At 36.1% G+C, this 57,671-nt stretch carries 43 protein-coding genes, 8 tRNA genes and 1 other RNA gene (2 of these 52 running past the window's edge); 10 read left to right on the top strand and 42 right to left on the bottom strand.

Annotation, left to right across the window (positions count from 1 at the left end; genetic code table 11):
* From rplA to rpsU, 26 genes are all read right to left on the bottom strand, one after another.
* Window positions 1-371, bottom strand: the 5' portion of a protein-coding gene (rplA, locus tag BLS98_RS18335; protein WP_045501112.1) for a 50S ribosomal protein L1. It extends 322 nt beyond the left edge of the window; the window shows 371 of its 693 coding nt (coding positions 1-371); its start codon is at window positions 369-371; the stop codon falls past the left edge of the window.
* An 11-nt stretch (window positions 372-382) separates the two neighbouring features.
* On the bottom strand, window positions 383-829 hold the full coding sequence (gene rplK / locus BLS98_RS18330; RefSeq protein ID WP_045501113.1) for a 50S ribosomal protein L11: 447 nt from the start codon (window positions 827-829) through the stop codon (window positions 383-385).
* 292 nt (window positions 830-1,121) lie between these two features.
* Window positions 1,122-2,750, bottom strand: a complete 1,629-nt coding sequence (locus BLS98_RS18325) for a T9SS type A sorting domain-containing protein (protein ID WP_089738156.1) — start codon at window positions 2,748-2,750, stop codon at window positions 1,122-1,124.
* A 143-nt stretch (window positions 2,751-2,893) separates the two neighbouring features.
* Entirely contained in the window at window positions 2,894-4,453 is a 1,560-nt protein-coding gene (locus tag BLS98_RS18320) for a tetratricopeptide repeat protein (RefSeq protein ID WP_111994844.1), read from the bottom strand.
* Window positions 4,454-4,632: 179 nt separating this feature from the next.
* A complete protein-coding gene (locus tag BLS98_RS18315) occupies window positions 4,633-5,301 on the bottom strand; it encodes a hypothetical protein (protein ID WP_089738151.1) in 669 nt (222 codons plus the stop codon).
* A 5-nt stretch (window positions 5,302-5,306) separates the two neighbouring features.
* Complete coding sequence (locus BLS98_RS18310) at window positions 5,307-5,954, bottom strand: hypothetical protein (protein WP_089738149.1); 648 nt, start codon at window positions 5,952-5,954, stop codon at window positions 5,307-5,309.
* An 8-nt stretch (window positions 5,955-5,962) separates the two neighbouring features.
* On the bottom strand, window positions 5,963-6,583 hold the full coding sequence (locus BLS98_RS18305; protein WP_089738147.1) for a hypothetical protein: 621 nt from the start codon (window positions 6,581-6,583) through the stop codon (window positions 5,963-5,965).
* Window positions 6,584-7,196: 613 nt separating this feature from the next.
* Window positions 7,197-7,739, bottom strand: a complete 543-nt coding sequence (nusG, locus tag BLS98_RS18300; RefSeq protein WP_045501118.1) for a transcription termination/antitermination protein NusG — start codon at window positions 7,737-7,739, stop codon at window positions 7,197-7,199.
* 21 nt (window positions 7,740-7,760) lie between these two features.
* Window positions 7,761-7,967 (bottom strand): preprotein translocase subunit SecE, encoded by a 207-nt coding sequence (gene secE, locus BLS98_RS18295; RefSeq protein WP_045501119.1) that lies wholly within the window; start codon window positions 7,965-7,967, stop codon window positions 7,761-7,763.
* A 12-nt stretch (window positions 7,968-7,979) separates the two neighbouring features.
* A tRNA-Trp gene (locus tag BLS98_RS18290) sits at window positions 7,980-8,050 on the bottom strand.
* A 55-nt stretch (window positions 8,051-8,105) separates the two neighbouring features.
* Entirely contained in the window at window positions 8,106-9,317 is a 1,212-nt protein-coding gene (gene tuf / locus BLS98_RS18285) for an elongation factor Tu (protein ID WP_089738146.1), read from the bottom strand.
* A gap of 266 nt (window positions 9,318-9,583) precedes the next feature.
* Window positions 9,584-12,682, bottom strand: coding sequence for an efflux RND transporter permease subunit (locus BLS98_RS18275; RefSeq protein ID WP_089738143.1), 3,099 nt, complete (start codon window positions 12,680-12,682; stop codon window positions 9,584-9,586).
* 62 nt (window positions 12,683-12,744) lie between these two features.
* Window positions 12,745-13,830, bottom strand: a complete 1,086-nt coding sequence (locus BLS98_RS18270; protein ID WP_089738141.1) for an efflux RND transporter periplasmic adaptor subunit — start codon at window positions 13,828-13,830, stop codon at window positions 12,745-12,747.
* 4 nt (window positions 13,831-13,834) lie between these two features.
* Window positions 13,835-15,082 (bottom strand): TolC family protein, encoded by a 1,248-nt coding sequence (locus BLS98_RS18265; protein WP_181575118.1) that lies wholly within the window; start codon window positions 15,080-15,082, stop codon window positions 13,835-13,837.
* Between the two features lie 222 nt (window positions 15,083-15,304).
* Window positions 15,305-16,669 (bottom strand): ATP-binding protein, encoded by a 1,365-nt coding sequence (locus BLS98_RS18260; protein ID WP_089738140.1) that lies wholly within the window; start codon window positions 16,667-16,669, stop codon window positions 15,305-15,307.
* Window positions 16,670-17,350: a response regulator transcription factor gene (locus BLS98_RS18255; RefSeq protein ID WP_089738138.1), complete on the bottom strand. Its 681-nt coding sequence runs from the start codon at window positions 17,348-17,350 to the stop codon at window positions 16,670-16,672. It lies immediately after the preceding gene.
* A gap of 343 nt (window positions 17,351-17,693) precedes the next feature.
* Window positions 17,694-17,765: transfer RNA gene (locus BLS98_RS18250), tRNA-Thr, on the bottom strand.
* Between the two features lie 41 nt (window positions 17,766-17,806).
* Window positions 17,807-17,879 (bottom strand) — tRNA-Gly (locus BLS98_RS18245).
* Between the two features lie 89 nt (window positions 17,880-17,968).
* Window positions 17,969-18,049: transfer RNA gene (locus BLS98_RS18240), tRNA-Tyr, on the bottom strand.
* A gap of 20 nt (window positions 18,050-18,069) precedes the next feature.
* Window positions 18,070-18,143: transfer RNA gene (locus BLS98_RS18235), tRNA-Thr, on the bottom strand.
* Window positions 18,144-18,232: 89 nt separating this feature from the next.
* Window positions 18,233-18,305 (bottom strand) — tRNA-Gly (locus tag BLS98_RS18230).
* Between the two features lie 88 nt (window positions 18,306-18,393).
* A tRNA-Tyr gene (locus BLS98_RS18225) sits at window positions 18,394-18,474 on the bottom strand.
* 20 nt (window positions 18,475-18,494) lie between these two features.
* Window positions 18,495-18,568: transfer RNA gene (locus BLS98_RS18220), tRNA-Thr, on the bottom strand.
* A 110-nt stretch (window positions 18,569-18,678) separates the two neighbouring features.
* Window positions 18,679-18,969, bottom strand: coding sequence for an HPF/RaiA family ribosome-associated protein (locus BLS98_RS18215; protein WP_089738136.1), 291 nt, complete (start codon window positions 18,967-18,969; stop codon window positions 18,679-18,681).
* Window positions 18,966-19,853 carry a tyrosine-type recombinase/integrase gene (locus BLS98_RS18210; protein ID WP_089738131.1) on the bottom strand — a complete coding sequence of 296 codons (888 nt, stop codon included), beginning with the start codon at window positions 19,851-19,853 and terminating at the stop codon, window positions 18,966-18,968. The genes BLS98_RS18215 and BLS98_RS18210 overlap by 4 nt, the downstream gene beginning before the upstream one ends.
* A 78-nt stretch (window positions 19,854-19,931) precedes the next feature.
* Window positions 19,932-20,129, bottom strand: a complete 198-nt coding sequence (rpsU, locus tag BLS98_RS18205) for a 30S ribosomal protein S21 (RefSeq protein WP_045501128.1) — start codon at window positions 20,127-20,129, stop codon at window positions 19,932-19,934.
* Between the two features lie 271 nt (window positions 20,130-20,400).
* Between rpsU and ssrA the strand changes: the two genes are divergently transcribed.
* Window positions 20,401-20,799, top strand: a transfer-messenger RNA (tmRNA) gene (ssrA, locus tag BLS98_RS18200).
* A gap of 94 nt (window positions 20,800-20,893) precedes the next feature.
* Here ssrA and BLS98_RS18195 read toward each other — a convergent pair.
* The 3 genes from BLS98_RS18195 to catB form a co-directional block, all read right to left on the bottom strand.
* Window positions 20,894-21,685 (bottom strand): helix-turn-helix domain-containing protein, encoded by a 792-nt coding sequence (locus BLS98_RS18195; RefSeq protein WP_089738130.1) that lies wholly within the window; start codon window positions 21,683-21,685, stop codon window positions 20,894-20,896.
* A 73-nt stretch (window positions 21,686-21,758) separates the two neighbouring features.
* Window positions 21,759-23,174, bottom strand: coding sequence for an aldehyde dehydrogenase family protein (locus BLS98_RS18190; RefSeq protein ID WP_089738129.1), 1,416 nt, complete (start codon window positions 23,172-23,174; stop codon window positions 21,759-21,761).
* 163 nt (window positions 23,175-23,337) lie between these two features.
* The gene (gene catB / locus BLS98_RS18185; protein ID WP_089738128.1) at window positions 23,338-23,967 is read right to left on the bottom strand and encodes a type B chloramphenicol O-acetyltransferase; all 630 of its coding nucleotides are present in this window, start codon (window positions 23,965-23,967) and stop codon (window positions 23,338-23,340) included.
* Between the two features lie 394 nt (window positions 23,968-24,361).
* Between catB and BLS98_RS18180 the strand changes: the two genes are divergently transcribed.
* Genes BLS98_RS18180 through pyk form a run of 5 tightly spaced genes read left to right on the top strand, consistent with a single transcriptional unit; the run spans window position 24,362 to window position 28,543 of the window.
* Window positions 24,362-24,601, top strand: coding sequence for an acyl carrier protein (locus BLS98_RS18180; protein WP_002976354.1), 240 nt, complete (start codon window positions 24,362-24,364; stop codon window positions 24,599-24,601).
* 34 nt (window positions 24,602-24,635) lie between these two features.
* Window positions 24,636-25,880: a beta-ketoacyl-ACP synthase II gene (gene fabF / locus BLS98_RS18175; RefSeq protein ID WP_089738125.1), complete on the top strand. Its 1,245-nt coding sequence runs from the start codon at window positions 24,636-24,638 to the stop codon at window positions 25,878-25,880.
* A 9-nt stretch (window positions 25,881-25,889) separates the two neighbouring features.
* Window positions 25,890-26,654: a ribonuclease III gene (gene rnc, locus BLS98_RS18170; protein ID WP_089738123.1), complete on the top strand. Its 765-nt coding sequence runs from the start codon at window positions 25,890-25,892 to the stop codon at window positions 26,652-26,654.
* Complete coding sequence (locus BLS98_RS18165) at window positions 26,632-27,105, top strand: IPExxxVDY family protein (RefSeq protein WP_089738120.1); 474 nt, start codon at window positions 26,632-26,634, stop codon at window positions 27,103-27,105. The genes rnc and BLS98_RS18165 overlap by 23 nt, the downstream gene beginning before the upstream one ends.
* Window positions 27,098-28,543 carry a pyruvate kinase gene (gene pyk / locus BLS98_RS18160; RefSeq protein ID WP_089738117.1) on the top strand — a complete coding sequence of 482 codons (1,446 nt, stop codon included), beginning with the start codon at window positions 27,098-27,100 and terminating at the stop codon, window positions 28,541-28,543. Before BLS98_RS18165 ends, pyk begins: the two co-directional genes overlap by 8 nt.
* Window positions 28,544-28,769: 226 nt before the next feature.
* Here the strand turns inward: pyk and BLS98_RS18155 are convergent, their stop codons facing one another.
* The 5 genes from BLS98_RS18155 to hutI form a co-directional block, all read right to left on the bottom strand.
* Entirely contained in the window at window positions 28,770-30,062 is a 1,293-nt protein-coding gene (locus BLS98_RS18155) for an aldehyde dehydrogenase family protein (RefSeq protein ID WP_089738115.1), read from the bottom strand.
* Between the two features lie 137 nt (window positions 30,063-30,199).
* Window positions 30,200-31,123 carry a formimidoylglutamase gene (gene hutG, locus BLS98_RS18150; protein WP_089738113.1) on the bottom strand — a complete coding sequence of 308 codons (924 nt, stop codon included), beginning with the start codon at window positions 31,121-31,123 and terminating at the stop codon, window positions 30,200-30,202.
* A gap of 125 nt (window positions 31,124-31,248) precedes the next feature.
* Window positions 31,249-33,261 carry a BCCT family transporter gene (locus tag BLS98_RS18145; protein WP_089738111.1) on the bottom strand — a complete coding sequence of 671 codons (2,013 nt, stop codon included), beginning with the start codon at window positions 33,259-33,261 and terminating at the stop codon, window positions 31,249-31,251.
* Between the two features lie 471 nt (window positions 33,262-33,732).
* On the bottom strand, window positions 33,733-34,794 hold the full coding sequence (locus tag BLS98_RS18140; protein ID WP_089738109.1) for a DUF695 domain-containing protein: 1,062 nt from the start codon (window positions 34,792-34,794) through the stop codon (window positions 33,733-33,735).
* Window positions 34,795-34,814: 20 nt separating this feature from the next.
* Entirely contained in the window at window positions 34,815-36,041 is a 1,227-nt protein-coding gene (gene hutI / locus BLS98_RS18135) for an imidazolonepropionase (protein ID WP_089738107.1), read from the bottom strand.
* Between the two features lie 251 nt (window positions 36,042-36,292).
* Between hutI and ruvB the strand changes: the two genes are divergently transcribed.
* From ruvB to coaE, 4 genes are all read left to right on the top strand, one after another.
* A complete protein-coding gene (gene ruvB, locus BLS98_RS18130; RefSeq protein ID WP_089738105.1) occupies window positions 36,293-37,315 on the top strand; it encodes a Holliday junction branch migration DNA helicase RuvB in 1,023 nt (340 codons plus the stop codon).
* Between the two features lie 65 nt (window positions 37,316-37,380).
* Window positions 37,381-37,992 (top strand): FMN-binding negative transcriptional regulator, encoded by a 612-nt coding sequence (locus tag BLS98_RS18125; protein ID WP_089738104.1) that lies wholly within the window; start codon window positions 37,381-37,383, stop codon window positions 37,990-37,992.
* 12 nt (window positions 37,993-38,004) lie between these two features.
* Complete coding sequence (locus BLS98_RS18120; RefSeq protein ID WP_089738103.1) at window positions 38,005-38,871, top strand: MBL fold metallo-hydrolase; 867 nt, start codon at window positions 38,005-38,007, stop codon at window positions 38,869-38,871.
* A gap of 9 nt (window positions 38,872-38,880) precedes the next feature.
* Window positions 38,881-39,507 (top strand): dephospho-CoA kinase, encoded by a 627-nt coding sequence (coaE, locus tag BLS98_RS18115; protein ID WP_089738101.1) that lies wholly within the window; start codon window positions 38,881-38,883, stop codon window positions 39,505-39,507.
* A 72-nt stretch (window positions 39,508-39,579) separates the two neighbouring features.
* Here coaE and BLS98_RS18110 read toward each other — a convergent pair whose 3' ends face one another.
* The 8 genes from BLS98_RS18110 to BLS98_RS18075 all read right to left on the bottom strand — a co-directional run.
* Window positions 39,580-44,595 (bottom strand): GEVED domain-containing protein, encoded by a 5,016-nt coding sequence (locus BLS98_RS18110; protein ID WP_089738099.1) that lies wholly within the window; start codon window positions 44,593-44,595, stop codon window positions 39,580-39,582.
* Window positions 44,596-44,843: 248 nt separating this feature from the next.
* A complete protein-coding gene (locus BLS98_RS18105) occupies window positions 44,844-50,024 on the bottom strand; it encodes a fibronectin type III domain-containing protein (RefSeq protein WP_089738097.1) in 5,181 nt (1,726 codons plus the stop codon).
* Window positions 50,025-50,697: 673 nt separating this feature from the next.
* Complete coding sequence (locus tag BLS98_RS18100) at window positions 50,698-51,363, bottom strand: DUF6048 family protein (RefSeq protein ID WP_089738095.1); 666 nt, start codon at window positions 51,361-51,363, stop codon at window positions 50,698-50,700.
* Window positions 51,329-51,805, bottom strand: a complete 477-nt coding sequence (locus BLS98_RS18095) for a DUF6452 family protein (protein WP_089738093.1) — start codon at window positions 51,803-51,805, stop codon at window positions 51,329-51,331. Before BLS98_RS18095 ends, BLS98_RS18100 begins: the two co-directional genes overlap by 35 nt.
* A 29-nt stretch (window positions 51,806-51,834) precedes the next feature.
* Window positions 51,835-53,247, bottom strand: coding sequence for a 23S rRNA (uracil(1939)-C(5))-methyltransferase RlmD (gene rlmD / locus BLS98_RS18090; RefSeq protein ID WP_089738092.1), 1,413 nt, complete (start codon window positions 53,245-53,247; stop codon window positions 51,835-51,837).
* A 110-nt stretch (window positions 53,248-53,357) separates the two neighbouring features.
* Window positions 53,358-54,887, bottom strand: coding sequence for a TlpA family protein disulfide reductase (locus tag BLS98_RS18085; protein WP_089738090.1), 1,530 nt, complete (start codon window positions 54,885-54,887; stop codon window positions 53,358-53,360).
* A gap of 312 nt (window positions 54,888-55,199) precedes the next feature.
* Window positions 55,200-55,967 (bottom strand): succinate dehydrogenase/fumarate reductase iron-sulfur subunit, encoded by a 768-nt coding sequence (locus BLS98_RS18080; protein ID WP_089738088.1) that lies wholly within the window; start codon window positions 55,965-55,967, stop codon window positions 55,200-55,202.
* Between the two features lie 24 nt (window positions 55,968-55,991).
* On the bottom strand, window positions 55,992-57,671 hold the 3' portion of the coding sequence (locus tag BLS98_RS18075; protein WP_089738086.1) for a fumarate reductase/succinate dehydrogenase flavoprotein subunit. Its footprint extends 333 nt past the window's final position; only the last 1,680 of its 2,013 coding nucleotides appear in the window; the start codon falls outside the window, past its right edge — the gene reads right to left on this strand; the stop codon is at window positions 55,992-55,994.

The raw sequence follows: 57,671 nt of genomic DNA, 5'->3' as shown, positions 1-57,671 counted from the left end.
AATTTACCCATTACAGCTGGCATCGTAACGATAACGTCAACGTCTGTCCAACCATCTTTAATTTTTTGTAAATATTCGTCAAGACCTACATAATCAGCACCAGCAGCTTTAGCTTCTGCTTCTTTATCTGGAGTTACTAAAGCCAAAACTTTAACATCTTTACCAGTACCGTGAGGAAGAGATACAACACCTCTTACCATTTGGTTTGCTTTTCTTGGGTCTACACCTAATCTTACAGCGATATCTACAGAAGCATCAAACTTTGCAGTGTTCACTTCTTTTACAAGAGCTGAACCTTCTTCAAGGTTATAGATTCTTCCTTTTTCTACTTTGCTTAAAGCTTCCTTTTGCTTTTTAGTCAATTTTGCCATTTCTAATAGTTTTAAGCGTTAAAAGTTGGTTTAGTTCCTGTTACTCTTAATCCCATAGATCTAGCAGTACCTGCAACCATAGAAACAGCAGAGTCCATTGTAAAACAGTTAAGATCCGCCATTTTATCTTCAGCGATTTTCTTTACTTGTTCCCAAGTTACAGCACCTACTTTGTTTCTGTTTGGTTCACCAGAACCTCCCTTGATCTTAGCCGCATCCATTAACTGAATTGCTGCAGGTGGAGTTTTAATAACGAATTCAAAAGATTTGTCTTCGTACACTGTAATTACTACAGGTAAAACTTGCCCTGGCTTATCTTGGGTTCTTCCGTTAAATTGCTTACAAAACTCCATGATGTTCACACCTGCAGAACCTAATGCTGGACCTACTGGTGGAGAAGGGTTAGCTGCGCCACCTTTCACCTGAAGCTTTACCATTTTAAAGACTTTCTTAGCCATTGTTTGTTTTTTAAATTTGAATAATTAATGAGTTTGGAAGCATTTATTATTCAGTAGGTTATCGCACTCACTTATGACAAACCTACTTTTTGGACTGCAAAAGTATAAAATATTTTTGAAACTACAAACGGATATTGCTGATTTTTAAAAAGTTTTAAAAAATAATTGATATTCAGAAGTTCATATTCCAGATTTTCGTATTGATGAATATATTTTACTCTCTCATAAAAGAAAAGGAGAACATCTGACTGCTCCCCTTTCTTCCTAATTGAACTATTACTATTATGGAAAATTACTTTTTGAGAAATTTCATACTTTCTTCTTTTTCTTTTACCTTTAAAATATAGGCTCCTTTTATCAGATCTTTAACATCAATTATTCCCTGCGTCATCAATCCGGATTTCACTAATTGTCCTGCTGTATTATAAATTTTGAAATCCTGATCTTTTAATCCATCTATATGAATAAGGTCTACTGCCGGATTCGGATAAAATTTAATATTTGATTTTTTTCCTGAAATATCATTTGTTCCCATTGTACTATTAGGTAACAACAGATTCTGTGCATAAATCCCCGTTGGAGCTCCTTCAACATTTTTAGTTTCTTGGAACACGATTACTCCTTGTCCACTAATTGGTCTCAACACAGTTGTATAAGCTTTAGAGGCTGGAAAGGTTGCCATTGGAAGATATTGCTGAGGCCACTCAAAATCTCCGTTATCTTTTAATTGTACAGCATTCAGAGATACATTAAGTGCAGTACCTTCTTTTTTCTGCACCACAAAATAAGGTTTATCATTTACCAGCTGCAAATTGCTATAATGGAACATCGATATATTATCTACGGGAAATACCTGTTTAGCATGATCTGTAAATAATCTGGCTCCGCTATTTTTGTCGAATTTCTGTACAAACTCACCATTTTCTCCCTGAGATGAAGAACTGTAATTGGCAATAGACCATATATAAGAAGATCCAGGAGTAAAAGCGATCTTCATATCTTTTTCAAAATAGGTCTGATTGGTATCAAAATCTACTCCATAGACACCCCATGGAAGAGAACCATCTGTATTCACTCTTTGAAGGTAACCATCAAATCTCATATTTTCACCGGTACTATATCCGTAATACACTATGTTTCCATCCGCTGCTCCAGTATATTTTGCATTATAAGCAGTAGATTTAGTAGTAATCTGTTGGGCAGCATCCCAAAGTAATCCCCCATTTTTCAGGTTTAGCTTCTGAGCAAACAAATAGCTAGTAGTTCCAAAGGAGAGCTGTTTATGGAAAATAATTTCGCATTCATCTCCATTCAATTTAAAGAGGTCAGCAGGAATAGTATTTTTAGTAAGATCATTTGAAACAATCTGAGTGGGCGCTGTCCATACTGATTGCCCGGTAGGATCAAACATCTGAACTTTAGTATATTTCTGACTTGGAGGAAAATAGCCTACAACAATATTCCCATCTGATAATGGAAGAATCGTGGGTAAATACGCTTCACCCAAGCTAATCCCATTTGGCCATACCGATGTTCCCTGAGGTGTAATTTTAAAAACATATCCTGGAGTTCCGGCACCTGTTCCTGTTACCCCAATATAAAGATTATCTGATGCATCTACGGCTGTTTTTTCCATAACGGTATAAGTTCCCATAGGAATCTGATCTGAAACTTTAATTCCATTAGGACCTAATTGTTTGTTTCCAGCTTGATCCAGAATCTGAACCCAAAGTTCAAAATTAACCGGTGCCGGCACACTTTTCCAGAATCCAATATATGTTTTCCCATCACTCATTGTTTCAGCAAAAGAGCCGCCTCCTCCACTTGTTACCAGAAGATTTTGATTCAACGCAGGATTCCATTGTGCTTTTCCTATAAAACCTATGGAAAGACCTATAAAAAGAGTAAGTAATTTTTTCATTGTGGTATTGTTTTAAATAGGGAACAAAGGAATACAAAGTCCTTCAATCCTATTAAAAACACCCCACACAATTACCACATAACAAACAAAAAACACCACATCATCTCCACACACCAAAACATAAACAAATACAATTCAATCAATTACAATTCATTCAAATATTGGGCAAGATCTTCTTTTGTATTGGTAAGATTCATTTTTTTTCTTAAACGTGTTCTCGAATTTTCGATCGTTTTTGGGGTTACATTCAGGAGGTTTGAAATTTCTTTTGTGGATAATTTCAGTTTCAGCATTGCTGCCAGCCGTTTATCATAATTGGTTAATCCGGGATGTTTGCGATCAAGGTTTTCGTAAAATGACTCATGAATATTCAGAAAATGATATTCAAAATCTCCCCAAGAATCGTTTTTAGTGTTCAGTTTGATTTCGTTGATAATTCTTGAAACTTCATTAATCTCACTGTCTTTAAGCTTAGACTTCAGAACATTTACCTGTTCCAGCAATGATTTAAAGATCTCCTCTATCTTAGATTGCTCCATGGATTTATAAACCAGCATTTTTTCTTTCATCTGGTTGTCTATTTCCAATTGCTTTTCCCTGTTTTCTATTAGCTTTTTCTCAAGACGGAGTTTTTCGGCTTTGTTTCTGAAATTAATCAGTAATAAAATACTGATGATCACTATCAACAGAAGAATAACAGCCATCACCACATATAGTATATTCTTTTTGTCCTGTTCTATTGTATCCAGTCTTTTCTGTAGTTCATAGTCATGCTGTACTTTCAGCCGTTCTACATTCACAGCCTTTTCTTCTATATTCAGCAGCTCACGGATAGAATCATATTTTTTGAATGTTTCTACAGAATGTTTATAATCTTTATTCAGTTGATAAGCTCTATAAAGGGTTCTTAAATAATTGGTGTTATCAAAATTTACTCCATTAGAGGTTATATATTTTCCCACATTTTGAGCATACAGTAATGCTTTTTCCGGGTTTTGTGTTTCAATATAGAAGTTAGCAAGATTATAATTGACCTGATAATTTGATTTATGATCTTCAATATTATTTTTCTTCAAAATAGTATGAGCTTCCAACAGATAGTCCTCAGCTTTGATGTGATTTCCTTCCAAAAAATTAAGCTTTCCAAAGTTTGAAAAGACGAATGCTTTTAAAACAGGATTATCATATGTTTCGAAAGCTTTTAATCCTTCTTCAAAATAATATCTTGATGAATCCAGCTTTGATAAGACCAGATAAGCATTTCCTAAATTATTAAGTGCTTTGATGGTTTCTGTTTGCTGCTTTTTTTTCTGATAAAAGCTCAACAGTTTCTTGTAATAGGTAACTGCTTTTCTAGTATCATTCAGTTGTGAATACGTATAGGCAAAAATTCCGTCTATCTTAGCCCTTTTTTCTTCATCTTTATCTCCAAATATGTGATAAGCTTTGCTGGAGTAATCCAATGCAAGATCAAAATAGTTAGCATCACTGTAGATTTTTGCTGCTTCCAGATAAAAATTTGCCAAATCATTATCTGCAACATTTTTTCTTGCCTGCTGTATATTAAACTCTGCTTTTTTCCAATCCTTAAACTTTAGCTCATTGGCTATATCCATATATTGCTCATACTCTTTCTTAGCCTGTCCAAAGTACAGCATAAATGAAAGCAAAAACAGCGATGTAAAGAATAGTCGTTTCCCCATTTTAATATAATTCCATATAAAAGTATAAAATCATTTGAAAAAACAACAGACAATATTCACCTACACCTAATAAACTGATAAAAAATTTCAAATACAGCATGAAGATTATTAAAAAAAGAAACCAGACTATTCTTCAATAGCCTGGTTTCTTTCTTATCATTAATGATGACTTTCTTATATTAAAAACCTGCTGGTTTGTTAATCGTTTGAGTAGAACCATCAGTCCCTCCCAAATCAGCATTTACATCACTGATATTTTGTTTTGTGATCAATCTTTTATAAGCCATCAGGTAAAGATCCACTGTGAAATTGTTATAGGTTCTTGCTGGATTGGACGAAGTCGTAGCAATAATTCTACTATCTGTAAACCTTGCCCTAATATGCCAAGTACCATTGCTTTTGAACATAACAACATCAGGAGACCCCTGTCTGTTATCGTTCGTGCCATTATCTCCATAATCAAGCATAACATTGGTAGTCCCATCATTCAGCTTAAACGAATAGTTATGAAGTACGACAAGAAAGTTGTCTGCATTTATCTTTGTATCATAATCTGTAATTCCAGCTCCAGATACTCCGGTAAGTGAAAGCTTCAGATAATTGAATAACCCACTGCTTTCCAAAGTTGGATCATATAAGTCTAAACCATTTTGGGAAGTAGCAAGAAAACTCCCTCCTGTCATAGTAGGCTCTCCTGGATTTCTAAGATATAAAGAATTTGTATATGTCTTTCCATTAACGTCAAGTGTCTCGGTAGGATTAGCAGTATTAATTCCTACTTTCCCTTTCTGGGCATTTAGAAATAACCCCAGACACATGATTACTGTAATATAAATTTTCTTTTTCATATGTTTTATTGAAGCCCTAAAGGCGTATTGGTTGATACTCCTGAATATACAGGTGAAGCAGATGCTGAAACCGAACCATTGAAAGTTCCCCAATCTTTAACTAAGGATTTTTCAAAAACGTTCAATGTAAGAGTCCATGTTCCATTTTGTGATGAAACGGTACCCGCGCCTTTAAAACCCAGATTGATCGCATGGTAATTTTTGCCTCCGCTTGTGACCTGAGTTACTTCTGTAGAGTAAGAACCAAAAGATTTGGGGGTGGTTGTGGATATTGTTGCCGATGTTGCTACTGTAAAAACAGCCCCTGTAATAGCCACTACATATTTACTTGCATCTAAACCTGTATTTAGGTTAACCACCTCGTCCTGTTTAACATTTTTCAATATAACATTATACATATTTACGGGTGCTACGTTACGAAGTGAAATATCCAACAGCTTTACTTTACCCACAGGCGAAGTATCTTTCGAACGAGTAAGAAGAAGATAATTTCCACTTGCTTTTGTATTTTCTGTATCTATCAGATAGGATTCTACTAATGTTTCTCCTACTAGATCCAAAGCACCTTTAGGAGTAGTAGTATTAATTCCAACCTGAGCTTTCATGCTTAAAGAAGCAAAAGCCATCAAGAATACTATAATATTTTGTTTCATACAATATTTTATTGAATTAAAGGAGCCGCCGCCGCACCGGTTGTTGAGGCTTTAAGATCCTGAGTAGAGTTAAAGTCTTTTGCATAAGATCTGTCAAACACTAATAGATTAAGTGTCCATATTCCTGTAGGGAAAGATGAATCTGGAGAAAAGCCTTGATAATCTGCTTTAAGTTTCCAGGTTCCTCCGGAAGAATAAGCAAATATTTGAGGAACCGGTGTCAACCAATCTGCAGAATACGTTCTTGTAGGCTGAGTAAATCCAAAAGAGGAAATCACCACAAGAAACTTATTGGAATTGATCTTCGTATCAAATTGATTTACCCAATCCTTGTCTGAAGGATCGCAAGTAACTTTAAACTGAATAATATTAATTGGTGCCGGAGAGTTAGGTACAAAAGTATCATTATAAGCGGTAATCTTATTTTCCGGTGCCGGAGACTTAATGATAAATGTATAATTTTCATCAGCACCAAGCTTTTCCATTGGTTTTTTGAAAACCATTCCAGATGTCTTCATAGTACCATTCACTGTAAGTTCTTTTTCAGGCTTCGCAGTATTAATGCCAACCTGAGCACTCATGAATCCTACTGACCCTACTAAAAGGGTCATCGAAATAATTTTTGTCATTATGGGGATGTGTTTATTTTAAAAACTTCTCAACCCAACTTTCCTTTATCTCATTTATGATTCAAGAATAAAACACAAAATAGCTTTATACATCTGCTAAGCAGTGTACCAAAATGAAAAAACAAAAAGTTTTATGGGTTAATGATGGTTAGTTTACAATAAACATGCCATCAAAGATGAAATGATCATTAGAAAATTAAATGAATACAGGAAAAAGGAACCATTTTCCAATAAAAGGGAGTAATAAACCCGTGCAAAGTGCAGTATAGAAGCTAGTCAGCAAACTTATACTTTTAATAAAATAATCTACTAAAAATTATAGAAAATAAAATATAGAAGATGAAAAATAGTTATTTTTTATCAATAATGAATTATTTCGAAATAAAAGAGTGTTGAAGAAAATCCAAAGGCTAAGAATACATTCCTATTGAGTTCTTACAGCCAATTCGAATGTCTCTATGGAATATTAAGAAGGATATCCTATCATTATTAAAAGCCTTCTTCTGAGGATAGTTATTATTTACCCATTCAATTCTTGACTCATTAGAAACCTTTATACAACAAAAAAAGGACCGCTTAAAGCGGTCCTTTTTATAATTTATATCAGTAAATATTATACTTTTTCTACTTGCATGTAGCTTAGTTCCATTGGAGTTTTTCTACCGAAGATTAATACAGAAACTTCAATTTTCTTTTTATCTTCAAGAATCTTCTCAATTGTACCATTGAATCCGTTGAAAGGACCATCGATCACTTTTACGTTTTCTCCTACTACATATGGAATCTCAACATCGCTTGCAAATTCTGAAAGTTCATCCATTCTTCCAAGCATTCTGTTCACTTCTGATTTTCTCATTGGAACAGGATCTCCACCTTTTGTTAAACTTAAGAAAGAAATAACTCCAGGGATGTTTTTGATAACGTGAGGAATCTCCCCCATTAGCTCAGCTTCAATCATTAAGTATCCAGGATAGTAAGGTCTTTCTTTAGGAACTTTTTTACCGTTTCTAATTTGAATTACCTTTTCCATAGGAATAACCACTTGAGTAACGTACTGCTCAAACCCTAGACGTTTGATTTCTGTCTCAATATAGTTTTTCACTTTATTTTCCTGTCCGCTGATAGCTTTCAGCACATACCATTTCAATTCGCTCATTTTGGGAAAATACTTTTATAATTAATTGAACAAGTTGATTAGCATTCCAATGATGTTGCTGATTGATTTAGAAAACAATTCATCAACTCCAAATGTAAATAATGCCAGAATCACTGTCGCAATAGTCACTACAATTGTAGAAGACTGAAGGTCAGCCCATTTTGGCCATTCAACTTTATGTCTGAATTCGTTATAAGAACCTTTTAAAAAATCGACAAATGAACTCATAATTTATATTTGCACGGGCACAAGGATTCGAACCCTGATCAACGGTTTTGGAGACCGGTATCCTACCATTGGACGATGCCCGTAGTTATAAAAGCTTCCGAGAGTTTCCTTTCGGAAGCTTTATTTATTTTAAGATGATTAGTCTACAATTTCAGTAACCTGACCTGAACCAACTGTTCTACCTCCTTCTCTGATCGCAAATCTAAGACCTACGTTAAGAGCGATTGGTTGTAACAATTCTACAGTGATCTCTAAGTTATCACCAGGCATTACCATTTCTACACCTTCTGGTAAGAAGATCTCACCTGTAACGTCAGTAGTTCTTACATAGAACTGAGGACGGTACTTGTTGTGGAATGGAGTGTGACGTCCACCTTCTTCTTTAGAAAGGATATAAACAGAAGCTTTGAATTTTTTGTGTGGCTTAACTGAATCTTTCTTAGCGATAACCATACCTCTCTTGATGTCAGTTTTTTCAATACCTCTCAACAATAGACCTACGTTATCTCCAGCTTCACCTCTATCTAGGATCTTTCTGAACATCTCAACTCCTGTAATAGTAGAAGTTAATTTTTCATCACCCATACCTACGATATCAACTGGATCTCCAGTGTTGATAACACCAGCCTCGATTCTACCAGTTGCTACAGTACCTCTACCTGTAATAGAGAATACGTCTTCGATTGGCATCAAGAATGGCTTTTCAGTATCTCTTGGTGGTTGCTCGATCCAAGTATCAACAGCATCCATTAATTCTTCTACGCTTTTGAACCACTTATCTTCTGTGTTAGCAGGAGATGCAGTAGCTGCTGTAAGAGCTCCTAAAGCAGAACCTTGGATTACTGGAGAGTTATCTCCATCAAACTCGTAAGTAGACAATAAGTCTCTAAGTTCCATTTCAACAAGTTCTAACAATTCTGGATCATCCACCATGTCAACTTTGTTCATGAAAACAACGATTCTAGGTACATTTACCTGACGGCAAAGTAGGATATGTTCTCTAGTCTGAGGCATTGGACCATCAGTTGCAGCACATACTACGATAGCTCCATCCATCTGAGCAGCACCAGTTACCATGTTCTTAACATAGTCGGCGTGACCTGGACAGTCAACGTGAGCATAGTGTCTTTTTTCAGTTTCGTATTCGATGTGAGCAGTATTGATAGTAATACCTCTTTCTTTTTCTTCTGGAGCAGAGTCAATTGCAGAGAAGTCTTTTTTCTCAGCAAGACCTTTGCTAGCTAATACAGCAGAAATAGCAGCTGTAAGAGTAGTTTTACCATGGTCAACGTGACCAATAGTACCAATGTTCAAGTGTGGTTTGTTACGATTAAACGTTTCCTTTGCCATGATTTAAAATTATTTATTTATTGTTTTTCAAATTTTCGGTGTGCAAATATAATGAATTTTTAAATACCAAAAACTTTTTATTCAAAAAACTTTCAATATTCTCATCCAATGAAGGACAAACCTTATATTTCGATGCATTGAGACTGCAAATTTACACATTTTTCCGGATTGAAAAAATCTTTCTGAAACCTTTTACAGCTCCTTTTACAGAAAAGCCTGAAATACAGAATATTTCAGGCTCAATTAATATATAAAATGAAAGATAATTAGACTTGACTTAGCCTTTTAGTCCTGTTAAAAATCCAGAAAATGATTGGAAAAATAAGAAGAGTAAGCACTGTGGCGGTTATAAGACCACCAATAATTACAATAGCTAAAGGCTTTTGAGATTCAGATCCGATCCCAGTGGATAGGGCTGCCGGCATTAATCCTATAGAAGCCATAAGCGCAGTCATAATTACCGGTCTTGTTCTTGCTTTCACCCCACTTAATATGGCATTATCTATATCCAGTCCGTTTTTAACATTCTGATGGAACTCTGTAATCAAAATTACTCCGTTCTGTATACATATTCCAAGAAGAGCAATCATTCCTACCCCTGCAGAGATTCCGAAATTCATTCCGGTAACATGCAAGGCAATAATACCTCCGATCAAAGCAAATGGAACATTCGCTAGTACCAGAAGAGAGTCTTTCATATTTCCAAACAGAATAAACAGAAGGAAAAAGATCATCAGAATACTTACCGGAACAACCTGAGCCAATCTGTGTGAAGCACGCTGCTGGTTTTCAAACTGTCCTGTCCAGCCTACAGAATATCCATCCGGAAAATCAATAGTTGCTACTTTCTTCTGAGCATCAGCAATGGTACTTCCCAAATCACGATCACGGATTGAGAATTTTACGCCGATATATCTTTTAATATTATCTCTGTAAATAAAAGCTGCTCCATTATCTTTAACAATAGTACTGATCTCTTTTAAGGGTATTTTTGCTCCATCCTGGGTAGGCACCATTAAAGCTGCAATATCATTTTCATTGCTTCTGTATTGCTGAGAATAACGGAGACGAATTGGGAATTTTCTTTCTCCATCAAACATTTCAGAAGCGGTTTTACCTCCAAAAGCCATTTCCAATACCGCTTGTGCATCTGCCGGCATCACTCCGTAAGCGGCCATTTTATCTCTATCTAATACCACGCTCACTTCCGGTTGACCGATATTTTTAATGATCCCTGGATCTTTTACACCTTCAACATCTTTAACTTTTGATAAAACCTCGTGGGCTAATTTATCCAAGGTTTCTAAATTATCTCCATAGATCTTAATTCCGTTTTCTGCTTTAAAACCCGCTACGGCTTCCGCTACGTTATCTGAGATCGGTTGAGAATAGTTAAAAGTAATTCCCTGATAACTTCTCAGCTTTTGATCTATTTCATTAATCAGTTCATCATAAGTGATCTTTCGCTTCCATTCTTCCCTCGGCTTAAGGTTTACAGCAAACTGCACAAATCCGAATCCATTCGGGTCTGTTCCGTCATTACTTCTTCCTGTTTGTGCCAGAACATCTGTTACTTCAGAGAAACTCATAATATCCTTTTTCAAGAGGTCTGCTGTTTTCAGGGATTCTTTTAGTGATGAGCTCATCGGCATTTCGGCAGTAATCCAAAGGGAACCTTCATTAAGCTGTGGTAAGAATTCCGTTCCAAGGAATTTACCGGAAAATAATGTCACTGCAAGGAAAGAGATCGCCACGATCATACTCATCTTTTTATGTTTAAAGGTTACGTTGAAACCTTTTAATACAATTCTATCCCAGAAATTAACAAACGGATTATTTTTTTCTCTTACATTTTTATTTAAAAGGATATGAGAAAGTACTGGAACCAGCGTTAATGTAAATATCAACGCTCCTATTAGTGCAAATCCTAATGTAAAGGCTAAAGGCGAAAACATTTTCCCTTCCACTTTTTGGAATGAGAAGATCGGGATCAACGAGGTAATAATAATAAGTTTGGAGAAGAAAATAGCTTTTCCTAATCCGGTTCCGGTCTGCTTAATCCAGCCTCCTTTTGCCAGTTTATTAAATTTTTCCTTTCCATATCGATGTGCTTTGTGGTCGAGCATTACAAAGAGGCCTTCCACCATGACGACGGCTCCATCAATAATAATCCCGAAATCTACTGCTCCCAGAGAAAGTAGATTGGCACTCATCCCTGCCAGTTTTAAACATAAAAATGCAAATAATAAGGATAAAGGAATGATGATGGAAACAATTAATGTAGTTCTCCAATCCGCCATAAAGATCAAAACGATCACGGTTACCAATACAATTCCTTCAATTAAGTTATGCATTACCGTGTGTGTAGTGAAATCCATCAGGTTATCCCTGTCATAGAAAGTCACCATTTTCACGTCGTTCGGAAGAATCTTTTCGTTCAGTTCTTTAATTTTTTCTTTTACTCCTACCAGAACTTCTCTTGGATTCTCCCCTTTTCTCATCACTACAATCCCTTCTACCGTATCATCGTGATGGTTGAGTGCTGCCTGCCCTACTCTAGGCATGGAACTTTCATGAACCTCTGCTACATTTTTTACCAGAACCGGGTTTCCACTGTCATTCTGAATAGTAATATTTCCTATATCTGTAATAGATTTTACTAAACCTATTCCTCGTACAACATAAGCTTGCCCGTTCTTTTCAATAACGTCTCCTCCAACGTTCAGGTTACTCTTGGTAACGGCATCATATACCTGAAGCGGTGTCAGGTTATATTTATCCAATGCTCTGGGGTCAATACTCAATTCAAATACTTTGTCCTGTCCACCGAAAACGTTGATATCTGCTACTCCAGGCACGCCTCTTAAAGCACGGTCTATCACCCAGTTTTGCAGGGTAAGTAATTTACGTGAATCTTTTGTTTTACTTTCCAGCGTATATCTGAAAATTTCTCCGGTTGGCCCGTAGGGTGGTTGCACTTCAGGGTCTACCTCGTCAGGAAGGCTAATGGTTCTTAATTGGTTATTGACCTGATTTCTGGCAAAAGTATCATCCACCCCATCATCAAACAGAATTTTAACAATAGAAAGTCCAAACATCGTGGTACTTCTCACACTGGTTTTCTTCTGAACCGGGCTCATTGCCAATTCTATGGGTGTAGTAACAAAACGTTCTACTTCTTCTGCACTACGCCCATTCCATTGGGTAATGATTACAATCTGGGTATTGGTAACATCCGGAAAAGCTTCAATAGGCATATTTTTGAAACTTATAAATCCGGCAACCGCTAAAATAGCTACCCAGATAAAGGTAAATGCTTTATTCTTTAATGAAAAAGCGATTATATTTTTTATGAATTTATTCATGATAGATACATTGATGACCTAAAAAAGCCGTTGAAAGAATTTATTTTAAATCACTACAAGTTTCAACTGTTCAGAGAACGGTATATCAAAAGCTGATTGTTGGTAATTACTTCTTCTCCTTCTTTAAGACCATCTGCGATATAAGTAACATCACCTACCTGTTTCTGTACTTTCACTTCTCTTACTTTCACATCAGTTCTGGATTTAAAAATCACTACAAAGCTTTTGTTATCATCAAAAATTACAGCTTTAGAAGGAACAGCTAACATTGTATTGCTTTCCAGGCTGGAAACTTTTATAGTGGCTTTACTATCCGGAATTAATAATCCATTGGCATTATCCAGATCTACCCTTGCCTGCATGGCATTGGTTTGCGGATCAATAATTTTGAATATTTTATCAATTCTTCCATCAAAAACTTTATCCGGATAAGAAAGGGTAGAAACCTGAGCTTTCATTCCAAGGCTTATTTTATCAATATCAGATTCATTAACGTTCATAATTGCCCATACATTAGTAGTATTGGCGACATCAAAAATATTTTCACTTCTATCGCTTCTCAACTGCATGTCTTTATTAATACTTTTCTGAACAATATAACCACTAATTGGTGCAATAACACTATAAATATTTCCTGTCTTCACATTATAAACGGTACTTATAGCAGTAGCTCTCTGTAATTGATCCTGTGCTTTTTGTAGCTGGCTTTTGGCTTCCAGTACATCTCTTTCGGTATTTAACTTCCCTTCGTATAACTCTTTTGAAACACGTAAATTATTTTTTGCAACAACCAAATCTGTTTTTGCGTCACTGACATCCTTTTGCACTTCTGCGAGTTCCGTACTTCTGATGGTAGCCAAAACCTGACCTTTTTTCACATAATCACCAAGTTCTACATTTACACTCATCACATTTCCTCCTACCAAAGGATAAACGTCTATATAGCTGTTTTTATCTGCTGAAATCTTACCATAAAAACTATATTCATTCTCAATATTCTTTTGTTCAACCTTTGCTAAAGAGATCGAGTTCAACATGGTATTACTAAGCTCAAATCCTTTTTTTGCCTGATTTGTTTTTTGTTCCTCTTTTTTAGAACAAGTCACTAATGACAGGCTTATCAATACGGGGATAATATATTTTTTCATTGTTTTAATAGAAGATTTTCGTTTGTACTAGTTGATTAAGTTGTTCGGCAGAAAGCATAATCTGCTTTTTCATATCGTAAATATGCAGAATACTTTGTTTGTAACTTTCCATGAAGTCGGTAAATTCGATAAGACTAACATTTCCTCTCTGGAAGTTGGTTACAATCCCATTAAACACCAGATCCATATTCTTAAAATCATGTGGTTGTAAAGTATAATACTGCTGGTATTGATTATCCCATACTTTATAAGAGGCAGTGACTTGGGATATTAGTTCTTCTTTTTGTCTTGCTTCATCTTTTTTACTTTCCTCTATCTGATATTCTGCTTTCATCTCATTCCCTTTATTCTTTTTCCATAACGGAATTGGTATTCCGAAAGAAACGGCAATTTGATTATCAAAAGCTGCACCTCGTTGTGTGTAACGGGCTCCTACTGTCAAATCCGGTATATTGAGAGATTTTTGCCATTTTAGATTAAGCTGGCTACTTTCTGTTATCTTAATAAAAGTAAGGTAATTCGTATTGTTCTCGAGTGCTTTTTGTTGCAATTCCTGTAGACTTGTCAACGGTTGTCTATTAAAAAGCTGTTCCAATTCTTCACCAGAAATTAGAGGTTCAATTTCCGTTTGGCTTCCGGTAAGAAGCTTCAGAGTTTGTTTTTCTTGAATAATATTATTCGAAATCTCAGTCTTATCGCTTTGCAATCCTATGACCAGGGATTGAAGCCTCACCACATCTTTCAGTGAAACATTTCCTTTTTTATTCTGGCTCTCATAGGCATTAAGCAGGTTGGTAATATATTTAAGCTGAAGGTCTATATTCTCTTGTTTCTTTTCATCAAAAATAATACTGTAAAAGGTATTTCTCAGTTGTGCTCTTAAATCTATTACAAGTCCTTTGAACTGTAGTTCTGCAATCTCTTTGTTAGATTTTGCAAAAGCTACTTCATTCTTTCTTTTGCCTCCTAATACCAAAAGTTGATCAATACCAAATTCTTTTGCTCCTGTACTTCCTATATGAAGAACTTTATCATTTTCAGGGTCATAGGCATTCAACTCAACAGAGAGATTTGGCAGATCCCATATCTTTGCCTGAATGATATCTGCTTCTGCTTCACTAATATTATACTGCGCAGCAAGCAGTTGTAGGTTGTTCTTTTGAAATGCTTCTTCACACTCCGAAAGAGACATTTGCTGTTGTGCCGCCATGAATGAGGAAACGGCCAGGCACAGCACTGCAATTCTGTTCATTATTTTTCTTTTTAAATTACAAAATTGCTCGGATGTGATTAAAAGAAACTTAAATGAGGCTTAAAAAAATATTAAAATCGCCTTAAACAGGCTATTTTGAATGAGATTAGAGAGGTTCAAGAATTTAAATTTTTCTCCAATGATTGATTTTTTCTAGAAAATTTAATCCAAAGTTTAACAAAAACTATAACAGCTTTTGATCTAATAAATAGTTCTGAAAATTTATTTTTTAAAAATTACAGTAAATTTATTCATGTACTCGCCAGGAGAAGAATAAATAATTTCGGCATCATGATATTCCAAAATTCTTTTAACAATTCTAAGTCCTAAGCCGGAACCGGAAATATTTTGAGCATTATTTCCTCGTGTAAACGCTTCAAATAATTTAGTCTGCTCTTCCTCGGAAATCGTGTCACCATGGGAAATTACATCAATACTAAGATGAGTACTGGTTTCAGTTATCAATACTTTTACTTCGGTATTGTCAGAATATACTGCTGCATTTTTAAATAGATTAATAAAAACAATCACCAGTAATGATTGGATGCCGCTAATGGTAAGAAAAGCATTTTCAGAAGTCTCTTCTGCAATGAGAAAATCCAGTTTAAGCTCAGGGTAACTTTTTTCCACTCCTTCAAAGGCATCAAAAATCACTTCATCTATTCTTACATCTTCATAAATGCTTTGAATATTTTCCTTATCAAACTTCGTAAGTAAGAGTAATGAATTTGTTAAGTCTGATAATTGGTAAACATCCCGCTGAATTTGCTGTAATGAAGATAGAGTCTTTGGAGAATGTTCTTCAAATTTAATCAGATTTTCCAATTGAAACGCCATTCTTGTAATAGGTGTCCTGATTTCGTGGGAAGCACTTGCCGTAAAATCTTTTTGTGACTGAAATACATCATTCAATCGAACAATCATTGTGTTGAACGATTTTGCAAGAACATTTACTTCATCATTAGATTCCTGCACCGGAATCTGAGTAGTTAGTTTATGGGCTGTTACTTCTGAAATCTCTTTATTCAGATCTTCTAAGGGGCGAAGAAACTTTTCAACAAAATAATAACTGAAAAACCCTATAAGAAGTGTGCTCATAGCATAAGCAGCGATCAAAAGGTATTTCAGGAAACCCAGCTTCGATTTTCCATTCGTATCAAAGGCGCTGGTAAGGATATAATAATTCTCACCATTAATGTTTCTCAGTGCAGCATAAATCTCCGGAACTGTTTTTTCAGTGTAAATAATCTTCTTTCTATCCAGTTCCTTCAGCATAGCACTATCCCATGTAACATTACGGTCTTTAATAGTACTATAGATAAGTTCCTTCTGTTCATTAAAGATTAAAATCTTTTCATTCAAAAGAATATTATCCGAGTTTTCATTGAAAAAAATTGGGGCCTCTTCTTCAAAATCTTTAGACTTTGAAATAAAATGAGTGGTAAATTCCAGCCTCTGTCTGAATCTTTCTTTAAATTCATCCCTCCTGAAATCATTAAAAGATAAATAAATGACAGACATCACCATTCCAAAAAGCAATGAAAAGGCGATACTGATGGTTAAAGCTATCTTTCTTTTTAAAGACATTTATAATGGACTTAAATAATATCCGAAACCTGAACGGGTATGGATTAATTTTATTTTAAAATCTTTATCGATCTTTTTTCTTAAGAAATTGATGTACACCTCTACCGTATTGGTATTGGTATTAAAGTTATGTTCCCACACATGTTCAGTGATCTGTTGCTTGGAAACAGTTCTACCCTGCGCTTCTGCCAAATAAACCAATAATTGGAACTCTTTTAAGGTAAGTGTTATTTCATTTCCGCCACGATATACTTTCTGTTCTGTTTTGTTAATGATAAGGTCGTCTATCCTGATAATATCCTGATCGGAATTATCTGAAGGCATTTTTCTTCTCAACAGGGAGTTAATTCTTAAAAGGAGCTCTTCAAACTGGAACGGTTTTACCAGGTAATCATCAGCCAAACGGGTAAAAGCATCTTTTTTATCCGAAATATCCCCGTAAGCAGAGATGATAATGATGGGAGTACTTTTATCAAAAGAACGGATCGTTTGACAGACATCCAGCCCGTTTATTTTGGGGACGTTGATATCAAGCAGGTACAGATCGTAAGAATTGTTTTTAATCTGACGAAGAAAAGTTTCTCCATCATAGATTTTATCGCAGGTGAAATTATTGGATTCTAAAAATCGGCAAAGCTCTGCAGAAAGAATAAGATCGTCTTCTAATAAAAGAATATTCATCAAAAATTATTTTACACGAATGTAGCGAAAATTTTTATGATGATTATCGATCGGTGACAAAAGTTAAGGAGAATAGGATGCTGTAGGATTTTTCAACTCTAAAAATTCAGAATTTGATTTTTCTACCTCACCTGGACCATCTCCATTTTTTTAAACACTTGTATAACTATTTTTCTTTGCCAGCTCTCTATAATTCTAAAATCGGATTATTTATTGTAAGATTTTTTTGATGTAATATTGATTTAATACATTCTTTTTTTAGAAAGCTAGTATTTCCATCTATGAGTAATATTTCGAACTTTTAGGACAAAAAAAATTCCCGAAGAGATTCGGGAGATTCGAGAGCCAACTACGGGACTTGAACCCGTGACCTCTTCCTTACCAAGGAAGCACTCTACCGCTGAGCTAAGTCGGCATTAATTAAAAAAATCACACTGAATAGCGTGATTTTTCTTGAGCGGAAGACGGGGGTCGAACCCGCGACATTCAGCTTGGAAGGCTGACGCTCTACCAACTGAGCTACTTCCGCAATTTTGTTTCCAAAATTATTGGTAAACGCTTTGCAAAACTAAGAATTAATTTTTAATTCTGCAAACTTTTTTCTAATATAAAATATAGTGGGGAGAGCAGGATTCGAACCTACGAAGCCGAAGCAACTGAGTTACAGTCAGTCCCATTTAGCCACTCTGGAATCTCCCCAGATATTTTATATTAAATTGAGCTTCCAGAGGGATTCGAACCCACGACCCCGAGATTACAAATCACGTGCTCTGGCCAACTGAGCTATGGAAGCAATTTAACTATTAGACTTAAAGTGATAGAGAAACTCTACTCTACACTTTTCAGTGTTAAAAAAATCAACTTTACTATTGATTTTTGTTGAGCGGAAGACGGGGGTCGAACCCGCGACATTCAGCTTGGAAGGCTGACGCTCTACCAACTGAGCTACTTCCGCAATTTTGTTTCCAAAACTATTGGTAAACGCTGTGCAAAACTAAGAATTATTTTTTAATCTTGCAAACTTTTTTTTAAAAAAAATATAGTGGGGAGAGCAGGATTCGAACCTACGAAGCCGAAGCAACTGAGTTACAGTCAGTCCCATTTAGCCACTCTGGAATCTCCCCAGATATTTTATATTAAATTGAGCTTCCAGAGGGATTCGAACCCACGACCCCGAGATTACAAATCACGTGCTCTGGCCAACTGAGCTATGGAAGCATTTAATAACAAAGAATTCAAAAGAACGCTGTTCCCTTTTTGCGAGTGCAAATATAGAACGGTTTTTTTGAATTCTCAAATATTTTATAAACTTTTTTTAACTTTTTTTTCTATGCCATTTCTTTTTTCTTGATTAATAGCTTTTTAGCTGTATCAACACAAAGGTCCAAACTTTCTTCAAAACTTACAGAAGTCTTCTTTACTACGATATCATCACCCGGAACCGCCAAAATAATCTCAGCTGTCTTATTAGCTTTATCAGCGTTATTTTCTACTTTTAGAAATACTTTACACTCTTGAATTTTATCATAGAATGTATCTAGTTTACCTACTTTTTTCTCGATGTGTGATTCTAGTGGTTCGTGTGGAGTTAAACCAATTGATTGAACTGAAATCTTCATAATTCTTCTTTTTTAGATGCTCGAGGATGAGCTTGATTAAACACTTTTTTCAATTGTTCAATATTAGCATTCGTATAGACTTGAGTACTGGCAAGACTGGAATGCCCTAATATTTTTTTTACTTTGGAGATCTCCGCCCCATTGTCCAACACGTGAGTAGCAAAGCTATGACGAAGGATATGAGGACTTTTTTTTTCTTTTGTTGTTATAAGACTAAGGTACTTATTAACTACCACATAAACAAATTTTTCATTGAGTTTTTTCCCCTTCTTATTGACAAAAAAATAGGATTGATATTCTGCCTGTGGATTTCTTATTTCCAAATAACATGTAAGAAGCCCAGACAAGTCTTCGGAAATAGGGACTACCCTTTCTTTATTTCCTTTTCCTACTACTTTCAACTCATTTCCTATTATATCAACATTCTCAAATATCAGGCCACAAAGTTCAGCTTTTCTCATGCCGGTCTGATAAAGCACTTCCATAATGCATTTTTCCAGGATATCATGCTGTTGCTCGAAGATCCGATCATTAAGATCGGCCATTTCTTCTTCAGACATAGGAATTTGCTTTTCTGCGTAAAATTTCAAGGAAGAGATTCCCTCAGTAGGAGAAACCTTTATTTCGCCTATCTTTAAGAGGAAAAGATAAAAGCTTCTGAGTGATGAAAGTTTTCTATTGATACTTCTTTTGGAGATATTGTTCTCGCTCAAATCAACGATAAAGTTTCGGATGATCTTTTTATCGGCTTTAGAAATATCTTCGGAAGATTCTGTTCGGAGAAAGAAATGGGAAAAGTCTTCAAGGTCTTTTTTGTAGCTTGTAATCGTATGGGGAGAATATCTTTTTTCGTATTGTAGGTATTCTAAAAACTTTTCCAGCATCATAGGTATAAAAATAAAAATTCACTCCTCAAATATAAGAATTTAAGAAGTGAATTAATATATGGTTAAGAAAAAATCTTAAGCCTGCTCTTCCTTGCTAAGTGCTCTTTGTTTGTAAGCAGCTTTCAACTTAGATTGTCTCAAAGTTACAGAAGGCTTGATAAAAGCTTGTCTAGATCTTAATTGACGAACAGTTCCTGTTTTATCAAATTTTCTCTTGTATTTTTTTAAAGCTCTGTCGATGGATTCACCATCTTTTACTGGAATTATTAACATATTTTACATCTCATTTTGGATTGCAAAACTAGACATTTTTTTTCAAAACACAAAATATATTCTCACAAACAATCATCAATCAATCTCATTTCCTTAAAAAAACCAAGTATTAATGGTCATTATAACATGATAATATTTTTATCCACAATAACTAAAATATTCAAACTTTAATCTCTTCCACCTATTCATTTCACATCTTCTTTTCATTAAAATCATCCGTAGTAATGAAATATAAACAAAAAAGCTCTATCTTTGCATTCACTTTATTCATGGGGTTGACTGGTTTCGACAGCAAGACCAATGGGTAAGTAAGCATGCAGAGAACCGTGGCGCGATCTCTATAATCCCTTGCTACAAAATTTTAACTGGCAACGAAGAGTTCGCTCTTGCAGCTTAATATCGAAGTATAGTAGATCAAGCGTTTTCCTGAAGATAGTAAGGAAGCAAGATATTCCACAAATGCTCTGTTCTGCGGCGTTTGATTCTGGGATATAGGAATGCGGAAATAAGGTTTCAGATGCTTCGGCTGAAACTCGAAAACTTTAGAAGATAAGCTGGAAGTTGGGTGTCTATCCTCTGCTTTCCGTCGAAAACTAATGGTAGAATAAGCATGTAGAAAGCTTATGTATTGCTTGTTTGGACGAGGGTTCGAATCCCTCCAACTCCACAAAAAACACTGAAATTTTCAGTGTTTTTTTATTTTCAATATAATATATTTCAGTCTATATCAGCATCTGCTTATTTTAAAGTATCATTTACTGATATTAAGATATCATACTTGGTGATAATCCAAACTGTTTTTTAAATGTAAAAGAAAAATGAGATAAGTCTTCAAATCCCAGATCAAGATAAATATCAGAAGCTCTCTTTCCTTTTTCTAACAAATACCGGGCTTCCTGCAATCTTTTTTGAAGCAGCCATTTTCCAGGGGCAATTCCAAAAATTTTCTCAAAATCTCTTTTAAATGTTGCTAAACTTCTTCCCGTGAGGTAAGCAAAACGATCAAGCTTTACATTAAAATGATAATTCTTCAACATAAATTCTTCAAGGTTAATCTTAAATGGATCCAATCCGTCATACAAGATATCTTTTAGGGCTATATCATGTCCAAACATAAGCAATAAAGCTTCTTTTTGTTTCACCAAAGCCAATTCCGGAGATTTATTTTCTAAAAGATCCTGATATCGCAATAGAGATTCCATAAAATATTTCAAATGTGAAACTTCTGATAAATTGATAAATGCTGGTGACTTTACCTTTTCCTGAAGTATAAAATTCTCTTCAGCACTCATTTGCTTGAGTAAATTATCATCAAATCTTATAGACAACGATTTAAAACCTGCTTCTTCACCTGGTTTTTTCAAAAATTTTAAAAGCTGATTTTTTCTCACAAGATAAACATCCCCACTTCGGAATACTTTTCTATCCATCCCGTCATTAAGTTCCATTTCTCCTGAAATTACCATAGATAAAGCATTATAAGAAACAAACTGTTCTCCTTCACGAAAAACCGTAAAGTAACAGGAATAATTGATATAATCCAGATTTTCAGACATGATAATATATTAAAATAAAGTCAAGCCAAAAGAATTTTGACCTGACTTTTAAAGATACTGCTTTTAATGAGTTTTACAATAAAATTGATTTCGGCTCCAGGTATTCTTCCAAACCATAAACTCCAAATTCCCGACCTATACCAGACTGTTTAAACCCTCCAAAAGGAGCTAATGGATCATGTTTAAAGCCATTAACACAAACTCTACCCGCATCTATCTGTGAGGCAACATTCAATGCACGCTGTTCATCAGAAGACGAAACATAGGCAGCTAATCCATATTTGGTATCATTTGCAATAACAATAGCTTCTTCTTCATTCTCGTATGGAATAATTGAAAGTACAGGGCCAAAAATTTCGTCTTGTGCTATTCTCATATCATTCTTTACGTTGGTAAAAATAGTAGCCTTGACAAAATTACCGTTTTCCAAACCTTCAGGCTTTCCTATACCACCTGCTAACAACTCAGCACCTTCTTCCACTCCAATCTTAATGTAACTCTGTACACGTTCATATTGTTTTTCCGAAACCATTGGCCCTACATTCGTATTCTCATCCTCCGGATTCCCTACTTTCACTTGCTGAGCGGCTTCTTTTGCAATACTATTAACTTCCTCAAGCCTTGAATAAGGAACTAATAAACGTGTTGGAGCAATACAAGCCTGACCGCTATTCATATAAGCACCCAATACTGCCTGAGGGATGACTTGTTTTAAATCAGCATCATCCAGAATAATATTCGGAGATTTCCCTCCAAGCTCCAGTGTCACTCTTTTCATGGAATCCACTGCTCCTTTTGCAATCATTTTCCCTGTTTGTGTGGAACCAGTAAATGATATTTTGGAAACACCTGGGTTATTCACTATTTCGCTTCCTACAATATTCCCCAAACCATTCACTATATTAAAAATTCCCTTTGGAAGCCCTACACTATGAAAACACTCCATAATAACCTGTGTTTGCATTGCACTCATTTCGCTAGGTTTCACTACTACTGTACATCCGGCAGCAACAGCAGTCGCAAACTTACTACAGATGAAACTGTTACTGGAATTCCACGGGGTAATTATTCCTACTACTCCTATAGGTGTCATTTGTACTTGAGTATTTCCTGCCTTTCGGGTAAATTCAAAATCACGCAGAATTTCTATCATACTATCAAAACCACTTACCATATTTTGAAAACTCATAGTACAAAACTGTCTTGTTCCGCCATATTCAAGGATCATTGTTTCAATAAGATCTGCCTCTCTATCCTCTACGGATTTCTTTAGATTTTCAAGAATAAAAATACGTTCTTCAATCGTTGTCTTTGAAAATGTTTTAAAAGCCTCTTGTGCTGCAGCAATCGCTTTTTGAGTATCTATTTCATTTCCCAAAACCACTTCACCAATTTTTTGATGATTCGAGGGATTAATAAGATCAAAAATCTCAGTACCATTCAATCTTGTAAATTCGCCATTAATGTAGGCTTTGTCTATACTTTTCATATTTATTTACTTTAATTTTATAAGACAAATTTCCGACAATAGATGACTCATAGCTTTGCTAAGAAGCTCAATTCAACTTTGTTAAAAAGCTCAAGAAAAAAACATAATCAAAGGAAAATAAATTATTATAAAATAAAAAGACCCTATTTAAGGGCCTTTAAGATTACTTTATCTTTTTATAGAATTCGTATAATAAATCAATATCGGCAGAGCATAGTATAGGCATTGCGTCTGTAAGAACACTCTCATCCCATTCCCACCATTTCATTTCTAGCAACAATGCGATATGTTGCTCACTAAATCTTTTTCGGATAGTTTTTGCAGGGTTCCCACCTACAATAGAATAAGGCTCCACATCCTTTGTAACCAATGCACGACTTCCGATCACTGCTCCGTCGCCAATTTTAATCCCTGCCATAATCATTGCCTCGGTACCAATCCAGACATCATTTCCAATGATGGTATCGCCAGCCGGTTCAAAAGCATCTTTACTATTTTGGAAACATTCAACTTCTGACATATAATAGAAGGGAAAACTTGAAATCCAGTCATAACGATGTCCCTGATTTCCACACATAATAAAGCTGACACCACTTCCAATGGAACAATAGGAACCAATAATTAACTTATCAACATCATTTCTGTCAGGAAACAGATAACGAGCGCAATCGTCAAAAGAATGTCCATGATAATATCCTGAATAATAGGAATATTTACCGGCGATAATATTAGGATTTTGAATATGGTCTCTTATGATTTTGCCTTTAAAAGGACTTTCAAAGAAATTTTTCATTTTTTAGCTTTTAAATATAACAATACGAATAAAGAGAACGGCTATACGCTATTCTTTAAAAAAGGATGATTTGTTTATTCAAAAAAGCTAATGTGTTAGTTTCATAACACACAAATATAGGCAAAAAAACTGTAGATTTTTGCTCAATCTCCGCGTTCAGAGAAGCAAAAACCTGCTCATTTTAAATATTTTGAATCAAAAACTGATGCGTTCATCAAGAAATAAAAATTAAACATCTATAATCCAATCAAATATAAATAGCTGAAAACTAAAACACTAAACTTTTTGGAGCTAAAATGAAAGCCTTCTCTCCACAAAAAAGACTAAAAAAATGTTTTATCGTCAAGAATTTTATATATTTGCACCATCTAACAATTAAAAAAAATAATTTACTATGTCAGACATTGCATCAAGAGTAAAAGCTATCATCGCTGATAAGCTTGACGTTGAAGAAACAGAAGTAACTCCTGAAGCTAGCTTCACTAACGATTTAGGAGCAGATTCACTAGATACAGTTGAGTTAATCATGGAATTTGAAAAAGAATTCAACATTCAAATCCCTGATGATCAAGCTGAAAAAATTACTACTGTAGGGCACGCTATCGCTTACATCGAAGAAGTAGTAAATAAATAATATTCTTCAACAAAAAAGAAATTAAACAAAGTTTATGGAATTAAAAAGAGTAGTTGTAACAGGTTTTGGAGCAATAACGCCAATCGGAAATAATGCAAAAGAATACTGGGAAAATCTTGTGAAAGGTGAGAGCGGAGCCGCTCCGATTACTCTTTTTGATGCCACAAACTTTAAAACCAAGTTCGCATGCGAGGTGAAAAATTTCGATCCACTACAGCATTTCGATAAGAAAGAAGCTAAAAAGATGGACCGAAATACTCAATTGGGACTTGTTGCTGCTAGAGAAGCAGTAGAACATTCTGGTATTATTGAAGATAATGTAGATAAAAACAGAGTTGGTGTAATTTGGGGCTCCGGAATCGGAGGTCTGGAAACATTTGAAACGGAAGTTTTAGGATGGGCCAATACGGAAATTCCTAGATTCAATCCTTTCTTTATTCCTAAAATGATTGCAGATATGACCCCTGGTCAAATCTCAATTGAATATGGTTTCCACGGACCGAATTATACAACAGTATCTGCATGTGCTTCTTCAGCTAATGCTTTAATTGATTCCAAGATGCTTATCCAATTAGGAAAAGCAGACGTTATTGTGTGCGGAGGCTCTGAAGCAGCCGTAACAGCAAGTGGTGTCGGTGGATTTAATGCAATGATGGCACTTTCTACAAGAAATGATGATCCTACAACAGCTTCAAGACCTTTCGACAAAGACAGAGATGGATTTGTATTAGGTGAAGGTGCTGGATGTATTGTTCTTGAAGAATACGAACACGCTGTAAAGCGTGGTGCTACAATTTATGCAGAATTATTAGGAGGTGGTATGAGTGCAGATGCATATCATATGACAGCTCCACATCCTGAAGGCCTTGGTGCTTATCTGGTAATGAAAAACTGTTTGGACGACGCTGGTTTAACTGCTGATGAAGTAGATCATATCAACATGCATGGTACCTCTACTCCATTAGGAGACATCGCAGAATCTAATGCAATTTCGAAATTATTAGGCGAGCATGCTTTTGACATTCAGATCAATTCTACAAAATCAATGACAGGTCACCTTTTAGGAGCTGCCGGTGTTATTGAAGCTATTGCTGCATTGGGAACGATTATTCATGGTATTGTTCCTCCTACCATTAACCATTTTACTGATGATGAAAAGATAGACAGTAGACTAAACTTTACGTTTAACACTGCTGTGAAGAAAGATGTAAAAGTAGCCATGAGCAATACTTTTGGATTTGGCGGGCATAACGCTTGCGTTCTATTTAAGAAAATCTAAATTCAATGAATGGAGTTACAGAAATACTTTTCTAAATTCCTTCTCAAAAAAAGAAAAAGACAATTAACGGAAAGAGATTATTTTCTCAGTACCGAGCTTAGAAAAGTTTTAGGTGCAGAGGTACAAAATATTGCTCTTTACCGAGAAGCTTTTTCTTTAAAAAATTCTTCTAAAAATCAAGACAGCAACTACGAAAGGCTTGAATTTTTGGGAGATTCTGTTTTGGGTACAATTATTTCTTGTCATTTGTTCCAGACCTATCCTCAGGCTAATGAAGGATATCTGACACAAATGAAATCTAAGATTGTTAATAGGAAAAATCTTAATAAATTAGGGGAAGACCTTAAGCTTACAGATCTTCTGCAAAAGCAGAATAATTCTTCGGCTCTAGGTGAGAATATCTCTGGAAATTTATTTGAAGCCTTAATTGGTGCCGTCTATTTGGATTTCCACTATGATGCTTGTAAAAGAATCATTCTGGAGAAACTTTTGACTCCTTCCGAGATTAACAAACTTGAAAATAAAATTGTCAGCTACAAAGGTCTCCTTCTCGAATGGAGCCAGAAGAAGAAGGTAAATATAAAGTACGAAACCTGCGAGGAAATACAGACTAATAAAGCAATCATGTTCCGTTGTCATGTATGGTTTGGAGATGAAAAGATTGCCAATGCTACAGAAACCTCCAAGAAAAAGGCTGAAGAAAAGGCAGCACAGAGGGCTTTTTATATTTTAAATAAAAAAGAAAATATACTTGGAAATTCAAAAACTTTATGATCTTGATGATATAGAATTTGAAGATATTGCCATAGGATTGGTAAGATTAGCCAAAGATATACCCGCTCATGAGTTTTTCTATAAAATAAATCAACTTAATAATCTCAGTTTCTCAAGAAAAAAAGACATGGTCTTTCACGGAGATTATTATGATTATCTTTTTCCAAGGTTTGAGGCCTATCACAAGTTTTCCAAGACCTGTTTCACCTTTATTTCCAATAAATCTTCTGAAAGTAAACAAAAAAAAGTTCAAACCGAGCTCTTTACAGAAGAAGAAAACATTAAATTTTTATTAAATAATCAGGCAGATGTGGAATATATTCTACATAGTTCGGAACAGTTTCCTGATTTTTCCGTAATTTTGCTCCCTGAAAATCTTGTGTTTCCGATTCAAGATTATACACTGAGTTCTGAAGAGGAACTTTATCAAATTATCCAGTATTATGAATAAGTATTTAAAGAAGACAAAAATTATCGCAACACTAGGGCCTGCTTCATCGTCGAAGGAGGTAATGTTAGATCTAATGAAGGCGGGTGTTGATATTTTCAGAATAAATTTTTCCCATGCAGATTACGACTTAGTTCGAAAAAATATTGAAATAATTAGAGAACTAAACAGCGAGTACGGTTATTCAGTGGGTATTTTAGGTGACCTTCAGGGACCTAAATTAAGAGTAGGTGTTGTAAAAGAAGGTTCTTACCTGAATCCTGGTGATATTCTTACTTTCACCAATGAAAAGATTGAGGGAGATTCTACTAAGGTATACATGACTTACCAACAGTTTCCACAGGACGTAAAAGTTGGGGAAAGAATCCTTATTGATGACGGTAAACTTGTATTAGAGGTTACTGAAACCAATGAAGTAGATACTGTAAAGGCTAAAACAATCCAAGGGGGGCCTCTAAGCTCTAAGAAAGGGGTTAACCTTCCTAATACACAGGTATCTCTTCCTGCATTAACGGAAAAAGATATTCAGGATGCTAATTTCATGATGGACATGGAAGTAGACTGGATCGCTCTTTCTTTCGTACGTCATGCACAGGATATCATTGACCTGAAAGAATTAATTGCAAAACATCCAAACGGTAAATTCAAAACTCCAATTATTGCGAAGATTGAAAAACCGGAAGGGGTTAAAAATATTGAAGAAATCTTATTGGAATGTGACGGACTAATGGTTGCCCGTGGTGACTTAGGAGTTGAAGTTCCAATGGAAGAAGTTCCTGCTATCCAGAAAAACCTGGTAGAGAAAGCAAGATTCTATTCTAAACCAGTAATTATCGCTACTCAGATGATGGAAACGATGATTAACAGCTTAACACCAACCAGAGCGGAAGTAAATGACGTTGCAAACTCTGTATTAGATGGTGCTGATGCGGTAATGCTTTCAGGAGAAACTTCTGTAGGTAGATATCCGGTACAGGTGGTAGAAAACATGGCTAAAATTGTGAAAAACATTGAAACCACTCACTTCTACCAACATAAGAACGAACCGATTGAAAAAGACTATAACTGCATCGATGAGAGATTCATTACGAACAGGGTATGTCTTGCAGCGGTAAGAATTGCTAAAACAACAAATGTTTCTGCGATTGTTACATTAACTCATTCAGGGTATACGGCTTTCCAGCTTGCAGCTCACAGGCCGAACTCTCAGATTATTGTATACAGTGGAAACAAAAGAGTAATTACGATGCTGAACCTTCTTTGGGGTGTTCACGCTTACTATTACGATATGAAAAAGTCTACTGATGAGACAATTATTCAGGTAAATATGTTAACCCATAACTATGGTTATATTGAAACAGGTGACTTCGTTATCAACATCAATGCAACACCATCTTATGAAGGTGGTAAGACCAATACGCTGAGATTAACGACAGTATAAGCAATAAACAAAATTACTTTTTGTTAAAGCATATAAAAACTCCCGAAAATTAATTTTCGGGAGTTTTTATTTTTATAATGTAAAGATACTGGCTGACTCAATATGTTTTCTAGTTTGTCATTGACTATGTTGAATCTTCGATTTCTGAACGAAACGTAGTGAAGTGAAGAATCTAAGAGATTTCCCGATTCCTCGGAATGACATTTTCTACAGATTTAGCTATATCTTAGTTACCTACAATAGTCTTCGCTGTCACAAACTCTTTTAAAGCGTGTAAAGAAAGCTCTGTTCCGTATCCGGAAGCCTTGGAGCCACCAAAAGGGAAACGAGGGTCAGAACTGGTCATTCTGTTGATATTAACGGTTCCTGATTCAAGATTCTCAATAAAGAATAACTGACGGTCTTTATCTTGAGTCCAAACTGAATTTGAAAGTCCGAAAGGAATATCATTAGCAATCTGTAATGCTTGTTCAGCATCTTTTGCAATCATTACCATTCCAAGAGGTCCAAAAAGCTCTTCTTGCAGTATTGGATTTCCTTCCTTCACTCTGATTAACCCAGGTTTGAATTGATTTTCTGAAATTCTTTCTAAAGGAAGAATGATTTCGGCACCATTTTCCAATGCTCTGTTGAATTGAGCTTCTAATTCATCAGCCAAGTCTGGTCTTGCCATTCCTGCTAATTTTGTTTCTTTATTGAAAGGATCTCCGATTTCGTATTTTTTATATTCTTCGATGAAAATCGGTAAAAATTGGTCTTCAATCTTTTCATCAAGGATAAATCTTTTAGCTGCAGTACAAGTTTGTCCACAGTTTTGAAGTCTTGATTTTGCTCCGGCTTTTGCTGCTGCTTCAAGATCTCCATCTTCAAAAATGATGAATGCATCACTACCTCCTAATTCAAGTAAAGATTTTTTGATATTTAAACCAGCAATTGAAGCTACTTCTCCCCCTGCTTTTCCACTTCCTGTAAGACTTACTCCTTTTACAGCATCATGTTCTAAGATTTCTTTTACAGCTTTGTGCCCTACTTCAAGATTCTGGAACACACCTACCGGAAAACCTGCTTCCAAAAGAACTTCTTCAATGGCATTTCCACTTCCGAAACAAATTGAGGCATGTTTTAAAACTACTGTATTTCCTGCTAAGATTGCAGGAACAGCAAACCTCAACACTTGCCAGAAAGGAAAATTCCAAGGCATTACTCCAAGAATTACTCCTTTTGGAGCGTAATGAACTTCGGAATAAGCAAATTCAGATTCTATTTTTTCAGGTTTTAAAATATTTTCAGCATCGGCATAATAATTCATCATTAAAGCACATTTCTCCACCTCAGCAATTGATTCCGAAATGGGCTTATTCATTTCAGTAGTAATGATCCTTCCAAATTTTTCTGAATTATTTTTTAATATTTCTGCTGCTTTTGCGATTAACTTCTGCTTTTCTTCAAACGGCACTTTTCGCCACACTGAAAACACTTCGTCTGCTTTAATAAGCTTGCTTTCAATTAATTGTTCCATAATATAATTTCTGTTTTAAATTCAGCTAATGAATTTATGAGCGCTTTTGTTTTAAAAGCACGATAAGGTCAGCAAATTCTATTCCTTAAGGGTCAATAAAAGAATGATTTTCTCTATCGGAAGAATATAGCTTTATCTTAAATCATTAGCCATTCATTCACCAGACAAGCTGCAAGCCTTGCCGTTCTATCCTGAATATCGAACGACGGGTTAACTTCTGCCACGTCCAGTGCAACCAGTTTTTTGTTTTTTAAGATATGCCTGTAAAAATGCATAAAGGTTGCATCTGCAAAGATACCATTATATGCTGAAGCTGAAACCCCCGGAGCGATAGATGCATTAAAAACATCCATACAAATAGTGAGATAGGCAAAATCTACATTCTCCAACAGGTCATCAATACGCTGATAGACGGATGGAAGGTTTTCGAAGAATAATTCGTCAGACAGAATATACTTCATTCCATATTGGTGTGCTGTATCAAAGAGTTTTAAGGTATTGGAATTTCTCTGAATCCCGATGTGAAGGGAATTGATAGGACCTTCCTGAGCGATTTGCCAGAATCCTGTTCCTGAACTTGGGCCTACTCCTTTTTCCGGCTGCCTGTTATCAAAGTGGGCATCGATATTGATGATTCCTATTTTTTGCTCCGGAAAGGCTGTTTTAATGCCTAAATAATGAGCATAGGTCACTTCATGTCCGCCACCTAAAACAAGAGACTTTCCACCTTTTAAAAGAACTTTTGAGACATTCTTGGCAAGATTATTCTGAGTATTCTCCAGATTACCGTCTTCACAAGTGACATTTCCAAAATCCAACATTGAGAAATTGGGAAGACTCACAGGAAAATTAGACATATTTTTCCGGATCACGTTAGGAGCATCTTTAGCACCCAGACGGCCTTTATTCCTCCTGACTCCTTCATCCACGGCAAATCCATGCAAAACGAAGTCATTCGTTAAAATATTGTCGTAATTCTGTTCTTCTTTTACTCTCTGAAATAGTCTGTGGAAAAGAAGCTCTTCTCCATCTAATCTACCCTGCCAAATATTTTGAAACATAATCCTTTAAAATTCAATTTTAGTCACATCATTCTATCCAGTAAAGCTAGCTAATATTGTTTAGATAAAAAAACACCTTTTACACATTATACAAAGAATTCACTGTAAGACAAATAGCTTCTTTTTTAGGCTTTATTTTCATTGGCATTGCTGCTGATAAACATTTCATTTCGTTCTTCTGAAATAATTTCCAAAAATCGTTCATAATGTTTCAGTACATCGGAAATCAATTCATTTTTGGTAAAATACTGTACATCATACCCTTCTCTTCCATCTCCAAAATAGGATCTTGGATAGTGTGTTTTGCTATCATCCAGATCCGGCAGGTTTTCTTCATTTATGATATGTTCAGAAACTGTTTTTATTTTATTTTCTACTCCATAAATAAAGTTATTAACAACCCCCTGATGGATTTCTATTTCAATTCTGACAGGATTTTCATGATGATTGATTTTGGCTTCAATTCCGTTAGCTGCAAATTCCTGCTGTAAATCAGTGAAGGCTTCTTTGGCTTTTACCCTAATAAAACGGTCTACAGAAGCATTATCTTTAAAAGAAACGATATTCTTTAAACGTTCTTTCCAGAATTCACCGGACCATGGTACTGTGGATACTGAGAAGTTTCTGTCGTAATATTTTTGATCAATCACTAAACCTTTCATCAAGCTTACAATGAATAAAATCACTACGATGGAAAACGGTAATGCCGTAATTAAAGTCATACTTTGAAGTGCCTTCAACCCTCCAACATTTAATAATAGAAGGGAAAGAACTGCCAATAATACTCCCCAGAATACAATTTGCCATTTGGGAGATTTGCTGGCGTTTTTGGTTGCAATACTGTTCATTACAAATATTCCAGAATCTGCGGATGTCACAAAAAAGATAAGAATGATGAGAATAACGAAGAATCCAGTAAATTCTGATAAAGGCAGATACTCCAGAAAACGGAACATTAAAGCATCCGGATCTGATGCAAACTGGCTTAACTGTCCGTTGGCAATATTTAGATCAAACCAAATGGCGCTGTTTCCAAATACGGACATCCAGATAAAGTTGAATAATGTAGGAAGTACTAAAACAGCCAGGATAAACTCTCTGATAGTTCTTCCTTTTGAAATTCTTGCGATAAACAATCCAACATAAGGAGACCATGAAATCCACCATGCCCAATACAGAATCGTCCAGTCATAAAACCATGGCAAAGCATTTTTCTCATAGACATGGGTATTGAAAGTAAGGTTGAAAAAATTGTTGATATAATTTCCCAGCCCTTCTGTAAAACTTCCGATCAGATAAACTGTTGGTCCCATTATTAATACAAAAAGTAAAAGACCAATTACGCTGATAACATTAATATTACTTAAGATTTTCACTCCCTTCCCTACTCCGGAAATAGCAGATATCACCGAAAGAGAAACAAGAGTAACTACAATAATAATCTGATAGGTAAAACTATTCTCAGGCGTAATGTGAAGAATATTCAGTCCGGAACTAATCTGTACCACTCCAAAACCTAATGTTGTTGTAATTCCGAAGAAAGTACAGCATAGGGCAAAAACATCAATAGCATTTCCCCATCTTCCATTAATTTTATTTTTTAACAGTGGATAAAAACAGCTTCGCAATGACAATGGTAATCTGTAACGATAAGCAAAGTAAGATAAAGAAAGTCCTACGACTCCGTAAATAGCCCACGCATGAATTCCCCAGTGGAAAAAAGTATAGAGCTGCGCCTGCTTAGCCCGGCTTACATAATGATTATCCGCAAAAACTTCTGAAGAGTAATGCTGCATAGGTTCTGCAACACTGAAATAAATCAATCCAATCCCCATTCCCGCTGCAAAGAGCATGGAAATCCAGGAAAAGAAGGAATATTCTGGTTTACTATCATTCGCACCAAGCTTTATATTGGCATATTTACTGAACATCAGATAGACCAGGAAAATAACAAATAAAGTTACAGACCATACATACACCCAATTTAAGTTGATAAATATGAATTGTTTAATTTCATTCAGGATGTTTTCAGTCGGTTTTGGATAAACTGCTGAGAGAAAACAGGTACCTATAATAAATATCAAACTCGGAATAGTGACCCCTTTGTTAAAAGTAGATCTAACATTTTGAAAATTCATCTTTTATATTTTCGTTTATAGTATTGACAAGTCTTCCTGGTACGGGATATAGCTGTAAAAAAAGTACTGAGAAAAAAGAAAATATCCAGGTTTTCCGGAATCTCCGGTGCACTTAAGAACTATAGAAAAATGCGTTATTTATCTAAAAATCAACGCTAATTGCAGCGCAATATAAGAAAACTTATAGAGAATATGAAAAATATGGGAGACTTTATGATTTTGCTTCTCTCCTATTCATGTTCATTGATCAAAAATATTTTGCTTCAAAAAACGGTAAATATTCCTACAGATTGTACGGGTTACACGGATGATTGAAAACATTAAATATCAAACTTTTAAAATGCAAAGTTTTTAGTTTCCGGATCTATGATTTTAGGGAGCAAAGATGGAATCAATTTAATTATTTTTTTCTAAGCAGATGGATATTAATAAAAATGTGGATAAGTTTATTCTTATCCACATTTTCTATTTTTAAACAGCGTTATTATAATATTTAAAATACTGCCAGTATTTATCTTTAAAGATACTGAATGAGATTTTATATTCAGGATTACTGTCTTTTATGGTTTTAAAAACTTTAGAAATCTCTCTGAAGTCTTTACCTGCAAAATAACTTTCTTTACTATTATCTGCAGTTTCCCTGCCTATGTACAAATATCCTTTTTCTTTTAAATCTTCTATGGCTTTATCTTCAATGTCTCCTAATTTTTCAAAATCTTCTTTTTCAGGAAGCCCGTCATTATTCTCTCCGTTATAATGAAACTTCAGCACTGAGATCCATGGATAAGAAGCCTTTGCTTCATAGTTCAGCAAAGGGAGATTCATGCAGGCAATAAGAGGTTTTTCATTGTTCAGAGAAGCTCTGAGAATAGAAAACTTATCTTCGACCTCTTCTCTTATTACACTTTTATATTTTTCTGTAAATTCTCTTTCTCTCCATGAAAGGAAATCTTTCAGCTTTTCAATGGGAACAAGTTCTTTTTTGGCCTGGTCTCTTCCAACTACAATAAACGTATCAATCTGCGTAGCAAAATTTAATTCTCCTAAAAAATTATCTAAAAAGATACAGATGCCTGTGGTTATTGCATCTTTATTTTCAGCATTTCCGTCGTACACAAAAACAAGATCAATCTCATCGGGATACTCTTTCTGTTCATTGGAATAGAAAAAAATGTTATCCTTTGTAAATTGGTAATCGCCCATTGTGACGTTTACATTCTTTATATCCATTGCGGGTTTTAATGCCGTAAACTTCCAATGATCGAGTTTAGGAGCTGTTGCAATAAGCTCTTCGATGAAGGCAACATTCCTGATCTCTCCATCTGCAGTAAGAATCAATTCTACAGTGGAATCATCACTCATCCCGGTCAGAAAATAATATCCTTCATTAATCTGGCTAAGCTTAGGGGCAATGATATCAAAAAAATCTTTTTCAATAGCTTCCTGACCGCCTGTTTCAACAATTGTATAGAAATCCTTTTCCTTTGTTAAAAACCAATCCCAAAAACCTTTATAATCTAACTTTCCTTCCATTGTGATTAAATTTTTATATTTTAATCAATCAGTTTTCCATCAATATAAACCTGTTCAGCCTTCAGGCTTCCCTGATTGTAAAGAACGTTCTGAAAATTATTAGTTTTAAAAGTTACAAAATCAGCTTTCTTCCCTGCTTCAAGCTTTCCTCTGTCTTCAAGATTAAGTGCATAAGCAGCACGGTAAGTCATCCCTGCTAGTACCTCAGCAGTTGTCAGCTTTTGGAAGGTCGCTAAAATTGAAGCCTGGGTAATTAAATTCCCCATAGGTGCCGATCCCGGATTCCAGTCACTTGCGATGGCTACAATAGCTCCTGCATCCAATAATTTTCTTGCCGGTGTAAATTTTTCACCTAATCCTAAACTGGCTCCCGGAAGTGCTGTAGCAACAGTATCAGATTGAGCAAGGAAATCTATATCTTCATCAATGGTTGCCTCCAAGTGGTCTGCAGATTGGGCACCTACTTCCACTGCAATTCTTGAACTTCCCGGTGTAAACTGGTCTGCATGAACGGTTATTTCAAAACCTAAATCTTTAGTTTTAAGTAAAAACTCTTTGCTTTCTTCAGGCTGGAAGGCTGATTTCTCAATAAATATATCCACACGCTTAGCTAAGTTCTCTTCTTTTACTTTTGGAAGAATTTCGGTAAGGATATAGTTTAAATATTCCGGATTAGTGCCTTCAAAGTCTCTTGGTTTTAAGTGAGCCGAAAGACAGGTAGGAACTAAAGTTGCCTTTGTGGATTCCTGAGCCTTTTTGATGATGCGAAGCATTTTCAGTTCGTTTTCTACATCTAATCCATAACCACTCTTCACTTCAATGGTTGTGATTCCAAGATCAACAAGAAACTTAATTCTTTCCAACAATGTTTTCAGCAATTCCTCTTCTGAAGCATTTCTTGTATGTTGTACAGAACTCCAGATTCCACCACCGCTTTCTGCAATTTCCAGATAAGTCTTCCCTGCATTACGCATGGCAAAATCGTTAGCACGGTTTCCACCAAAGCAAATGTGAGTATGGGAATCTACAAAAGCAGGAAGAACCACCTGTTCTCCTTCAATGGTTTCTATTTCTATTGTTGGGTTTTCATTTTTTAAAGTCTCAAAATCACCAATTCTCTGAATGGCATCATTTTCAACTAGTATTCCTCCATCAACAATAATTTCTAATTGTTCGTCTGTAAGTTTTCCTCTTAATGGAAGATTGGCAAGCGTTACAACCTGCTTAAATGGGCCTATTAATTTCATTTATTTAGGTTAAAGGTTAGAAAGTGAATGATCTCTATCTGCAATTTAAATACTACAAACTGCATGTTCGAAATAAAATCAATCAACTTTTAATTTTCCTCTCAAAAATACTTAAAATATCTCAATTTCGCTCTTAGTCTCAGTCTAAACCTCAGCCTTCATCTTAATCTCAGTTTCAAATTCACCTTTTCTCAATCTTCATTTCAATCTTAGTCTAAATTTGTTATCTTTGAGGTAAATGAAATGAATTAATGCCAGATTTTTTACATCCAGATAAGGACAACTACTCTCGGGAGGAGTTGATGCAGGAAGAACAAATTCGTCCCCAAAGCTTTAAAGATTTTGCGGGACAAAGAAAGACGCTGGAAAATCTTGAGGTTTTTGTAACGGCTGCCAAGAGACGTGGCGGTGCGCTAGACCATGTCCTTCTGCATGGCCCACCAGGCTTGGGAAAAACAACTTTAGCTAATATTATTGCCAATGAACTTGGAGTAAACTGTAAGATTACTTCCGGTCCTGTATTGGATAAACCGGGAAGTTTAGCCGGATTGCTTACCAATCTGGAAGAAAATGACGTTCTTTTCATTGATGAGATTCACCGTCTATCTCCCATTGTGGAAGAATATCTGTATTCAGCAATGGAGGATTACAAAATTGATATCATGCTGGAAACAGGTCCTAATGCTAGAAGTGTACAAATCGGCCTGAATCCTTTTACACTAGTAGGAGCAACTACCAGAAGCGGAATGCTTACCAAACCGATGCTTGCAAGATTTGGTATCCAAAGCAGGCTGGAATACTATTCTATTGAACTTTTATCAACAATTATTCAGAGAAGTGCAAGAGTTTTAGGCGTAGCAATCTATGAAGATGCTGCGATTGAAATTGCCAGAAGAAGCCGTGGAACTCCAAGGATTGCCAATGCATTACTGAGAAGAGTCCGTGACTTTGCTGAAATTAAAGGGAATGGTGAAATAGAGATCAATATTACCAAATACGCTTTAAATTCTCTTAACGTGGATGAGTTTGGATTGGATGAAATGGATAATAAGATCATGCGTGTGATGATTGAAAACTTTAAGGGAAAACCTGTAGGAATTTCTGCTTTGGCAACATCTATCGGAGAAAATCCGGAAACGTTGGAGGAAGTATATGAACCGTTTTTAATTCAGGAAGGGTTTATTATCAGAACTCCAAGAGGTAGAGAGGTTACTGATAAAGCTTATCAGCATTTAAGTATTTCAAGGCCGAAAAATCCGGGAGAGCTTTTTTAATGTAAAGTTCAGTTTTTTGGTTCAAAGTTTTGAGTTTAAGATTTTAAAAGAAGCGTTGTTAATTTATGTTTGTTCCTAAATTGTACAGAAGTGAAGATATGGATGTGATGAGAGAAATTATCAAGGAAAATTCCTTTGCATTACTCATTTCTTCTATTGATAAAATCCGTGCCACACATTCCATGATGATGCTGAATGAAAGTGATCCGGAAAATCCTTATATTGAAACTCATATTTCCAGAGCTAATCCACAGGCTAAAACCCTGAAGAATGGTGATGAAGTGTTGTGTGACTTTTTAGGAGCCCATACCTACATCTCCAGCAGCTGGTATGACCACATCAATGTTTCTACATGGAACTATGAAGCGGTACAGATCCATGGAAAAGTGGAGTTGATGAATCAGGACGAGCTGTACAGCCATCTGGATACATTAACCTCAAAATATGAAAATTTTCAGCAATGTCCTATGATGGTAAAAGATATGGGAAGAGAGTTTGTGGAAAAGGAAATGAAAGGGGCTTTTGGAATTAAAGTGATTCCAACGGAAATTTTCATCAAGCAAAAACTATCTCAGAACCGGAAGGAGAATGATTTTAACAACATCATTTCACATCTGGAACAATTGGATGAAGATGCCCGAAAAATTGCTGAGAAGATGAAATTAATAAAGAAATAAATCAAAATATATATGAAGTTATATCCAATACAATGTGGAAAATTTAAACTGGACGGCGGTGCTATGTTTGGTGTCGTCCCAAAGAGTTTGTGGGAAAAAACCAATCCGGCAGACGAAAAAAACTTAATTGAACTGGGAACCCGTTCCCTGCTTATAGAGGATGGAAAAAAACTGATCCTTGTAGACTGTGGTCTGGGCAATAAACAAGATGATAAATTCTTCGGGCATTATTCGCTTTGGGGAGATGATACTTTAGATAAAAATTTAAAAAAATATGGTTTTGTAAAGGAAGATATCACAGATGTATTCCTTACTCACCTTCACTTTGACCACTGTGGTGGCGCTATTGAATGGAATGATGACAAAACAGGATACAGACCTGCTTTTAAAAACGCTCAGTTCTGGACGAATGAAAACCACTGGCAATGGGCTACAGAGCCTAACGCAAGAGAAAAAGCAAGCTTCCTGAAAGAAAACATTATGCCTATGCAGGAAAGCGGACAGCTAAACTTTTTGCCGCTTCCGACTACCGGAAATTATGGTTTTGCACCGGATCTGAAAATGGATGTCATCTTTGTAGACGGACATACGGAAAAGCAAATGCTTCCAGTCATTCAGTATCAGGAGAAAACAGTTGTTTTTGCAGCTGACCTTATTCCTACTGCCGGCCACATCAATCAGGTTTATGTGATGGGATATGATACAAGACCTCTTTTAACACTGGAAGAAAAAGGAAAATTCCTTAAACAGTGTGTGGATAATGAGTATTTATTATTCTTTGAACATGATGCTCACAATGAGCTAGCTAGTCTAAAAATGACTGAAAAAGGAGTAAGACTTGACGAAACGTTCAGTTTTAATGATGTTTTTGGTTATTAATTTTTAATTATGGAGGAATTACATTCAGAGGGCCAACAGGCCGAGCCACCCGCACCCAAGATTATTGGGTTAACCGGAGGAATTGGTTCAGGAAAAACTACAGTTGCTAAATTTATTGAAGAATTCGGTTTTCCGGTTTATTATTCTGATGACCGGGCGAAAGATATTGTCAATGATAATGAAGAGCTGAAAATAAAAATCAAAGAACTTCTTGGCGAAGAATCTTATGATGAAAATGGCTTGTACGACAGAAAGTTCGTTGCAAGTAAGGTTTTCAGTAATAAAGATCTTCTTCAGCATTTAAACGAGATTATTCATCCTGCTGTACGTATTGATTTTGAACAATGGGTAAAGCAGCAGACCAAATATCTCGTTTTTAAAGAAACTGCATTATTATTTGAATTAAGACTTAACAGACAATGTTATAAGTCTCTTTTGGTAACAGCAGAGGATAATATCCGCATCAAAAGGGTAATGGACAGAGATAACAAAACCTACCGTGAAGTAGAAGCTGTTATGGAAAAGCAAATGCCTGAAAGGGATAAAATTAAAATGGCAGACTGTATCATTTATAATAATACTAATCTGGAAGAGCTAAAAGAACAGACTGAAAAAGTCATCTTTGCTATTGAATAAAAAAACCGTTAGGATTTCACTAACTTTTAAATACAAAAAAGCCCTCACAAATGAGGGCTTTTTCAATATACATCATTCTTTAATAAACTTCTTTTGTGCAGTGTTTCCATTATCATCAATATCTATTACATACACACCATTGATAAGCCTGCTGACATTAAGCTGATTATTCAATATAATACTTTCTACAACAATCTGTCCTGCTGTATTGTAGATTTTATATTTTGCTTTCTTACTGATATTCTTCACATACAACACTGAACTTACCGGATTAGGATAGATAAGAATATCTGTCTGATTAAGAAGATTAGGAGTATATTTTCTGGATATTCTTATAGAATAATCTTCTACTTCTCCATTATTAAACTTCAGACAATTTACCGGAATCCCATCTCTCTGCATTGCCACCCGCATCACTACATATTTGTAATCTGTTGTACTCACAAAAGCATCTGCCGGCACATTGAATCTGCCTGTTACAGGACTTGTTGTATTAGGTGGAGAAGTGAATATTTTTTCATCAATATCAAATTCTCCATTTCTGTTGAAATCAATCCATACCGCAATTCCCTCATCACGGCTGGTTCCTATCCATTTCTTTACAATGATGATTTCATTATCTGTAGATCCTTGAATTAATTCAATAAAGGTCTTTGGAACTCCTGAATAATCTGTATACGTTGAAGATCCGGATGCGTTTTCCATCACCGATTTACCATTTGGCCTTACAGTAACTTTAGCAATATGTTCGCTTGCAGCACTTCCGGAGCTCATTATACAATATGTTATCGTTGGGGTTGTAAAGTAGTAAGGTAAGGTAAATGTTGCTGTTGTTCCGTTACAGATGTTAGCAACCTGCATTTCGTACTTTGTAAGCTCTAACAACCCTGTTAATATATAACTATTCGTAGTCACCGGAATATTAGTCCAGCTTAGATTCCCCACTCTTCTATATCTGAGAATATAAGTTGATCCCGGGAAAGAATCCCATTTGATTTCTGCTGATGTAGGTAATAACTGAGTGATCGTTAATCCTGGTGGTGAAAGTTCACAGGTTCTTTCTGTTGTAAATATGGCAGAGTTTGAATAAGAATTCCAAGTGGTCTCATTAACACATTGATTAGCAATCTGTATTTCATAAGTCGTATATGGATCTAACCCTGCTAATGTATAATTATTTATAGGTGCAGCAGGAAGGTTTATTTCAGGATTGGGCCACCCTGTAACGCCAACTTTTCTCCATCTCATTTTATATTTTACATTTACTACTGCCGGGTTCCAGGTAACCACTGCAGAATTAGTTGTAATATTACCCACTGTAACACTTGGAGGGGCAGGATCACATCTTGTAGTGAATGTTCTAATCGGAGTAAATACTCCCGGGGTTTTTCCACAGTTTGCGGCAACCTTTACTTCATAAGTGGTAGAAGGCAACAGGTTATCTAATGTATATGGAACAGTGGCCACATATACATCAGTCCATGCAGGAGTTCCCTGTACTCTATATTGTAAAAGATAAGTAAGGTTATTTGCTGCTGCAGTCCAATTAATAATTGCCGAATTATGAGTTATTGTATTAACAGTAAAACCTGTTGGTGTATCTGTACTACACGGTCTTAATCGTACTGCATAATCTTCTACTTCCCCATCCACCGCATTCTGACACATTACAGGACCACTGCTTCTTTTCAGGACCACTCTCATTGTAGTTGCAAGGGCCCCAGAATAAGCACCTGCAGGAACTCCAAATTTAGCATCAACAACAGCAGTTGTACTTGCCGCTGAATTAAGAATCCTTTCTGAATTATCAAATATACCATCTCTGTTAAAATCAATCCAGGCTGTAGCGGCTACATTTCCTGAAGACCCGGTCCAACCTTTAACAACAGAAATTTTATTATCTATTGAGCCTATTTCAAGCGTAATCAGTGTAGCAGGAGTTGTATAACTTATATAATTGGTTTGCACGGAGTTATTATTCATCACTGGCAATCCAGGATTTACAGGAGTGACTGTTACATTTGAAATATGATCATTCGTACCGGTACCGGTCATTGAACAATATGATAATACAGGAGTAGTAAATTGCAGAGAAGGAGAGAATTGCCCTTGTGCAGCTCCGTTACACTTAGTAGCCACCTGAATTTCATATTGGGTCTGCTCGGTTAGCCCTGAAATCGTATAATTGTTTCCAGGGGCTGGTACAGGATTTATGGTCGTCCATGTTGGGTTTCCAACTTTTCTGTGTCTTAAAACATATACAGCACCTGTAGTTGCAGCCCATGATACATTTGCTGAATTAGAAGTAAGATTAGTAATCGTAATATTAGATGGTGCAGCACTGGTGCATGCTGGCATATCAATAATTTTCACTGCATAATCTTCAACTTCACCATTTGTAAAAGACGTACATGGATTAGGATTATTAGCGTCTCTCAGAAGAACCCTCATACGGGTTGTAAGCGGTCCTGCATACGCACCTGCAGGGATCTGAAATGTTGTTGCTACAGGAGTTACTGTATTATTAGTTACATTTAAAATTCTTTCAGCCGTTTCAAAAGTACCATTCTTATTAAAATCGATCCAAGCACTTACAGCTTTGTTACTCATGGCAGCAGGCCAGGATTTAGAAACCGAAATGGTATTATTGTTAGTTCCTCTAACCACAGTAATTAACTTTGTAGCATTTGTAGAATAATCTGTATAATTATTGGCTCCGGAAGTATTACTCATGGTATAAGAATTCGTAGCGGCTACGGTTACATTGGAGATATAGCCATTATCCGTATTGCTTGAGGTTGCTGCACAATAAGGGGTCATAAACACCATAGGGGCTGAAAAATTCCCTGTTGTTCCTGAGCAGATATTAGCGATCTGAACTTCGTAATGTGTTCCTGCCGTCAACCCTGTAAGCGTTACTGTATTTGTTGTAGGATTAGGTGTATAGGTAGTCCAGGCAGTTGTTCCTGCTATACGATACTGCATAATATAGGTAGCATTAAATGAAGCATTCCAGGTGATTATGGCAGAATTTTGAGTTACTGTATTAGCCACTACTCCACCCGGAGGATTAGAGGTACAAATTGGTAGTGTATCTATTGAAGCGTTACCTATGGCGTAAAAAACATTATTGATGGCACTTACTCTGATTTTAGCAATACCACCAACTATTAAAGGAAAAGAACTAAAATCTAGAGATTCACTTCCGTCATTAGGTGTTGAAGCTGAGACTACATTCCAGGTTGTTCCGTTATCAGTAGTAAAATCTATTTTTACATTGCCCGTATTATATGGTGCTACATTGGTACCTACAACATCCCATGTTACATTCGTTGGGCCGTTATTATAAACGGTAATAGGGTTTACTTTGAAAGGACCATTATTACCAACAATAATGGTTTGTGCGGCACTCTGTGTCTGTTGTTGGTTGGCAACAGGATTATTATCTCTCACTGTCACTGAAAAAGTTGTTGTTCTTGGTACTGTAGATACAGCTTCCCAACCACTTGTGTCATGTAAAACACCATTTAATACTGAAGATAGTTTAGGAAAATAACGAGTTGGGCTCGTTGAAGGGATCAATGACCTAAATGATGCTCCGGAAGTAGTATTTCCTAAATTAATGTTATCAATAGAAGGTCCGCCACTAATCATGGCATCTGCCTGCTCCCAGGTATATGTCATTGGGTCGTTTTCAGCGTCTGTAACAGAAGCGGTTAAAACAAAAGCTGTCCCCTTTGGAATATTGTAAGTTGGAAGTGCTCCAATTACAGGAGGGGTATTGGTAACTGTTGTTTCAATATCACACGTTCTAGTCACTAAAACAGCCTGAACCTGATTGATACTGTTTCTAAGAAAATAAGCATCTGTATTTGGCTGTATATCAAATGTACCTCCCGGAGAAGGAAAAATACCCGCCCCCGCAGCGTTTCCATTTGCTATTCCTGCATAAGCCATAATGGTACTTCCTGATCCTGGTTCAAACTGTACATTGGGTGTCTGATACTGATACATAAAAGTATGATTTCCTCCTAGTTGGTGTCCCATTTCATGAGCCACAAAATCGATATCAAATGTATCTCCCTGAGGTCCTCCATTTGCAGGAGAAGTATACCCTGAACCTTTTCCATTACCTGTTGATGGATTTGAAGAGCCTGGATCCAGGCAAATACACCCTATGCAACCCGCCATTCCACCACCACCGGTTGCTCCAAATAAATGGCCAATATCATAATTAGCATTTCCAACATTAGCAGTTAAGGTTTGCTGTAATTCTGTACTCCATGAATTGGGGGCTCCTCCCCCTGCAGGTACTCCTGTATACGGATCTGTATTTGGATTAGTATAAATTACATTCGGATAATTCTGTAGATTTAAATGAAGGGCAAAATCTTTTTCAAAAACCCCATTCACTCTGGTGAGGGTAGCATTAATAGCTGTTAAAGCACCTGCTACAGTTCCTCCATGAAACTGAGTATACTCTCCTGTAACAGACATCGCCAGTCTCAGAGTTCTATATTTACGATCCGAAGATTTCGCGAAATTCTTTGATTGGTTGGTAAAGGAGCTTCCTGCTTTATATAGTTTATCTATTTCTTTTTCCTCAGTTGAACACACGAAACCAGTTTTCCCGCCTTCAGTTTTCGGATGTATTTCATAGATTGTTTTATCTCCATTAGCAGGCTCTATAAATTCATATCCTTCACCAGATATAATCATAGATTGAAAATCATTAGGTGCCAGGCTAAAGCGTAAATATTTTGAAGGGTCATCTATTCCTACTCCCACATAAGAACCCAGCTGATACTGATCTGCTAATTCTCTTACTACAACCGGAAAGCTATACACAGCAAATTTTTCAACTTTTCCGCTTAGTGTGGGTAAAGATATGGTGACCGGTTTTGCATCCCGGCCTGTTTCCTGCGCTCGCTCTAATTGAGATCTTAACAGGGAAATGTCTAAAGAATAAAAGCTTTTGGCTTTTGAGCCATCCCGAATTGCTTTTCCTTTGAATGTCGTAGGAGCCCATTGGGCATGAAACATTACCAACAAACTAAAGAAAAAGAAAGAAGTAAAAATTTTCTTCATAATATTTCTTAAAACTTTGTATTAATCTCACAAAACTACTCATTTCATTACCAACAAACAATACATAAACAGAAATCAACTATCAAATCACTAATAAAACCTCATACTGATTGAAAAATTAAACAATTAATGCATATTACAGTGAAAATTTCAACATTTGTTGATTTATTCTACCAGCACTCAAAAGTTTGAACAAAAAAAATAAGCCTTCATTTCTGAAGGCTTATCCTATTTAAAATTTAGATTATTTATTCTTTAATAAATTTCCTTTGAGCATTATTACCATTGTCATCGATATCTATTACATAAACTCCATTAATTAATTTCGTTACATTAATTTCGTTGTTTAATAAAATACCTTCTACGATGATTTGCCCTGCAGCATTGTAAATTTTATATTTAGCTTTTTTGCTGATATTCTTCACATGCAATATTGAACTTACAGGGTTAGGATAGATCAGGATATCTGTCTGGTTAATCGGATTAGGAACTCCAGCTTTAGAAATTCTTACTGTATAGTCCTCAACTTCTCCATTCTTAACATTTACACAGTTTACAGGAATACCATCTCTTTCCATTGCCACTCTCATTACAACATATTTGTAGTCTGTTGTACTTACAAAAGCATCTGCCGGTACATTAAATTTACCTGATACAGGAGTTGTTGTGTTTGGAGCTGAGCTAAATACTTTTTCATAAATATCAAACTCACCATTTCTATTGAAATCAATCCAAACTGCAATTCCTTCATTATAAGTTTTTCCTAACCATTTTTTCTCGATGATGATCTCATTATCTGTAGATCCTTGAATTAACTCGATAAATGTTTTAGGAACTCCTGTATAATCTGTATAGCTTGATCCTTTTGACTCATTTTCCATTTTTGTTTTTCCATTTGGAATAACAGTTACTTTGGAAATATACTCACCTGCTGAATTTTCAGATTTCATCTTACAGTAAATTACCGTAGGTGTTGTAAAGTAGTAAGGAGGAGTATATGTTCCTGGTTTTCCACTACAGATGTTTACTACCTGCATCTCATACTTCGTCATTTCTACAAGACCATTCAGAATAATAGTATTAACCGCTGTAGGAACTTCCGTCCAGCTTGGAATACCTACTTTTCTGTATCTAAGAACATATGTTGCTCCTGGATATGCATCCCATGTAACCTCTGCAGTTGTAGGCAACAATTGAGTAATTGTTAATCCCGGAGGTGCAATTTCACATATTCTTTCTGTTGTAAATACTTTAGAATTTGAGAAATTATTCCAGCTTGTCTCACCAGCACACTGATTGGCAATCTGAACCTCATAAGTAACAAATGACTCAAGGTTATTTAGCTGGTATGTATTACCAGGACCCGGAAGGGGAACGTCCGAACTCCAAGCTGGAGCACCAACTTTTCTCCATCTCATTTTATAGGTAGCACTATTTACTACTGGATTCCAAGTAATCAAAGCACTTGTTGGAGTAATGTTGCTTATTGTTACTGTTGGAGGTGTAGGATCACATCTCGTTGTAAATGTTGTAATAGCTGTAGGAGTACCTGTTGTACCTCCACAAACTGCAGCTACATCTACTTCATAAGTTGTTGCCGGACTTAATCCTGTAAGGGTAAGAGGCAAGTTTCCTAATGCCGCAGAAGCATATATTTGTGTCCATGTTCCAGTTCCAGCCACTCTATATCTTACCAGATAAGTTACTATATTACTACCACCTGTCAAATTAACGCCAGCTGTTGTATGAGTTATCGTAGCTAAAGGAAAGGTAGGAACATTTGGAGTTACATTACTACATGGTCTGATTCTTACAGCATAATCTTCAACTTCTCCATCAATAGCATTGGCACATGCTGTAGGAATAGTTGTACCTGTTGAGCGTTTCAATACAACTCTCATTGTAGTTGTGTATTGTCCTATATAAGCAGGAGGTGCAGCAGGAACATTAAACAGAGTTGTAATCGGTGTAGTAGTACTTGCTGGAGAAGCAAGAATTCTTTCAGCAGTATCAAACTGTCCGTTTCTGTCAAAGTCTATCCAAACTGCAACAGCATCATTACCTGTTGATCCGGTCCATCCTTTTGCAACAATAAGTTTATTGTCATTAGAACCTGCATCTAACGTAATAAGTGTTGCCGGTGTTGAATAACTAGTATAAGAGTTCTGAGCAGTAGGATTACTCATAGGCGGCACTCCTGAGTTAGAAGAAATAACCGTAACATTTGAAATGTGATCGTTATCTCCACTACCCGTTATAGGGCAATATTGTAATGGCAGTGTGATAAATTGTACAGAGCTGGAGTAAGATCCAAAACCACCCGTACATTTCGTTGCTACCTGTACTTCATATTTCGTTTGCTCTTTTAGAGGAGCCGTAGTAGGAATAGTGTAAACATTTCCTGGCGCAGGAATAGAAGTAGAAGGTACTTGAGTCCAAGCAACAGTTCCAACTTCTCTATATTGTAATTGATACGTTGCCCCTGTAGCAGCTAACCAAGAGAATGTAGCACTTTTATCCGTAATATTTGAAACCGTGATGTTTGTTGGCGGAGCCGTTGTACATAACGGTTGATCAATTAATCTTACTGCATAATCTTCAACTTCACCATCATTATACGTTCCAAATGAAGCACATGGAGAAGAAACAGTACCATCCATCATTACTACACGCATGCGGGTAAGAAGAGTACCATCATAGGTTGCACTATTAGGAGGAAGGGCTATTGTAAATCCAGCCGCTACAGTCCCCACAGGATTTGTAGTACTGCTAGTTGCATTAACTACTCTTTCAGTTGGTTCAAAAATACCATTTCTGTTTAAGTCAATCCATACCCCTACTCCATAACTAGATGTACTTCCAGGCCAGAATTTAGTAATATTGATTTTATTACCTGAGGTACCTCTAACGAAAGTAACTAATCTTGTTGGGTCAGTAGAATAATCTTTATACCCATCATATCCAGAATTACTTACCATTAATGGAGCGTTGGTAGGAGTAACAACTACCTTACCAATATACCCACTTGGTGAAGTGCCTGCGGGAGGGACATTAGCACAATAAGTAAGCGCAGGTGTTATAAACTGCTTGCTTGGAGAGAATGCTCCCTGAGTCCCATTACAAATTGTTGCAATCTGAACCTCATACGTAGTTGCATCTGTCAAATTATACAGTGACCAGCTGCTCGTTAGCGGAGTGGTGATATCTATTATTTTCCAAGGACCACCAGAATTTGGTCTGTACTGTAATTTATAAGTAGCTCCTAATGCAGGTGTCCATGTAACAACTGCAGTACTTGGTGTAATATTACTAACTGCAATATTGGTAGGCGGTGCTGATGTACAAGGTAAAAGTTCTACACCAGTAAGCCTGATTCTTGGAATGTCTTTGTATCTACCTGATGAAGATGGTGCTGATGGTGGAGAAGCAGGATCCGGATTGGTAGTATCATCTCGGAACAACATTCCTCTCTCAACAGTAGATTTATAGCTTCCCCAACTAGATGATACATATAATGGAGAATTTTCATCTACAGCAATGACAAGATTACTTGTTCCATCCCATAATAATGGAGTTGTTAATGGTATCGTAACCCATGTTCCAGCTGTCATTGTAGGAAGTGTTCCTTCCCAAACTTTTTTCAGAGAAGAATACGGTACCCAGTTTGAGCTTCCAGAAAAATTGTTCTGCGTTGTATTCCCCATATAAACCACCCACTCATTGTACTTACCTTGGTCAGCAGGGCTAGCAGGGGTATCAACATAAAATTTAAGTTCAGTAATAAATTTACCTGCTCCCACAGCTCCTAAAACTTCTGCGGCAGTGTAAATCTGCTGAGAATAGTTGTATCCATAATATGAATACACAGGAAGATACTCTGTTTTGTCAGTTCCAGTTCCTATCTGCCCTGGAGCAAAAGCTGGTCCTGCAACCCATGTACTTTTGTCTGTAGGAGTACAAATAGCTCTTACCCACCAATAATAGGTAGTTCCTGGTACTAATGGAGATAAAGTTGTAGAAGTTCCAGAAACAACAGTTCCAGGTGTAGTAGCTGTTGGCGGAGTATTGGTAGTTGTATAATAAACCTCATATCCACCTGCTGGTGCAGAAGGTGATGCCTGCCAGTTAACAACAGCACTGTTAGGAGTCATTGCTCCTATTGTTAAGGAACCTGCTGCCGAAGGAACCGGTACACAGGTAGGTGGTGTTAAAAGCTTTCCAGGTGTAATATTCCATGTACTTTGGTCTGTTGCACTACATCTTGCTCTTACCCATACATAATAAGTTGTATTAGGAAGTAAAGGAGTCAATGTTGCAGTTGTTCCTGATGGTACATTTTGCATTGGTATTGTAGTACCGTTAGGTGCTGCCCCTGTTGTATTATAATATATGTCAAATCCTAATGCCGGTGTATAACCAAATGAAGGCCAGTTAATCACTGCACTTGTAGCAGTTATTGTTCCTGTTGTTATTCCAGCTCCACTACTAGGCATTGCCGGACATGTTGCTGGTGTAGCAAAGACAAGTGATGTAGACCATACACTTTGCTCTGTTGCACTACATTTTGCTCTTACCCATACATAATAAGTTGTCAATGGATTTAATGGACCGATAGTAGCAGTAGGTGCTCCCGGCGGAACAGTTAAATTAGGTGTAGATCCTGCAACTGGCGGTATGTTTGTTGTATTATAAAACACATCATATCCTGCTGCCGGAGCTGGCACATAAGCAGTCCAATTGATTACAGCGTTTGTTGCTGTAACGGCTCCTGTACTTAGAGTTCCACCTGGAGGCATAGGCAAACATGCCGGCGGTGTACCAAAAGTCATCTGGATATTGGGTCTGTTACCCGTAACAGTTCCGTTTCCGGTAGGAGCTGTAGTATATGCCTGAATATACATATGCCCTGTTGGAACACTGGAGTAAGTAAGTTTTGCTCCTGCATTAGAGCTTCCAAAACCTCCATAATTTGTTTCAACAAGCACCATAAGATTATCTACTCCATTATAAGTATAAGGAAGTTGTAATGGCACCGTATACCATGCTGCTGGTATAAGACCTAAAGTTCCATTATATAATAGAGTAGCTCCGGAAGTTGCCGCTGCCCAGTTTTGGGCAGTAAGAGTTGTATTGGGTACAGCCTTTATATAAATTTTTACAGGTATTCCAGTATTAAAAGCTGTGGTAGAATTCCATCCTAAGGATAAAATACTGCCTGCAGTTCCTCCTGCTGCTGCAATTTCTGCTGCAGTGTAAATAGACGCGGATCGCTCAAATCCATAAGAAGCCCCTAAAGGATACTTTTGGGTTAACGTTCCGGTACCAATTGTAATGGTTTGTGCCTGTATAGACAATCCGATGGCCATACAGAGCAATGCAATGAGCACCTTAAAAGGCCGGCTCATTTTACAGAGTAAAAGTCCACTCATATTTTTTAAAATTTAATAATGATAACGATAATTAAGAATTATAGTATTTCCTATTTTACGAGGTTGATTTAAAATTCTGAAACCTCATTCTTTACAGATAATCTGTAGTAAAAAAAATAATTTTATCCCATAAGCTAATATTTTAATATTTACACAAATCTAATCATTTTTTCATTATAATATATTCATTAAAATGTTTTTTTGAAAAAATTAAATAACATTAACCTATATGATTGAAAATAAAAAATCAAACAAAATAATACAAATTCACTATCATTTAATGCTAATATTAGTTTTTACACAATACCAAACTTTATAAAATATTATTATTTTTTACAGCAATAACTCCTTTTACTTTTAACGTTTAATAGTGATTTATATTATTATTATCAATTCTATTATTTTATGATTTAATCTACTAGATTATACATTAAAAGGAAAATCCACGATAAATTCTCATAATATTTACAATACTATTTATGGCAATAGAAAGAAATCTGAAGCTAGCTTCTTTTTATGAGTTCATACAGACAATTTTAAGTGTTAATTTAAAATGTTTCCAACATGGTACAGCTTTCCTTAATGATAATGCCTATATAAAAACAAATAAGCCTTGGGAAATTTCCCAAGGCTTATTGATATGATAAATAATAAATTTGTTATTGAATATCCGCTAGAATTTATAGGCAATATTCCATGCGAATCCCATATTAAATTTTGATGAGCTTTTTCCAAATCCCGGAACGATCATTGGAGAAATATTATCCTGTTTAGAGGTATATACCAAATAACGAGGCTGTAGATTTACGTCAATATAAAAATTGGACTCAAATAACTGCACTCTTCCTCCCAAAGTACCCTCCAGCCAGAAAGAAGATTGTGACGAGGCAGGAAACGCCACTGAAGAAGTACTTCCTCCATATCCTCTGACAGGGATAGCCATATATTCCTGGTTATAAAATGAACCGGCGACCTTTCCACCTACATAGAATCCATTAAATTCATTTTCTTTATCCTTAGCCAGCATGTAGAATGCACCAAGTTTAACAAAAGGACCATTTACTTTAGCATCATAACCATTTTTCTGATATATATTTTTTTCAAAACCGGCTTCAGCAATAGCATGAACACTTCCATTAATTCTGGAAGAAATAAATCCTTGGTATAGCTTTCTGTCTGAAAAAAAGCCAACTCCACCATTCAACATATCAAACCCAACCATAAAATTCGGTTCATATTTCCAGTGAGTCTTTTTTTCTTCTTCCTTTTTTCCTTCCTGTGCTCCGATTAACACTCCGAAAAGGCTACAAAACAAGGTAAAGATTAGTCTTGTCTTCATTCAATATTTGATTTTGTCCATTTTCCACGCTTTGAACAGGATCAGGAGTTATTAATTCTGAGCTTACATTCTCATATGTTTTTTTTGCACCACATCCGGGAGACACATAGGTTGCCTTGGTTGTATAGGTAACTCTTACTTTTGATTCTTTGCTTTTAGTAGAAGTTTTAAAGTAAATGTCTGTATAAGGAGAATCATCTACTTTCAAAGGGATAAGCCTTGAGTCTATACTTTTCTGCCACCCCAAATCCACTTTTCCTGAGCCGTAATCTACTGCTACAGACAATGAATCAAGTGTTTTTTCCTTTCCTGTTCCTACTGATCTGAAGGCAACCTTCATTCTTGGAGTTCCTTCACCGCTTTCGCAGATATCATCATCGCTGCCACAGGAAAAAAACATTCCCACCAAACAGATCATTAAGAGAAATTTAAAATACTTCATATTAGGATTTGAACTCAAATTTAATTAAATTATTTTTTAATCAGCAATGCAATATTTTCCACATGATGAGTTTGTGGGAACATATCTACTGGTAATATCTTTACTACAGTATAATGCTCTTTCATGAGTGCAAGATCTCTAGCCTGTGTTGCTGAGTTACAACTTACATAAACCACTTTCTCAGGAGCTAATTTTAAGATTTGCTCAACTACTTTTTGGTGCATTCCATCTCTTGGCGGATCGGTAATCAAAACGTCTGCTTTTGGATGATTTTCCATAAATTCATCGTTAAAGACATTTTTCATATCTCCACAATAGAACGTTGTATTGGTAAGACCATTTAATTCCGCATGCTCAATGGCTGCATCAATTGCTTCCTGAACAGATTCTATCCCGATTACCTGTTTTGCATTTCTTGCCACATACTGAGCAATTGTACCTGTTCCGGTATATAAGTCATATACTACTTCATCTCCTTTCAGATCTGCAAATTCAAGTGTTTTTCTGTATAATTCCAACGCTTGCTTATAGTTGGTCTGGAAGAATGATTTCGGTCCGATTTTAAATTTCAACCCATCCATTTCTTCCATTAAATATCCTTCACCAAAATATATATTAATATCCAGATCGTAGATAGAGTCATTGGCTTTTGGATTAATAGCATACACCAATGTTTTAATCTGTGGAAACTTCTCAAGGATAAAGGCAAAAAGCTTCTCTCTGTTTTCTTTTTCTTCTCTAAAAAGCTGGAATAATACCATCCATTCACCTTTAGAGTTTTGTCTCATCATTAAGGTTCTTAGGAATCCTTCATGGTTTCTAACATCAAAGAAATCCAATCCGTTCTCAACAGCATATTCTTTTACTGCTAATCTGATAGCATTGGAAGGATCTTCCTGCAGGAAACACTCTTTAAGATCCAAAATCTTACTCCACATTCCCGGAATATGGAATCCTAAAGCGTCCTTACTCCCGAAATTCTCTTCAGAGCTGATTTCATATTGAGTAAGCCATCTTGCATTAGAGAAAGAAAACTCCATTTTGTTTCTATAGAAATATTGCTCTTGTGAGCCCAGAATTGATACGGTTTCGAAATCTTCGATCCCACCAATTCTTTTTATATTATTGTATACTTCTTCCTGTTTGAAATCAAGCTGCTTTTCATAGCTCATATTTTGCCATTTACATCCACCACAGGTTCCAAAGTGAACACATTTTGGCTCTGTTCTGAAAGGAGACTTTACCAAAACCTCTGCCGCTTCTCCTTCATAATATTTAGATTTGGCTTTTTTCACTCTTACATTCACAGTATCTCCCGGAATTGCCCCTGAAACCAATACTGTTTTACCGTCTTCCGTTTTCCCGATTGCCACTCCTTTTGCTCCGGCAGTTAACAGCTTTATATTTTCAAGAACTAAATTTTTCTTATTCTTTCTGCTCATTCTAAAATTTTCTATTTTTCCTAATCGAAACTTTAAAAGTTTCACTTTGCAAAAATACAACAAAAAAAAACCTTATCCGAGGATAAGGTTTTGATCTATATTAAAGTTTATTATTTTGTAGGTGCTGGCTGAGGATTTACTTGCTGTTGTGCAGCAGGATCCATCTGCAATTGTGGTTGCATCTGTGCACCTGGATCTACTTTTGGAGCAGCAAGCCCTGTTAGTTTATCTAAAATAGTTACCAACTCCTGCTCACCAAGGTTTACAAATGATCTGCTGGCAATTTTCCCATCTTTATCAATGATAACAAAGCAAGGTAATTTAAATCCATATACTCCATATTTTTTAGCAATATCAGATTCCATTCCTTTCTCTCCGTATACATTTACTCCCTGAATACCTTTTAATAATGAATTACTAGTTTTGATAAACTGATCTTTTGTATCATCTACGTTTACAAAAACAAAGTTCATTTTAGATTTATAGAAATTAACAACTTCTTTTAAAACCGGTACTGTAGCTTCAGCAATATAAGGATTCCATGAAGCGTAGAAGAATAATACATAAGGCTTCCCTTTATTTTCAGAAAGTTTGTAAGCTTTTCCGTCTTGTTTTACCAGAGCAGCTTCCGGCGCTACGTCTCCAATTTTAAGACCTGTAATCGCCATCTGCATTTTTAATAAATCGCTTTTGATGGTAGCATCTTTGATATCTGTATCAATTAATTTTTTGATTTTATCAATATTTGCTGTAGTCGTAGTTGGGTGAATATCAGCCTGAGCCATTACAAATGCTAAAAGATAATCTTTTGCTGTTTGGGAAATATCTTTTTTAGTGCTTAAATATTTAGCAAACATTTCAGAAGTGGTAATTCCTGTTTTATTTTTGCTGTTTGCTTCTGCATATTTCTGGAAATCAGGAGTCATTTTTACAAGTAGATACTGTCTGTAAAGTGGAATAGTTTTCACCATAGCCTCTTTGTCATTATCCAATTTAGTCTGATAGTCCGTTAAAGCTTTGGAAGCTTTATAAGCTGGATTTCCTGCCATTGCACCGTGAGACATTTCATAGTTGGCAAGAAGGTTAAGAATGGTAACCTTAACATCATTCTTCTTCCATTCTAAAAGGGCTTTACTAGGATTATTTTTAGCAGCAAGATCATCCACATTTTTATTGATATCTGCTTCTACTTTTTGCATCCCTTTAACGAAAGAAGCTTCATCTCCAGCCATTAATTGTCTAAGGTCAATTTTGTTACCATACTCGCCTAAGAACTTCTGGGTAGCTGTAAGGAAATCGTTATTCTTTTTAGCATCTCCCGTAATAACATATTCGTTCGGGAATGTCATTGCATTTCCTGAGATATTTACTTTTTGTCCTCCTTCAAGGTAGATCAGGTTTTGTTTGTTAGCATAATTGATAACATACATTCCGTCTTTAGGAGCTTCAAAACTTCCTGAGAAGTTTCCTTCTTTATCAAGACCGATATTAATTAAAGGCAGTGTTCCTACTCCGGAAGCTTCTACAAATTCGATTCTTTCTAATGGTGAGCTTCCCGTAATTTTTCCTTTTACTTCTACTTTTTTTGAACAAGACATCACGAAAATCGCGATGATAAACAATAAAAGATATTTTTTCATTTCAATTTTTAATATTACACAAAAATACGCTTTTTAGGGCATGTTAATTCACACGGATAATTTTTTTTAAAAATTTTATTACCACCGATAAAAAGGGAGATTTCACTTGCTTTCTCTATCAATTTTTCACTGGTAAAAAACAGTGGAAATAATGTTCTTTCTACATCATTCAACTGCCCTCCAAATATATACTTATTCAGCAAAGTAAACCTAAGATCTCTTAATAAGTTAACAAACTTTAACAGCTAAATAGTGGATATAAAAAAAATCGTCCCCGAAACGAGGACGATTTTTAAGTATTTTGAATCAATTCTATCCTTGATCTACAAGAGCAGACATGTATTCTCTGTTCATTCTTGCGATATTTTCAAGAGAAATACCTTTAGGGCATTCAATTTCACAAGCACCAGTATTTGAACAGTTACCGAATCCTTCTTCGTCCATAGCTTTCACCATGTTCAGAACTCTTCGCTTCGCTTCTACTCTTCCTTGAGGAAGTAACGCGAACTGAGAAACTTTAGCTCCAACGAATAACATTGCAGATCCGTTTTTACATGTAGCTACACAAGCTCCACATCCGATACAAGCTGCAGCATCCATTGCTTTGTCTGCATCTTCTTTAGGAACCGGGATAGCATTAGCATCTAATGTATTACCAGAAGTGTTTACAGAAATAAAACCACCTGCAGCCATTACTCTGTCAAATGCGCTTCTGTCTACCATTAAGTCTTTAATAACAGGGAAAGCAGCACTTCTCCATGGTTCAATAACGATAGTCTCTCCATCTTTGAACATTCTCATGTGAAGCTGACAAGTTGTAATACCTGTATCAGGACCATGAGCTCTACCATTGATGTAAAGGGAACACATACCGCAGATTCCTTCACGACAGTCGTGGTCAAAAGCGATTGGTTCTTTTCCTTCGTTAATTAAATTTTCGTTCAGAATATCTAACATCTCCAGGAATGAAGAATCTGTAGATACATCTGATATTTTATAGGTCTCAAACTGACCTTTAGTTTTACTATTTTTTTGTCTCCAAATTTTCAGCGTAAGATGTAAGCCTTTTTTTGCACTCATAATGTTATATTTATAGGTTGGAGATTATTTATAACTTCTAGTTTTAACCTCGATGTTGTCGTAAATCAGTTCTTCTTTATGCAACACTTCCGCGTTGATATCGTTCCCCTGATATTCCCAAGCTCCAACGTATTTGAATTTTACGTCGTCTCTTTCCGCTTCTCCATCTGGAGTTGCGTGGTCCCAACGGAAGTGTCCACCACAAGACTCTTCTCTGTTTAGTGCATCGATAGCCATTAATTGTCCTAATTCAAGGAAGTCTGCTACTCTGAATGCTTTTTCAAGCTCAGTGTTCATACCTTCTCCTTCACCAGGAACTTTTACATTTTTCCAGAAATCGTTTCTTACTTCTTCGATTTCTTTGATTGCTTCTTTTAATCCTTCAGGAGTTCTACCCATTCCTACTTTATTCCACATAATGTGGCCTAATTTCTTGTGGAAGTGGTCTACTGAATGAGTTCCTTTATTATTAATGAAGAAATCCACTTTATCTTTAATTCCTTTTTCAGCTTCGTCAAACGCTGCTGAATTGGTAGGAATTGCTCCTGTTCTGATGTCTGCAGAAAGGTAATCTGCAATCGTGTAAGGAAGTACGAAATAACCGTCTGCAAGACCTTGCATCAATGCAGATGCCCCAAGTCTGTTTGCTCCGTGATCTGAGAAGTTAGCTTCACCAATTACGAAACATCCAGGGATTGTAGACTGAAGGTTATAATCAACCCATACACCACCCATTGTATAGTGAACTGCAGGATAGATCTTCATTGGAGTTTTGTAAGGATCATCAGCTGTAATCTTTTCGTACATTACGAATAGGTTACCGTATTTCTCCTCAACCCAGCTCTTACCAAGATCATAGATCTGCTGATCTGTAGGATTATGAATATGTTTTTCGATAGCGGCTTCTTTACCTTTTTTCATGATCTCTGTAGAGAAATCAAGGTATACCCCTTCTTGAGTATCATTATTTTCGATTCCGTATCCAGCATCACATCTTTCTTTAGCTGCTCTTGAAGCAACGTCTCTCGGTACAAGGTTACCGAATGCAGGATATCTTCTTTCTAAATAGTAATCTCTATCTTCTTCTTTAATATTTTCAGGTCTTAATTTACCTTCTCTGATGGCTACTGAATCTTCAATCTTTTTAGGAACCCAGATTCTTCCAGAGTTTCTTAATGATTCAGACATCAAGGTTAATTTAGACTGCTGAGTTCCGTGAACAGGAATACAAGTAGGGTGAATCTGCACGTAGCAAGGGTTTGCGAAGTACGCTCCTTTTTTGTGAATCTTCCAAGCTGCAGAAACGTTAGATCCCATTGCATTGGTAGAAAGGAAATATACGTTTCCATAACCTCCTGATGCAATTACCACTGCGTGAGCAGAATGTCTTTCGATTTCACCTGTTACCAAGTTTCTTGCGATAATTCCTCTTGCTTTCCCGTCAACAATTACCAGTTCAAGCATTTCATGACGGTTATACATCTTGATTCTTCCTTTACCGATCTGACGGCTCATTGAAGAATATGCTCCTAATAATAACTGTTGTCCTGTTTGTCCTTTTGCATAGAATGTTCTTTTTACCTGAACCCCACCAAATGAACGGTTATCTAACTGGCCGCCGTAATCTCTACCGAAAGGAACTCCCTGAGAAACACACTGGTCAATAATATTTGCAGAAACTTCAGCTAATCTGTAAACGTTAGC

Source organism: Chryseobacterium jejuense (assembly GCF_900100075.1).
GTDB lineage: Bacteria > Bacteroidota > Bacteroidia > Flavobacteriales > Weeksellaceae > Chryseobacterium > Chryseobacterium jejuense.
This window is presented reverse-complemented; position numbering and strand designations above follow the sequence as displayed.

What these genes read in the sequence shown, in the direction of transcription:
- rplK (WP_045501113.1), bottom strand. Translation starts at nt 829, where the DNA reads ATGGCTAAGAAAGTCTTTAAAATGGTAAAGCTTCAGGTGAAAGGTGGC.
- BLS98_RS18325 (WP_089738156.1), bottom strand. Translation starts at nt 2,750, where the DNA reads ATGAAAAAATTACTTACTCTTTTTATAGGTCTTTCCATAGGTTTTATA.
- BLS98_RS18320 (WP_111994844.1), bottom strand. Translation starts at nt 4,453, where the DNA reads ATGGGGAAACGACTATTCTTTACATCGCTGTTTTTGCTTTCATTTATG.
- BLS98_RS18315 (WP_089738151.1), bottom strand. Translation starts at nt 5,301, where the DNA reads ATGAAAAAGAAAATTTATATTACAGTAATCATGTGTCTGGGGTTATTT.
- BLS98_RS18310 (WP_089738149.1), bottom strand. Translation starts at nt 5,954, where the DNA reads ATGAAACAAAATATTATAGTATTCTTGATGGCTTTTGCTTCTTTAAGC.
- BLS98_RS18305 (WP_089738147.1), bottom strand. Translation starts at nt 6,583, where the DNA reads ATGACAAAAATTATTTCGATGACCCTTTTAGTAGGGTCAGTAGGATTC.
- nusG (WP_045501118.1), bottom strand. Translation starts at nt 7,739, where the DNA reads ATGAGCGAATTGAAATGGTATGTGCTGAAAGCTATCAGCGGACAGGAA.
- secE (WP_045501119.1), bottom strand. Translation starts at nt 7,967, where the DNA reads ATGAGTTCATTTGTCGATTTTTTAAAAGGTTCTTATAACGAATTCAGA.
- tuf (WP_089738146.1), bottom strand. Translation starts at nt 9,317, where the DNA reads ATGGCAAAGGAAACGTTTAATCGTAACAAACCACACTTGAACATTGGT.
- BLS98_RS18275 (WP_089738143.1), bottom strand. Translation starts at nt 12,682, where the DNA reads ATGAATAAATTCATAAAAAATATAATCGCTTTTTCATTAAAGAATAAA.
- BLS98_RS18270 (WP_089738141.1), bottom strand. Translation starts at nt 13,830, where the DNA reads ATGAAAAAATATATTATCCCCGTATTGATAAGCCTGTCATTAGTGACT.
- BLS98_RS18265 (WP_181575118.1), bottom strand. Translation starts at nt 15,082, where the DNA reads ATGAACAGAATTGCAGTGCTGTGCCTGGCCGTTTCCTCATTCATGGCG.
- BLS98_RS18260 (WP_089738140.1), bottom strand. Translation starts at nt 16,669, where the DNA reads ATGTCTTTAAAAAGAAAGATAGCTTTAACCATCAGTATCGCCTTTTCA.
- BLS98_RS18255 (WP_089738138.1), bottom strand. Translation starts at nt 17,350, where the DNA reads ATGAATATTCTTTTATTAGAAGACGATCTTATTCTTTCTGCAGAGCTT.
- BLS98_RS18215 (WP_089738136.1), bottom strand. Translation starts at nt 18,969, where the DNA reads ATGAAGATTTCAGTTCAATCAATTGGTTTAACTCCACACGAACCACTA.
- BLS98_RS18210 (WP_089738131.1), bottom strand. Translation starts at nt 19,853, where the DNA reads ATGCTGGAAAAGTTTTTAGAATACCTACAATACGAAAAAAGATATTCT.
- rpsU (WP_045501128.1), bottom strand. Translation starts at nt 20,129, where the DNA reads ATGTTAATAATTCCAGTAAAAGATGGTGAATCCATCGACAGAGCTTTA.
- BLS98_RS18195 (WP_089738130.1), bottom strand. Translation starts at nt 21,685, where the DNA reads ATGTCTGAAAATCTGGATTATATCAATTATTCCTGTTACTTTACGGTT.
- BLS98_RS18190 (WP_089738129.1), bottom strand. Translation starts at nt 23,174, where the DNA reads ATGAAAAGTATAGACAAAGCCTACATTAATGGCGAATTTACAAGATTG.
- catB (WP_089738128.1), bottom strand. Translation starts at nt 23,967, where the DNA reads ATGAAAAATTTCTTTGAAAGTCCTTTTAAAGGCAAAATCATAAGAGAC.
- BLS98_RS18180 (WP_002976354.1), top strand. Translation starts at nt 24,362, where the DNA reads ATGTCAGACATTGCATCAAGAGTAAAAGCTATCATCGCTGATAAGCTT.
- fabF (WP_089738125.1), top strand. Translation starts at nt 24,636, where the DNA reads ATGGAATTAAAAAGAGTAGTTGTAACAGGTTTTGGAGCAATAACGCCA.
- rnc (WP_089738123.1), top strand. Translation starts at nt 25,890, where the DNA reads ATGGAGTTACAGAAATACTTTTCTAAATTCCTTCTCAAAAAAAGAAAA.
- pyk (WP_089738117.1), top strand. Translation starts at nt 27,098, where the DNA reads ATGAATAAGTATTTAAAGAAGACAAAAATTATCGCAACACTAGGGCCT.
- BLS98_RS18155 (WP_089738115.1), bottom strand. Translation starts at nt 30,062, where the DNA reads ATGGAACAATTAATTGAAAGCAAGCTTATTAAAGCAGACGAAGTGTTT.
- hutG (WP_089738113.1), bottom strand. Translation starts at nt 31,123, where the DNA reads ATGTTTCAAAATATTTGGCAGGGTAGATTAGATGGAGAAGAGCTTCTT.
- BLS98_RS18145 (WP_089738111.1), bottom strand. Translation starts at nt 33,261, where the DNA reads ATGAATTTTCAAAATGTTAGATCTACTTTTAACAAAGGGGTCACTATT.
- BLS98_RS18140 (WP_089738109.1), bottom strand. Translation starts at nt 34,794, where the DNA reads ATGGAAGGAAAGTTAGATTATAAAGGTTTTTGGGATTGGTTTTTAACA.
- hutI (WP_089738107.1), bottom strand. Translation starts at nt 36,041, where the DNA reads ATGAAATTAATAGGCCCATTTAAGCAGGTTGTAACGCTTGCCAATCTT.
- ruvB (WP_089738105.1), top strand. Translation starts at nt 36,293, where the DNA reads ATGCCAGATTTTTTACATCCAGATAAGGACAACTACTCTCGGGAGGAG.
- BLS98_RS18125 (WP_089738104.1), top strand. Translation starts at nt 37,381, where the DNA reads ATGTTTGTTCCTAAATTGTACAGAAGTGAAGATATGGATGTGATGAGA.
- BLS98_RS18120 (WP_089738103.1), top strand. Translation starts at nt 38,005, where the DNA reads ATGAAGTTATATCCAATACAATGTGGAAAATTTAAACTGGACGGCGGT.
- coaE (WP_089738101.1), top strand. Translation starts at nt 38,881, where the DNA reads ATGGAGGAATTACATTCAGAGGGCCAACAGGCCGAGCCACCCGCACCC.
- BLS98_RS18110 (WP_089738099.1), bottom strand. Translation starts at nt 44,595, where the DNA reads ATGAAGAAAATTTTTACTTCTTTCTTTTTCTTTAGTTTGTTGGTAATG.
- BLS98_RS18105 (WP_089738097.1), bottom strand. Translation starts at nt 50,024, where the DNA reads ATGAGTGGACTTTTACTCTGTAAAATGAGCCGGCCTTTTAAGGTGCTC.
- BLS98_RS18100 (WP_089738095.1), bottom strand. Translation starts at nt 51,363, where the DNA reads ATGAAGACAAGACTAATCTTTACCTTGTTTTGTAGCCTTTTCGGAGTG.
- BLS98_RS18095 (WP_089738093.1), bottom strand. Translation starts at nt 51,805, where the DNA reads ATGAAGTATTTTAAATTTCTCTTAATGATCTGTTTGGTGGGAATGTTT.
- rlmD (WP_089738092.1), bottom strand. Translation starts at nt 53,247, where the DNA reads ATGAGCAGAAAGAATAAGAAAAATTTAGTTCTTGAAAATATAAAGCTG.
- BLS98_RS18085 (WP_089738090.1), bottom strand. Translation starts at nt 54,887, where the DNA reads ATGAAAAAATATCTTTTATTGTTTATCATCGCGATTTTCGTGATGTCT.
- BLS98_RS18080 (WP_089738088.1), bottom strand. Translation starts at nt 55,967, where the DNA reads ATGAGTGCAAAAAAAGGCTTACATCTTACGCTGAAAATTTGGAGACAA.